The sequence below is a fragment of the Kocuria sp. SL71 genome (assembly GCF_026672465.1).
GTDB classification, from domain to species: Bacteria; Actinomycetota; Actinomycetes; order Actinomycetales; family Micrococcaceae; genus Kocuria; species Kocuria palustris.
The window spans coordinates 1,656,614-1,714,284 of the sequence record NZ_JAPPRE010000001.1 but is presented as its reverse complement, the minus strand read 5'-3'; the positions used below and the strand labels follow the sequence as shown (position 1 = coordinate 1,714,284).

Sequence of the window (57,671 nt, the reverse complement as noted above, 5' to 3'; positions counted from 1 at the left end):
GCGGCGCTCGATCATCTTGTTCATCGGCATGACGACCACGAAGTAGAGGGCCGCGGCGATGATGAGGAAGTTGATGATGACGGTGAGCCACGCGCCCAGGCGGACGTAGTTCTCGGTGCCGTTGACCTGGATGGCCAGGAACTGATCGAAGTTGGGGAACCCGATCAGGCCCGAGATCAGCGGCATGATGACCGAGTCCACGAGCGTGGAGATGACGGGGGCGAACGCGCCGCCCACGATGACGGCGACGGCAAGGTCGATGACGTTGCCCTTCATGATGAATTCCTTGAAACCCTGAAGCATGAGGGCAACAGTAGCGGTGAAGGACGTGTCAACCTATTGCCGGGAAGCTTTTTCTCGGATCTCAGATGGTGATTTCCGTCACACTGCTCTCGGGGCGCGACCCCGTCGTGACCTGGGGCGTCAGGAGTAGTCCGGTGCGGGGCCCGTTCCGTAGAACTTCTCGAGCGTGGCAGCTCCGGAGTCGGCGAACTCCTGGGCGCGCTCCTCGCCGATGTAGCGGAAGTGCCAGGGCTCGTAGGCGTAGCCCGTGACGTCCTCGCCGTCCTGGGGGTAGCGCAGCACGAATCCGTAGTCCTGCGCGTGCTCGGCGGCCCACTGGGCCGCTGCCGTGTCGGCGAAGCACTCCTGCAGGTCGCAGCCGGAGCCGTCGGCGATGTCCATGACCAGACCCGTCTGGTGCTCCGAGTGCCCGGGGCGGGCCGAGATGGTGTCGGCGGTCTCCTGGCCGTTGACGTCGACCCAGTGCTGATAGGTGGTGACCTGCTCGTCGTAGGGGCGGTAGGCCGAGGTGATGCTCACGGTGATGCCCTCGTCTCGCATGTCCGAGAGCATCTGCTGGGCGGCTCCGGCTGCGTCCTCGCGCAGCTGCTGGCCCTCGATGTCCTCGAGCGGCTCCGGGGCGTAGTCCTCCGGATCCAGCGGGCGCGCCTTGTTGACGACCACATCGGTCGAGGTGGAGGTGTCGACGTCGGCGTCGGACACGGCGGCCGCGCCGGATTCAGCCTCTGCCTCCGCGCCGCCGCTCTGGGCGGAGTCCGCGGCGGCGGAGCTGCTGGAGTCCTCCTGCGGCTGCTCGGATCCGCATGCCGAGAGGCCCAGAAGGCCCAGCAGGGTGACGGAGGCGGCCAGGCGGCGGGGGAGGGGGGTGGTCATGATCGGGCTCCGATGCTCGGGGGTGCGGTGCGGATGTTCGGGGGGTCAGTTCTTGCGCAGCAGGACGCGGCGGATCGAGTGGTCCGAGTCCTTGGAGAGGATCAGCTGCGCTCGGCCGCGGGTGGGCCGGACGTTGCGGACCAGGTTCGGCTCGTTGATGCGGCGCCAGATGTCGGTGGCGACCTCCTCGGCCTCCTCGTCGGAGAGGCTCGCATAGCGGTGGAAATAGGAGTCCGGGTCGGCGAAGGCGCCGTGTCGCAGCTGCTGGAAGCGCTCCACGTACCAGCGCTCGATGTCCTGGGTCCGGGCGTCGACGTAGATGGAGACGTCGAAGAAGTCGCTCAGGGCCAGGGCCGCGCGGTCATCGGGCCCGATCTTGGCGGGGGCCAGCACATTGAGGCCCTCGATGATCACGACGTCCGGGGCGGTGACCACGACCTCCTCGTCCGGGAGGATGTCGTAGGTGACGTGCGAGTACTTGGGCGCCCGGACCTCCAGCGCCCCGGACTTGATGTCAGCCACGAACCGCAGCAGCGCCCGACGGTCGTAGGACTCCGGGAAGCCCTTGCGGTGCATCAGGCCCCGGCGCTCGAGCTCGGCGTTGGGGTGCAGGAAGCCGTCGGTCGTCACGAGCTGGACGTTGGGCGTGGACGGCCACCGGGCCATGAGCTCGCGCAGGAGGCGGGCGGTGGTGGACTTGCCGGCGGCCACTGACCCCGCGATCGCGATGACGAACGGGGTGCGCGCGTGCTCCTGGCCCAGGAACTGATTGGTCGAGTTGTTCAGCGCGGTGGCGGCGGTGTCGTAGAGGGTGAGCAGCCGGGACAGGGGGAGGTAGACCTCGCGCACCTCGTCGGCGTCCAGATGATCTCCCAGGCCGCGCAGGCTCTCGATCTCCGCCTCATCCAGCGGCAGCTCGATCTCATCGGACAGGCGCGACCACGTCAGCCGGTCGAGCTCGACGAACGGCGACAGTCGGTGGATTCCGGGGGCTGTGCTCATCGGCGCCATCGTAGTCCGCCGAGGCGGCGCGCCCCGATCCAGGCGGTCCGTGATGACCTCCTGCGAAGGATCGGGGGCAGCGCACCGGGATTAGGCTGGCTCGCATGATCATCGGCAGCGGCATCGACGTGGTGGACATCCAGCGGTTCGAGCGGCAGCTCGAGCGCACGCCCAGGCTGCGCGAGCGTCTTTTCGTGCCCAGCGAGCGGGTGCTGCCGCTGCAGTCGCTGGCTGCGCGCTTCGCGGCCAAGGAGGCCGCGGCCAAGGCGCTGAAGGCGCCGCCCGGCATGATCTGGCAGCACTGCTGGATCGAGAAGACCGAATGGGGCGCCCCGATCCTGTGCACCGAGGGCACGGTGGCCCGGGAGGCGGCCCGTCAGGGGATCGACCGGTGGCACCTGAGCATGTCCCACGACGGGGGCCTGGCCATGGCCTACGTGATCGCCGAATCGACGGGCTCAGCGGATCCGGAATCGTTCGGCTCGGCGGACCCCGACGACGCCGAGGCGGTGCTGTGATGCGCCCGGGGTTCTCGGGAGAGGCCGTGCGCACGGCCGAGCAGCCGCTGCTCGAGCACGGCAGGGGCCCGGCGCTGATGGCGGTGGCCGCGCACGGCCTGCAGCTGCACTGCCGGCGCCTCCTGCGCACTCGTCGGGGGCGGGTCGCCGGATCCCGCGCCGTGGTCCTGGCGGGCAAAGGCAACAACGGCGGGGACGGGCTCTGGGCGGCCGCTGCGCTGCGCCGCGCCGGTGTGGAGGTGACGGCGATCCCCACGGCCGACTCGCTGCACGAGGACGGCGCTCGCGCTCTGCGGCAGGCCGGCGGAGTCGTGAGCGCATGGTCGCTGGACGACGAGCACGTGGAGCAGGCCCTGGACCTGCTGCTCGGCGCGGACCTGGTGATCGACGCGGTGCTCGGCACCGGGGCCTCCGGCGGGCTGCGCGGTGCCATGGCCGAGCTCGCGCGATCCTTCGACCAGCGCTCGCAGGAGACAGGGGAGCAGGGGCCCGTCGTCGTGGCCGTCGACGTCCCCTCCGGGCTCAGCGCCGACGGCGGGGCGCTCGAGGGTCCTGTGCTTCCCGCCGCCTCCACCGTGACCTTCGGCGCGGCCAAGACGGCCCAGCTCACCGCCCCCGGCGATCGGCTGTGCGGCCGTGTGGAGGTCGTGCCGATCGGCATCGAGGCGCACCTGCGATCCCCGGACGTCCTGCGGCTCGAGGATCGCGATCTCGAGGCGCTGTGGCCGCGCCCGGTCGGCTCGGACCACAAGTACACCCGCGGCGTCGTCGGGATCGTGGCCGGGTCCGAGGAGTACCCGGGGGCCGCTCTGCTGACGGTGCACTCGGCGCTGGCCGCCGGGACCGGCATGGTCCGGTACCTGGGCGATGAGTCCACGCGCAGGATGGTCAACCTGACGAGCCCCGAGGCCGTGGTCTCCGATAGTGCCCCCGCCGACGAGCATGTGCAGGCCTGGATCGCGGGCCCGGGCGCCGTCGACGAGGCGCAGCACCAGCGCTGCGAGCAGGCGCTGGCCGAAGCGCTGCAGCGCAGGATCCCTGCGGTGCTCGATGCCGGAGCCCTGGAGATCGCCGGGCGCAGCCTGGCCGACACGCGGCTGCGGCCGTGGATCGTGCTCACCCCGCACGCAGGCGAGCTGGCCGAGCTGCTGCGCTGGTGCGAGGCCTGGGACCGGCTTCCGGAGGGCGTCGCGGCTGCCGAGCGCGAGCAGATCGAGGCGGACCCCGTGCACTGGGCGCGAACGGCCGCCCGGGCGACCGGGGCCACCGTCGTGCTCAAGGGCGCCACCACGACCGTCGCGGCTCCGAGCACCGCGGAGGGCGCGCCGGACCCGGACGACGACCGGGACGGCGCATCCTGCGTCCTGACGGCCGGAGACGGCAGCCCGTGGCTGGCCACCGCCGGCTCCGGGGACTGCCTGGCCGGCATGCTCGGAACGCTGCTGGCCCACGACTCCGCCCAGCCGCAGCGGCTCGAGCGCGCCCTGGGCCCGTGGCTGGCCGACAGCCCGCTGCCCGAGCATCTGCGGGGCGGTCTGCGCGACCGGCTCGCAGGCGACGGGCGCTGGTCGCTGCTGGCGGCGCTGGCCGTGGTGCTGCAGGGGCGCGCCTCGCGGCGGGGAGGAGAGGGCCCGCAGCCCTGCCGCCCCGAGGACATCCGCGCGGCCCTGACCCGCGGGGACGCGGGATCCGGGGCGGATCTGGGCAGCTGAGGGGGGCCGAGCGCGAACGGACGGGGGCCGTCCGGCCCTGATGTCGGCACCTGCGCTAGGCTCGGTGCAGTGCGCCGACGCACCGGGAGTCCTTTCTGTCTGCGTCCCTCGAGGGTCAGGCGGCGGATCCCGAACCCCTACACCTTCAGGAGATCATCGTCGTGACCGAAGTCTGGCCCGGAACCGCTTACCCCCTCGGGGCGACCTTCGACGGAACGGGCACCAACTTCGCTCTGTTCTCCGAGGTCGCCGAGAAGGTCGAGCTGTGCCTGTTCGACGACCAGGGCACCGAGGAGCGCATCGAGGTCGAGGCCGTCGACGGCTATGTCTGGCACTGCTTCCTGCCCAACGTCGAGCCCGGTCAGCGCTACGGCTACCGCGTGCACGGCCCGTGGGACCCGTCGCAGGGCCTGCGATGCAACCCCTCCAAGCTGCTGCTGGATCCCTACGCCAAGGCCGTGGACGGCTTCGTGCGCGAGTGGGGCCAGCCGCTGTTCTCCTACGAGTTCGGTGACGAGGACTCCTTCAACGACGAGGACTCGGCCGAGCTGATGATGAAGGGCGTGGTGATCAACCCGTTCTTCGAGTGGCAGGGCGACCGCCCGCCCAAGCGCGAATACCACAAGTCCGTGATCTACGAGGCCCACGTCAAGGGGCTCACGCAGCAGCTCGACGAGATCCCGGAGAACGAGCGCGGCACCTATGCCGGCGTGGCCCACCCGGCGACCATCTCGCATCTGAAGAAGCTCGGCATCACCGCGATCGAGCTCATGCCGGTGCACGAGTTCGTGCAGGACTCCACGCTGCTGGAGAAGGGCCTGCGCAACTACTGGGGCTACAACACCATCGCGTTCTTCGCCCCGCACCACGACTACTGCTCGACCTCGACCCTCGGCGGGCAGGTCCAGGAGTTCAAGGCCATGGTCCGCGCCCTGCACCGGGCGAACATCGAGGTCATCCTGGACGTGGTCTACAACCACACGGCGGAGGGCAACCACCTGGGGCCCACGCTGTCCATGCGCGGGGTGGACAACAACGCCTACTACCGCACCGTCGAGGACAACCCGAAGTTCTACATGGACTACACGGGCACCGGTAACTCGCTCAACGTGCGCCACCCCCATGCGCTGCAGCTGATGATGGACTCGCTGCGCTACTGGGTCACCGATATGCACGTCGACGGCTTCCGCTTCGATCTGGCCTCGACCCTGGCTCGCGAGTTCTACGACGTCGACAAGCTCTCGACCTTCTTCGAGCTCGTGCAGCAGGATCCGATCGTCTCCCAGGTCAAGCTGATCGCCGAGCCGTGGGACGTCGGCCCCGGCGGCTACCAGGTGGGCAACTTCCCGCCGCAGTGGACCGAGTGGAACGGCATGTACCGCGACACCGTGCGGGACTTCTGGCGCGGCGAGCCCTCGACCCTGGGCGAGTTCGCCTCCCGCATCACGGGCTCGGCGGACCTGTACGAGAACAGCGGACGCCGCCCGTTCGCCTCGATCAACTTCGTCACGGCCCACGACGGCTTTACACTGCGCGACCTCGTGTCCTACAACGAGAAGCACAACGAGGCCAACGGCGAGGACAACAACGACGGCGAGTCGCACAACCGCTCCTGGAACTGCGGTGTGGAAGGCCCCACGGACGACGCCGACGTCCTGTCGCTGCGCGCACGGCAGCAGCGCAACTTCATCGCCACGCTGATGCTCTCCCAGGGCACCCCCATGCTCCTGCACGGCGACGAGCTCGGACGCAGCCAGGGCGGCAACAACAACACGTACTGCCAGGACAACGAGATCTCCTGGATCGACTGGGACGCCGCCGACGCCCCGCTCGTGGAGTTCACCTCCGCGCTGATCCACCTGCGCCGGGACCACCCCACGTTCCGCCGCGCGCAGTTCTTCGACGGCCGTCCGGTCGAGATGGACGAGCGCACGGACGAGGATCCCATGCCGGACATCGCCTGGATCAGCACCGACGGCTCGGCCATGACGCCGGCCGACTGGGACGAGCCCCTGTCCCGCACGCTCGGGATGTGGCTCAACGGCCATGGCATCACAGGCAAGGACGCCCGCGGTCGCCAGATCACCGACGTCGACTTCCTGGTGTGGTTCAACTCCTCCCCGGAGGACATCACGTGCACCCTCCCGCCCGCCGAGTACGGATCTACGTGGGAGGAGCTGCTGGACACCGCCGGCGAGCACGGCAACGGCTCGGTGCTCACGCACTCGACGGAGTTCGTGCTCAAGCCCAAGTCCATGGTGGTGCTGCGCCAGTGGGATGAGCCCGAGGACGAGCCGGACACCTCGGTGGCGGCCTCCGTCGCCGCCTACGCGTCCCAGGCCCAGCCGGACGAGTGAGCCGCGAGCCGGGTGATCCCGGCTCGCCTGAGACTGGGGCCAGTCCCGACCGATCGGGGCCGGCCCTCCCACCCAGGATCCGCAGCAGGAGAGGTGCTCCTGCACCAGCACACGAGGAGACCACGTGCGCATTCCCGCCTCGACCTACCGACTCCAGATCACCCCCGACTTCGACCTCACCGCAGCAGTCGAGCAGCTCGAGCGCCTGCAGGCGCTCGGCGCGGACTGGGTCTACCTCTCGCCGGTCCTGCGCTCCGTGGGCGGCTCGGACCACGGCTACGACGTGGCCGATCCCACCGAGGTCGACCCGGCCCGCGGGGGCAGGGATGCTTTCGACCGCTTCTGCCGCTCGGCGCACGAGCTGGACCTGGGCGTGCTGGTGGACATCGTGCCGAACCACCAGGGCGTGGCCTCCCCGCCGGAGAACCCGTGGTGGTGGTCGCTGCTGCGCGACGGACGCGGCTCCGAGCACGCGCAGGCCTTCGACGTCGACTGGGAGTCCTTCGGCGACCGGGTGATGATCCCGGTGCTCGGCGACGACGCCGACGAGGACGGCACTCCGCGCCCGGGTCGGGCCGACCAGGCGCTGGAGCAGCTCGAGGTCGAGCTGCGCGACGGGCAGCCGGTGCTGACCTACTTCGACAACGTCTACCCGGTGGCCGAGGGCACGGCGATGTTCGATGACGACGGCCGGGCCACGGAGCCTGCCCGGATGATCCACGAGCGGCAGAACTACCAGCTGGTCAACTGGCGCCGCGGGGATGCTGCCCTGAACTACCGCCGCTTCTTCACGATCGCCACCCTGGCGGGGATCAGGGTCGAGGACCGCCAGGTCTTCGAGGACTCGCACGTGGAGGTCCGTCGCTGGATCGACGAGGGCCTGGTGGACGGGCTGCGCATCGATCACCCGGACGGGGTGCGCGATCCCGCGCAGTACCTCGGCTGGCTGGCCGAGCTCACCGGCGGGCGCTACACCCTGATCGAGAAGATCCTGGAGCCCGGGGAGCTGCTGCCGCGCGAATGGCTGGAGCAGGGCCTGACGGCCGGCACCACGGGCTACGACGCCCTGGGTGTGATCGACCGGCTGCTCGTGGACCCGGACGGGGAGTACCCGCTGACCGCTCTGGACGCCTCCCTGCGCGCCGGCTCGAGCGCCGAGCAGGCTCAGGAGGGCGACTGGGAGCGGATGATCCACGGGACCAAGCGGGCCGTGACGGACGGGTCCCTGCATGCCGAGGTCGAGCGCCTGGCCCGCGAGGCCTCCGTCGAGCCCGCCCTGGAGGGCGTCTCGCACGAGACCCTGGTGGACGCCCTGAGCGAGGTCCTCAGCTGCTTCGGCGTCTACCGCACCTACCTGCCGTGGGGCTCGGAGCACCTGGCCGAGGCGCTGGAGGCCTCGCAGGGCTCCCGTCCGGAGCTGGCCGAGGTGCTCACCGCTCTGGGCCCGGTCCTGGGGCTGGGGGTCGAGGACGAGTCGGAGCTGACTCCGGCGGCACGGCGCTTCCAGCAGACCTCCGGCATGGTCATGGCCAAGGGCGTGGAGGACAGTGCGTTCTACCGCTACTCCCGTCTCACCTCGCTCACCGAGGTGGGCGGGGATCCGTCGTCGTTCTCGCTGTCCGCTCAGGAGGCCCACGACGAGTTCGCGCGTCGTCACCGCGACGAGCCGCTGGCCATGACGACCCTGTCCACCCACGACACCAAGCGCTCGGAGTCGGTGCGCGCGCGGATCAGCGTGCTCGCCGAGATCGGGGAGAAGTGGGCCGTGGCGCTCGCCTCCGTGGAGCGCGATGCCCAAGCCAGGGGCGTCGGTCCGCTGGCCGATCGCACGCTGGTGAACCTGGTGCTTCAGGCCATGGTGGGGGCCTGGCCCATCAGCCGCGAGCGCGCCGTGGACTACGCACTGAAGGCCGCCCGCGAGTCCGGGACCGCGACCGCATGGGTCGACGGCGACGAGGCCTTCGAGGCAGATCTCAGCGGGCTGATCGACCTGGTGCTGGAGGACCCGGCCGTGCGCGGCACGGTGGAGGGCATCGTGCGTCGAGTCCAGGCACCGGGCTGGTCGAACGCGCTGTCGCAGAAGCTGATCCAGCTCACCGTGCCCGGCGTGCCGGACGTCTACCAGGGCTCCGAGCAGTGGGCTCCTGCGCTCGTGGATCCGGACAACCGCCGACCGGTGGGCCACGCCGAGATCGCGCAGCGACTGGCCGCCCTCGACGAGCGCCGCGACGATCCCTCGGTGGCGCGCGAGCATTCCGTGCCCGCGGTGGACGAGACCGGCGATGCCAAGCTGCTGGTGACCTCGCGGGCGCTGCGTCTGCGCCGCGACCGCCCGGAGCTGTTCTCGGACTATGCACCGCTGCAGGCGGAGGGCGAGCAGGCAGAACACCTGTTCGCTTTCGACCGCGGCGGTGCGCTGACCCTGGCGACGCGGCTTCCCGTGGGGCTGGAGGCTGCCGGCGGTTGGGGCGAGACAAGCCTGGTGCTGCCCGACGGGCTGTGGAAGGATGCCCTCACCGGCGGCAGCTTCAGCGGGACCGTGCGGGTCGGGGACGTGCTCGACCTGCTGCCTGTCGCACTGCTGGTCCGCGACTGAGCTGTTCCACCGTCATACCGAACGAGCATTCTCCGAGGCGGGCGCACGCGTCGTCTCCCCACCGCAGAACGGAGGACGACATGTCCTACTCCGCAGGAAACGGCCGAGCCCCTCTGGATCGCTTCGACGTCTTCGCCCCGCATGCGGCGGGTGTCGTCGTGCGCATCGACGGGCAGGACCACGAGATGATCAAGGCCCTCGACCTGCCGGGGCACAGCCCGCGCGGGCTGGAGCCGGCTCCCGAGTACGCCTCCGGCGAGCACAGCCCCATGGGCTGGTGGACGCTGCCGGACGAGGCCGCCGAGTCCGTGCCGTCCACGACGGTGCGCTACGGCTACATCCTCTCCAAGGTCCTGGACCCGGGCACGCCCGAGGAGCGCACGATCGAATCGGCCGTGCTGCCGGATCCGCGCTCCATGCGCCAGCCGCAGGGCGTGCACGAGCTGTCATGCACCTACGACCCCGCCGACTTCGAGTGGACCGACCTCGACTGGGGCGGGGCCGATCTCGAGGACACCGTGCTCTACGAGATGCACATCGGCACCTTCACCCCGGAGGGCACCTTCGAGGCCGCGATCGAGCACCTGGATGCGCTCGCCGAGCTGGGCATCGACGCCGTCGAGGTCCTGCCCGTCAACGGGTTCAACGGCTCGCGCAACTGGGGCTACGACGGCGTGGCCTGGTACACGACCCAGGAGGAGTACGGCGGGCCGATCGGCCTGCAGCGCTTCGTGGATGCCTGCCACGAGCGCAACCTGGCCGTCGTGCTGGACGTCGTCTACAACCACCTGGGCCCATCCGGGAACTACCTGCCCGAGTTCTTCGAGGTCTTCACCGCCGGTGCCTCCTCGTGGGGCGAGCAGATCAACCTGGACGACTTCGGCTCCGACGGGGTGCGCGATCACATCCTCGACAATGTGCGCATGTGGCAGGAGGACTTCCACGTCGACGGCTTCCGCATCGATGCCGTGCACGCGCTCAAGGACTCCCGCGCCCGCCACATCCTCCAGCAGATCTCGGACCGTGTGGCGGAGACCTCGCAGCGCACCCGTCGTCGTGCCTTCACGATCGCGGAGTCGGACCTCAACGACGTCCGCATGGTCGAGGACACGCAGCGCAACGGTCTGGGCATGGACGGTCAGTGGCTCGACGACTGGCACCACGGCGCGCACTGGGCGCTGTCGGGGGAGTCGCAGGGCTACTACGAGGACTTCGCCTCCCTGGGCGCGCTCGCCAAGTCGATGACCGGCGCGTTCTTCCACGACGGGTCGTTCTCGTCCTTCCGCGGCCGCTCCCACGGGGGGCCCGTCGACCCGCAGCGGCAGAAGCCGTGGCAGTTCGTGACCTACACGCAGAACCACGATCAGGTGGGCAACCGGGCGACCGGCGACCGCTTCCCGCAGACGCTGTCCACGGATCGCCTGATCCTGGCCGCGGCCCTGCTGCTGACCCAGCCGTACACGCCCATGATCTTCCAGGGCGAGGAGTGGGCGGCCTCGACCCCGTGGCCATTCTTCACCGCGCATCCGGAGCCCGAGCTGGCCGATGCCGTGCGCAGCGGCCGCAAGGCCGAGTTCGCGCGCATGGGATGGGACGAGGACTCCGTCCCGGATCCCCAGGCGCAGGAGACCTTCGACTCGGCGATCCTGAAGTGGGATGAGCGCGAGCAGGGCGATCACGCGAAGGTGCTCGCCGCGTACCGGGAACTGATCGACCTGCGCCGACGCACCCCCGAGCTGCGCGGCGGCTTCGAGACGATCCGCACCGAGTTCGAAGAGGACGGCCGCTGGCTCGTGCTGCACCGCGGCCCGGTGTCCGCAGCCTTCAACTTCGGCGACGACGCCGTGGACGTGCCGCTGGGCGGTGCCGCTTCGTCGGTGCTGTGGAGCCACGGCGCCGAGGAGCCGGCCGGGGAGTCCATCCGTCTCCAGGGCAGTGGCGCAGCGGTGCTCAGGGCCTGAGAGGCTGTGCTGGACGGTCCGCCATGATCCAGCGGCCTCCGCTTCCTCCAGGGAGCGGAGGCCGCTTCGGCTCCGAAGCGGTGCGTCCTGCTGCTCCCATTGCGCTGTCGCCGGGCGGTGGAAGGATGGGCACATGCTGATCTACGGAGATGACACCCGCTGGACGCCCGCCGAGGACCGCTACGAGTCCATGCCCTACCGCACGCTCGGGACCTCGGGCCTGAAGCTGCCCGCGATCTCGCTGGGGCTGTGGCACAACTTCGGCGATGACAAGCCCATGGCCACGCAGAAGCAGATCCTGCGTCAGGCCTTCGACTCGGGCATCACCCACTTCGACCTGGCCAACAACTACGGCCCGCCCAACGGCTCGGCCGAGCTGAACTTCGGGCGCGTGCTCAAGGAGGACTTCGCCGATCTGCGCCAGGAGATCGTGATCTCCTCCAAGGCCGGCTGGGACATGTGGCCGGGCCCCTACGGCTTCGGCGGCTCGCGCAAGTACCTCATCGACTCGCTCGATCAGTCGCTCGAGCGCATGGGCCTGGACCGGGTGGACATCTTCTACCACCACCGTCCGGATCCGGAGACCCCGATCGAGGACACTATGCGCACCCTGGACCGCATCGTGCGCTCGGGCCGGGCGCTGCACGTGGGCATCTCCTCCTACAGCGCCGACGACACCGCCCAGGCCCAGCAGATCATGCGCGAGCTCGGCACGCCGCTGGTCATCCACCAGCCGTCGTACTCGCTGCTCAACCGCTGGATCGAGGAGCCCTCCGAGAACGCGGACGGCCCGGCCGGCGGCAAGAACCTGGTGCAGGTGCTGGGGGAGGCCGGTATGGGCTCGATCGTGTTCACGCCGCTGGCCCAGGGCATGCTCACGGACAAGTACCTGAACGGCATCCCGGAGGACTCGCGCGCCGCGGCCTCCAAGTCCCTGAACCCCGAATGGCTCACGGACGAGAACATCGAGCGCATCCGCGGGCTGAACGAGATCGCTCAGCAGCGCGGTCAGACCCTGGCGCAGATGGCGATCGCCTGGACCCTGCGCCCGCAGGACGGCGGGCAGGTCACCTCCGCGCTGGTGGGAGCCTCCTCGGCCCGGCAGATCGCCGACAGCGCCAAGGCCGTGGAGAACCTCGAGTTCTCCCAGGACGAGCTCTCCCGCATCGACGAGCTCGCTCGGGACGCCGGGGTGAACATCTGGGCCAAGGCCACCGAGTCCACCAAGGACTGAGCATGGACCGCTGAGGGGCCGCCTGCCGGTCGGCGGCTAGGCAGCACGAAGGGGACGCCTCCGAGTGGAAGCGTCCCCTTCGTCGTGCCCGCACCCTGCGCTGCGGGCGAGCGCTCAGCGGATCGGCAGCCCGGCCCGCTCGAGCACGAAGTCGGTCAGCGGGGCGTAGGCCTCGGGCGGGATGTTGTCGTCCATCGGCACGACGACCTCGATCAGGCCCTGCTGCTCGCCCACGAACGGGGCAGGGTCATTGCAGTCGGCGATCGCGATCACCCGCGCCCCGCGGGAGCCGGCGGCACCTGCCATGCCGTGATCGGAGACCACCAGATCAGGCAGGAACGAGGGATCGCCGGCCTGCTCGGCGAGGCGATCGAGGGCCAGTTCCATGGGCTCCGGGCGGTGCGTGTGCCGCAGTCCGCCGTACTGCTCGACCATCATCACATCCGAGACCTGGCGCACCTGCCCGTCGTCCCACGGGATGCCGCCGTGCATGTGCAGCACCTCGGCACCTGCCGCGCGGGCGGCCGCGGCCAGGCGGGAGTAGATCGGAGGCAGGGCCGCGGGGTGAGCCGTGGCGAAGAAGATCGTGGCGCCGGGTCGCACGGCGTCGGCGAGCACCGCGGCGTAGCGCTCGAGCGCGGCCACGCACAGCTGGGCGCTGATCGTGTCCACGCCCTCGGTGAAGGACGGGTCGGCGCTGATGCCGACGCGCTCGACCATGAGGCGGAAGACACCGTCGTACGTGGTGCCCGGAGTCGGGGTGACGCCCATGTACTGGTGCTCGGAGGAGTTCAGGAAGCCCTGGATGTTCGCCAGATTGGCCTGCCGGGGCGTGGCCACCGGGCCGGTCGCGTGGAATCGGTCGAGGTGATCTGCCAGGTCCTGGGGGCTCAGCGCTGAAGTCGTCATGGCTGCCACTGTAGGTCCGGGCGTGATCCCCCTCTGCGACGGGGCATAGACCTGCTCGACGTGGGCCCGTGCTGCGGCCGCCCAGGAGAAGCCGCGGGCGCGCTCGGCGGCGGCACGGCCACGACGGGTCAGCTCCTGGGGATCGCCCAGAGCCTCCCGCAGCGCCTCGGCCCACGCCTGCGGGGTGCGCTGACCGACGAGCCAGCCGGTGCGGCCGTCGTCGAGCGCTGAGCGCAGCCCGCCGGCATCCGAGGCGAGCACCGGGGTACCGCAGGCCTGGGCCTCCAGGGCCACCAGGCCGAAGGTCTCCGACGACGACGGCACCGCCCAGAGATCCGCCCGGCGCATGGCGGCGGCCAGCTCGGTCACGGGCAGCGAGCCGAGCCACTCGGCCCGGTCCTCGATGCCCAGAGTCCGGGCCTGCTGGTGCAGGGAGTCGGTGAAGGCGTCGTCGCCCACCCCTGCCAGCAGCAGGCGGGGAACCGGGGCCTTCGGATCGGCGGCCAGCAGGCCCATCGCCTCCAGGAGGATCTGCGGGCCCTTGAGCGGCTGTAGGCGCCCCGCGAAGCCGATCACCGGCTCGTGGTCCTGGCGGGCAGCGGACTGCGGCTCAGAGGACGGAGCGTCGGGAGGCTGCGGGCCGTCCGGGCGGAACACCTCGAGGTCCACGCCCGGGGCGATCACGTGGGTCCGGGCGGGGTCGGCGTCGTAGAGCTCGCGCATCTGCTCGGCCTCGGCGGCGGTGTTGACCACCAGGGCCGAGGTCTCGCGGATCAGGCGCTGCTCGGCGCGCTCCCGGACCTCCGGCTCGAGGGCCTCCCCGGCGGCCGCCTGCGCGTTCTTGCCGCGGGCACTGGTGTGCAGGGTCAGCGCGAGCGGGATGCCCCAGTCCTGCGCCAGATCCCGGCCGACCTCCCCGGAGAGCCAGTAGTGCCCGTGGAGGACATCGGGGCGGGGCAGCAGCTGCGCAGCGGCGGCCCGCAGAGCCGCGGCGACGGCGGGCAGATGCCGCGGCAGCTCGTCCTTGGCCGTGCTCGCGGTCTCGGGCAGAGTCACGCTCACCAGCCGCAGCCCCGGCAGCTCGCCGACGGGCTGGGCCGTGACGGTCTGCGCCGGACGCCGCTGCCCGGGGTGCTCGCTGTCGCGCCACAGGGTGATCAGGTCCACCGCATGGCCGAGCCGGGCCAGCTCACTCGCCAGCTGCCGGACGTAGACATTCATCCCGCCCGCATCTCCCTGGCCGGGCTGGCGCAGGGGAGAGGTGTGCAGGCACAGCATCGCAATGCGCAGGCACTTCTGCGACGGACCGGTCGGAGCGGCGCAGGGATCTTCGGAGGTGAGCACGCGAACACTCTAGGGCCGCTGGGCGCGCGACCACGGTGCCACAATGGTCCGGTGAGCACCGATCCCCAAGCCCCTGACACCCGCAGCCAGCCGCCTGCCGCAGCGTTCGTCGCCCAAGACGTCCATCGTCAGGGCGCGGCGCCCGAGCGAAGCGCGGTCGTCGATCTCGCCGCGATCCGCCACAACGTGCGGGTGCTGGCCGAGCTCGCCCATCCTGCCGCCCTGATGGCCGTGGTGAAAGCCGATGCCTACGGCCACGGTGCGGTGCCGGTGGCCCGTGCAGCACTGGTCGCAGGGGCGCAGGGCCTGGGCGTGGCACATGTGCGCGAGGCCCTCGAGCTGCGCGAGGCCGGGATCCGCGCCCCGATCCTGGCCTGGCTGCACACCGCGGACACCGACTTCGAGACTGCGCTGCAGCGGGACATCGCTCTGGGGGTCTCCGGTGCGGAGCTCTTCGAGATCGCGGCGACGGCCCAGCGGATCGGGCGCACGGCTCGGATCCACCTCAAGGTCGACACCGGCCTGGGCCGCAACGGCTTCGCGCTGTCGCAGTGGCCGCAGGTCCTCGAGACCGTCCGCGGGCTGGAGCGAGGCGGTGCGCTGCGCGTCGACGGGATCTTCTCCCACCTGGCCGTGGCCGATGAGCCCGAGCGCCCGGAGACCGATGAGCAGGTCGAGGCCTTCGCCGCCGCCGTGCGGCAGGCACGGGAGGCGGGGCTCGCCCCGCGGTTCACCCACCTGGCGAACACGCCGGCGACCCTGTCGCTCGGTCAGCCGGGTGCGCTCGCGGATCCGCAGACCATGCGCGGGGACATCGTGCGCACCGGCGTGGGGCTCTACGGCGTCTCGCCGTTCGCCGATCGCAGCGCCCAGGAGCTCGGGCTGCTGCCTGCCATGACCCTGCGGACGTCGGTGGCCAACATCAAGCGGGTCCCCTCGGGCCAGGGGATCTCCTACGGGCTGAGCTACCGCACCTCCGAGGCGACCACCCTCGCGCTGATCCCCATGGGCTACGGCGACGGCGTGCCGCGCGTGGCCACCGGGGCCCCGGTCATGATCGAGGGCCGCACCTACCCGGTCGTCGGGCGGATCGCCATGGACCAGATGGTCGTTGACCTGCGGACCACGGAGGACATGAGCCATCTGCTGGGTGCGGAGGCGGTCCTCTTCGGCGGCGAGGGCGCCCCCTCGGTGCGCGAGTGGTCCGAGGCCGCCGGGACGATCGACTACGAGATCATCACCCGGATCTCCCCGCGCGTGCAGCGGGTGCACGTGGACACCCGCGCCGACCTCGCGTTCGACCGGGTGGCGCAGGAGCGTGCGGCCCACGCTCGGGCCGACGCATCCGAGACGGGCCAGGGCCGCGCCGATGGCTGAGTCCGACGGCAGCGCGCCGCGCTGGGAGCGCACCGTGCAGGTCGGCTCGACGATCGAGACCCAGCGCCTGGCCGAGCGGCTGGGACGCGAGCTGCGAGCCGGTGACCTGATCCTGCTTGACGGCCCCCTCGGGGCCGGCAAGACGACCTTCACGCAGGGCCTGGGCCGCGGCCTGGGAGCGGTGGAGGGGATCATCTCGCCCACGTTCGTGCTGGCCCGTCGCCACCCGAACGACGCCCACGGCCCCCGTCCCGGCGCCCCGGGGCTCGTGCACGTGGACGCGTACCGGCTGGCCGATGCGGCCCAGGTCGAGGACATCGACCTCGAGGAGACCCTCGCCGAGTGGGTGACGGTCATCGAGTGGGGGCGCGGCAAAGTCGAGGGGCTCAGCGACTCTCGGCTGGAGATCGAGATCGAGCGGCCGCAGGGAGGGCAGCGCTCGCTGTCGGACGTGCTGGCGGAGTTCGCCGCGGACCACGACGAGGACGAAGCTGCGGCCGTCGACGAGCCGCGGACGCTGCGGCTGCGCGGCATCGGCCCACGCTGGGACCGTGTGCCGAAAGCGCTGCACGACTTCGCCGACCAGGGCTGAGCTCACGCTGCCCGTGCGCGGGGCGGGTGCTCCGGCGGTCGTCTTCGACGCCGTGCAGGAGCAGCTTGAATGGCAGCGCGAGGTCTACATCGACCTCCACGCCCACCCCGGGCTGTCCATGCACGAGACCCCGCACCAGCGGCATCATCGCCGAGCGCCTGGAGGTCTTCGGCTTCGAGGTCCAGCGCCTCGGCGGCGGCGTGGTGGGCGTGCTCGCCAACGGTCAGGGCCCCGTGGCGATGAACCGGGCGGACTTCGACGCCCTGCCGGTCGAGGAGAGGACAGGGCTGGACTACGCCTCCACCGAGACGACCACCGACGAGGACGGCCGCACCGTCCCGCTGATGCACGCCTGCGGCCATGACATGCTTGTGGCCGCGCTGCTGGGCGCTGCCGGTGCGATGGCGGCGCACCAGGAGGCATGGTCCGGGACGTTCATCGCGCTGTTCCAGCCCGGCGAGGAGATCGCCGCCGGCGCCCGCTCCATGGTCGACGACGGCCTGATCGAGAAGGTCCCCGCCCCCGAGGTGGTGCTGGGCCAGCACGTCATGACCCATGAGGCCTGCACCATCGGCACCAAGGCGGGACCCATCCTCTCGGCGGGCGATTCGATCGAGATCACCCGGCACGGCTCCGGCGCCCACGGCTCCATGCCGCACCTGAGCGTGGACCCGGTGGTGCTCGCCTCCACGATCGTGATGCGACTGCAGACGGTGGTGTCCCGGGAGATCCCGCCGTCGTCGTTCTCGGTGCTGACCGTGGGCTCGATATAGGCCGGGTCCAAGTCCAACATCATCCCCGCCACGGCCACGCTGCTGCTGAACATGCGCACCTACGACGAGGATGTCCGCTCCACCATGATCACCGCCCTGGAGCGGATCGTGCGCGGCGAGTGCGAGGCGGCCGGCTGCCCCCAGGAGCCCGAGTTCCGCTACTACGACCAGTACCCGCTCACCGACAACGACGACGACGTCAGCGCCAAGGTCACCGAGGCCCTGCGCGCCCAGTTCGGCGATGCCGTGTTCGAGCAGAGTCCGCAGACCGCCTCGGAGGACTTCAGCATCGTGCCGAGCGCCTTCGGCGTCCCCTACACCTACTGGACGGTCGGCGGCGTCTCGAAGGGCCGCCTCGAGAGGGCCGAGTCCAGCGACGATCCCGCGGACCAGATCGCCCCCAACCACTCGTCGTACTTCTACCCGGACATCGATCCGACCCTCGAGTCCGGTACCAAGGCGCACCTGGCGGCCGCGCTGGCCTGGCTGGGCTGACCCGCTCTCCGACGAGGCCGCAGCTTCGCAGTCCCTCAGCACTTATGGGATGCGAAGGTGCGGCCTCGAGCGTCCGGGTGGAGGAATCTCTGATCGGCCCCAGCCGATGCGTCGACGTCTTCAACCACTCGTGACCGGCAGGTCCAGGGGCATTCAGCGCCAGTTCGGGTACGGGAAACCTGAGGCGGGGACGGTGGGGCCTTCCCCCGAAACCCGCTCCCCATGAAGGACCCATGTCACCCACCACGGCCCCGCACACCCTGAACCGACGACGGCTCCTGGAGCTCGGAGGCCTGACCGGCACCGCGCTCGCCCTGGGCATCAGCGCCCCTGCCGAGGCGAGCGAGTCCGGGGAGGCAGCCGGGGCGACGTTCGGGCTGGGAGTCGCCAGCGGCGCACCGCGCCCCGACGGCGCCGTGCTGTGGACGCGTCTGGCCCCGGACCCACTGGCCGAGGACGGGCACGGAGGGATGCCGCTGCGGCCGGCGCCGGTGCGCTGGGAAGTCTCCCGGGACCCGGAGTTCACCCGCGTGCAGCGGCGGGGCAATGCCCTGGCCCAGCCCGAGCTGGCGCATTCCGTGCATCCTCGCGTGGAGGGGCTGGCTCCGGACACGCAGTACTGGTACCGGTTCCGATCCGGCCAAGAGGTCAGCCCGGTGGGGCGGTTCCGGACCCTGCCGGCCCCGGGACAGCAGACCGACGCGTTCTCCTTCGGCCTGGTCTCCTGCCAGGCCTGGTACCACGGGCACTTCACCGCGCACCGCCACCTGGCCCAGGAGGAGGACCTGGACCTCGTGGTCTTCGTGGGGGACTACATCTACGAGTACGGGATCACAGCGGACAACCTGTGGCGCCAGGGCGCGAGCGTCGCGCCGGCGCACGAGGTGGAGATCGAGACCCTCGAGCAGTACCGGCTGCGCTACAGCCTCTTCAAGTCGGATGCGCACCTGCAGGCCGTGCATGCACGGGCGGCGGCCGTGGCGGTGTGGGACGACCACGAGGTCCAGAACAACTACGCCGCGGCGGTCTCCGGCAAGGACGTGTCCCCCGAGGACTTCGAGCATCAGATCGCGGTGGCCTACCGGGCGTTCTACGAGAACATGCCCCTGGACCTCGAGGCCCTGCCCACCGGCCCGGACGCGGACATCACGAGCGGCTTCGACGTGGGCACGCTGGCGCGCTTCAGCCTCCTGGACTCGCGGCAGTTCCGCGATCCGGAGCCTGCCGATGCCCAGGAGCAGAACCGGGAGCAGCGAACGATCCTGGGAGCCCAGCAGGAGTCCTGGATCGAGGGCCGCCTGTCGCAGAGCACTGCGACCTGGGACGTGCTGGCCAACGGGGTCGTGCTCACGGCCGTCTCCGAGGACCGCACCGACATGTGGGACGGCTATCCGGCAGCCCGCCGACGCCTGATGGCGGCCATGTCCGAGGTCTCCAACCCGGTCATGCTCACCGGTGACATCCACAAGCACGTGGCCGCCGAGCTCAAGGAGGACTTCGCGGATCCGTCCTCCGAGACGATCGGCGTCGAGCTGGTCTGCACGTCGGTGGCATCCGACGGGGACGGATCCGAGACCGATGCCTACACCGCGGACTGGACCCGCCACCCCTACGTGCGCAACTACGACGGGCGCCGCGGCTACGTCCACGTCCGGCTGACCCCGCAGGAGATGACCTCGAGCTTCTGGGTCGTGCCCTGGATCGAGGCCGATGACACAGCGCCCAAGGAGCTCTCGGCGCGCTTCAGCACCCGAGCAGGAGAGCCGGGACTCGCCCCGGCCGGAGAGGACCGAGCATGAGCCCTCGCCCGCAGACCGTCCAGGGCCTCGAGGCCGAGGCGGGGATCGGCCGCCTCGAGCTGCGGTGGCAGGCGCTGGCCTGGGAGCCGCTGATCGATCACTACCGGATCTACTCGGGAGCACCCCGGGCCGGGGGGCGTGAGCCGGACCCGGAGCACCTGGTGGGCCGGACCGTCTTCCCGCGCTTCGTGCTGGACGGGCTGGACCCCGCTGGGGAGCAGCACAGCCTCACGGTCATCGCCGTGAGCGATGCGGGGCGCCTGTCCCTGTCCAGCCGGCCGCTGATCGCAGCCTCGCAGGCCTCGGTCACCGAGACCGGCACGGAGCTGGCCGCGATCGGCTCCTTCGACGGGAGGACCCACGAGCTGCAGTTCGCCCCGAAGGACTACGCGAAGATCCCGAAGACCTACCCGCAGGCGCTCATCGAGTTCCGCCAGGGCGACGACGAGCCCCGTCAGGCCTGGCCGTACCTGCTGCCCGGCCCCGGCGACGCCTGGGCGGGCCGGAAGTCCTATCGGGCCCGCTGGGTCGTGGAGCTCGACGAGGCCCCGGGCACGACTGATCTGGCGCTGTGGCTCGTGGACACGACCTCGCTGGGCGGGAGGCTGGACATCGCCGTCAACGGGACGCCGGTGCGCGGCATCGAGCTGCCGCGGGGGTCGAACAAGGGCTCGCGGCAGGGCGATGCCACGGCGACCGGCTCGCCGCTCAAGCGCTCGCGCCACGAGCTCGAGCTCCCGGCCGGGGCCCTGCGCGCCGGTGAGAACACCGTCGAGTTCGTCCTCGCCGAGGGCGGCTGGGTGGCCTGGGACGCTCTGGGCCTGTTCGCGCGCTGAGCGGGGACGTGAGGCGGCGGCTTAGACTGACCCGGTGCTTCTGCTGTGCCTCGACTCATCCTCCGCCGCCTCCGTCGCGCTCCTGCAGGTCGACGACGACCCGGGACTCCCTTTCGGCGATCACGGCGCCTCGCCCGGGAAGGCCCGGGTGCTGGCCGAGTGGTCGACCGAGGACACCCGCAGCCACGCCGAGGTGCTGAGCCCGGCAGTCCAGGACGTCCTGCAGCGGTCCGGGACGGCGCCCGAGGACCTGTCCGGCATCCTGGTGGGCACCGGCCCCGGGCCCTTCACCGGCCTGCGCGCGGGCCTGGTCACAGCACGGGTGCTCGGATTCGCCTGGGACCTGCCGGTCTGGGGCATGACGAGCCTGGCCGCTCTGGCGCAAGACGTCGCGGCGCTTCCGCAGCCGCCGTCGTCCTTCGTCGTGGCCGCCGACGCCCGGCGCCGCGAGGTCTACTGGGCGCAGTGCCGGCTGCAGGGCACGGGGGCGCCGCTGCTGGTCGACGGACCTCGCGTCGGTCCTGCCCAGGAGCTGCCCGAGCTGCCGGTCTACGGCCGCGGTGCCGGCCTCTACGCCGAGCAGCTGCCGCAGGCCGTCGTCGAGCCGGTGCCGGGCGGGCCGCAGCAGGCGCCGTCGCAGTGGCAGGCGAGCGCGGCGTCGCTGGGGATGGCCGCCGCCGAGGCGCTGGCCGCGGGCCAAGAGCTCTCGCAGGACCTTGCTCCGCTGTACCTGCGCGAGTCCGACGCCAAGGTGCCCGGGCCTCGGAAGAAGGCCGGGGCGTGAGCGGGCCGTGGCAGCTGCGCACGGCGGCGCTCGAGGACGTCGCCGCACTGCACCGCCTGGAGCGGGAGCTGTTCCCGGGCGATGCCTGGTCCGAGGACATGCTCGCCGCCGAGATCTCGCATGAGACCCGCCGCTACCTGGTGGCGGTCCAGGACGAGCGGATCGTGGGATACGCCGGCGTGATGGTGGTGGCAGAAACCGCCGACGTGCAGAACATCGCGGTGATCCCGCAGCTGCGCGGGCGCGGCCTGGGCTCGGCCCTGCTGCAGGCGCTGCATGAGATCGCGAGTCGGCGCGGTGCGCAGGAGGTCCTGCTGGAGGTGCGCGAGTCCAATGAGACGGCGCAGTCGCTCTACCGGCGCTTCGGCTACACGGAGATCGCCCAGCGCCCGCGCTACTACCCGGACGGGGAGACTGCCGTGATCATGCTCGCCCCGCTGAGCGCCGACGGAGGTGCTTCCGAGGCAGTCGGCACTCAGCGCCCGCCGAGCACGACCGACCTGACGAGCCACATGGACCTGTCCGCCGCAGCGCACGACGACCCCCGGGAGGACCCGCGATGACCACGACCGACAGCCCCCTGGTCCTGGGCATCGAGACCTCGTGCGATGAGACCGGCGTGGGCATCGTGCGTGGGCGGCGCCTGCTGGCCAATGCCGTGGCCTCCTCGATGGACCAGCATGCCGTCTTCGGCGGGGTCATTCCCGAGATCGCCGCCCGCGCCCACCTGGAGGCCATGACGCCCACGATCGAGGAGGCGCTGCGCACCGCAGGGGTGCGCCTGCAGGATCTCGATGCGATCGCCGTGACCGCAGGCCCCGGTCTGGCCGGCGCCCTCATGGTGGGCGTCTCTGCCGCCAAGGCGCTCGCACTGGCCACGGGCAAGCCGCTGTACGCCGTGAACCACCTGGTCGCCCACGTCTCGGTGGGCCTGTTGGATCCCGACGACGACGGCGCCCCGACCTTGATCGCGGAGGACGGCTCCCTGGTGCCCGGTCTGGGTGCGCTGCTGGTCTCCGGCGGGCACACCGAGATCCTGGCCGTGCGGGAGATCGCCGAGGACGTCGAGATGCTCGGCTCGACCATCGATGACGCCGCCGGAGAGGCCTACGACAAGGTCGCCCGACTGCTCGGACTCGGCTACCCGGGCGGCCCCGTGATCGACCGCGCCGCCGCCGAGGGGGATCCGAAGGCCTTCCGCTTCCCGCGCGGTCTGGCCGCCGGCAAGTACATGGGCAGCGCGGAGGCGCCTGGCCCGCACCGCTACGACTTCTCCTTCTCCGGTCTCAAGACCGCGGTGGCCCGGGTGGTCGAGGCCTTCGAGGCCGAGGGCCAGGAGGTCCCGGTCGCCGATGTGGCCGCCTCCTTCCAGGAATCGGTGGCCGATGTCATCACGTCCAAGGCCATGCTGGCTGCGCGCGAGCATGGGCTGTCCACCCTGCTGCTGGGCGGGGGAGTGGCGGCGAACTCGCGACTGCGCGCCCTGGCCGCCCAGCGCTGCACCGAGAACGGCATACGCCTGGTGGTTCCGCCGCTGAGCCTGTGCACGGACAACGGCGCCATGGTGGCGGCTCTGGGCTCGCGGCTGGTCTCGGTGGGGGCGCAGCCGACCGGGCTCGAGTTCACCGCCGAGCCCGGGCTGCCCGTGGCCACGGTGTCCATGCCCGCAGCCGCGCTGCAGGCCTGAGCAGGACCGACGGCGCCCGAGTCCTCCCTGTCGGGAGAGCTCGGGCGCCGTCGTCGCGGGAGTTCGTGCCTCAGCCCCGCCGGGCCCGCTGCACGACGTCGAGGGCGGCGGAGCGCAGGTCGCCGTCGTGGGCGGTCACGGCGGCGCGCTGATGAGTGGAGCCGGTGCCCTCGGCGATGATCCGAGCCACGCCTGCGAGCTCCTCGACGCAGCCCAGGTCCACGGCGATCGGCTGCAGCCGCTCGAGCATGGCGGCCAGGTCGTCGGTCACGAGCAGCTCCTCCAGGGCGTTGTCCCGGATGATGATCGCCTCCAGCCCGTAGCGGGCTGCGCGCCATTTGTTCTCTCGGATCAGCCACGGGCGCATCTGCTCGACCTTGCGCCCCGAGTCCACGATCCGCGAGGCCTCCTCGGCCAGGCACTGGGTGAGCGCTGCGATCGCACTCAGATCCCGCACGGAGGTGGGGGAGTCGCAGAAGCGCATCTCGACCGTGCCGTACTTGGGCACGGGGCGGACATCGAGGCGGGATTCGCTGATGTCGTCGATCACGCCGGTGGCCAGCAGATCGGAGACGCACAGCTCGAAGTCCGACCAGTTCTGGAACGAGTAGGGGATGCCCGCGGTCGGCAGCTGCTGGAAGAGCTGGGCGCGGTGGGAGGCGTAGCCGGTGTCGAAGCCGTTCCAGTACGGAGAGTTGGCCGACAGCGCCAGAAGGTGGGCGTAATGGGCCAGCAGGTGGTCCTGGACCGGCAGGGCCTTGTCCTGTGAGTCGACGCCCACGTGGACGTGCATCCCGAAGATCACCATCTGCCGCCCCCAGTACTGAGCGCGGTCCAGGACGGTGAAGTAGCGGTCCTTCTCCACGACAGACTGGTCCTGCCAGCGGGAGAACGGATGGGTGCCCGCGGGGTAGATCTCGATGCCCTGGGGGTCGGTCACCCGGCGGATCTCACCGAGCATCTGCTCGAGCTGACCCACCGCCTCCCCGACGCTGCGGCACACCCCGGTGACCATCTCCACGGTGTTGTTCAGGAACTCGCCGGTCAGCACGGGGTGATCGCCGTCCTCGGCGCGCTGCGGAACCTGGCTGTGCACGGCAGCGAGGATCTCCTCCGCCCGGGGCACGAGCGCGCCGGTCTGGGCGTCGACGAGCGCGACCTCCCATTCGATGCCCAGTGTCGACTGCGGCGATGAGCTGAATTCGATGTTCATGGCACCTCGCTGGCAGGACGTCCGGGGATCCGCTCGGCGGCATCCGAGCGGATCCCACTGTAGAACAGCGCACAGCCCTCGCGGTGCGGATCGCTACCCTGGACGGCATGCCGCGTCATGAACTTCCCCCCGTCGACCGTCGCACCCCCGCCCTGCCGGACTCCGTAGCTGTCCGTGCCCGCTTTCGCACCCGTCGCGCCGGGCTCGGCCTCGTCCTCGCCGGAGGGCTCGTGCTCAGCGCCTGCGGAAGCCAGCAGGCGCCGTCGGAAGGGACGACGCCCTCCGGGACCGCCTCGGACGGGGCGAGTGCCGCGAGCCCGTCGGAATCCTCCGCCCGCTCCGAGGCCGGCTCAGGCGAGCAGGCCGCCGGACTGCTGCCCGATGAGCGGACCCGTGCCGCGGCCGAGGAGGCAGTGTCCGAGATGACGCTCGAGGAGAAGGCCGGGCAGGTTCTCCTGGCCACCTGGAGCGGGGCGGACCCTGCCTCGGTCGATGCCCAGATCAGCCAGATCGGGGATCTGCACCTGGGCGGTGTGATCGTCATGGGGGCCAACGTCCCCACCGCCGACGGGCAGGGGATCACGGAGGAAGCCGGCGCGGGCGGCGGCGCCTCGGACGTCGACGTGGAGGCCATGCGCTCGCAGAACGAGCGGGTCGGTGCGGCCCTGAGCCCCCAGGAGCGCAACTGGTCCGGGATCATCGGCGTCGATCAGGAGGGCGGCTCCGTCGCCCGCCTGGCCGAGCCCCTGACCGTCTGGCCCTCCGCGCAGACCGTCGGCGCCGCGGACGATCCGGAGCTGACCCGCGAGGCGGCCGCCGGGATGGGTGCAGAGCTCGCCGGGCTCGGCTTCACCATGGACTTCGCCCCCGTGGCCGATGTGACCAGCCCCGACGACGCCGTCGTCCAGGACCGCGCCTACAGCGACGACCCCGAGATCGTCTCCGAGCAGACCGTGGCCGCCATGAGCGGACTCTCCGATGCGGGACTGATCTCCTCGCCCAAGCACTTCCCGGGCCACGGCTCCGTCAGCACCGACTCCCACGTGGGGCTGCCGGTCCAGCAGACCCCGGTCGAGACCCTGAAGGATGAGGACTGGGCACCGTTCCGTGCCGCGGTCGACGCCGGCGCCCCGACGATCATGATGGGGCACATCGCCGTGAGCGACTGGACCGACCAGGTGCCCGCCACGCTGGAGCCGAAGGCCTACCAGGCGCTGCGCGAGGACCTCGGCTTCCAGGGGGCGGTCGTCACCGACGCCCTCGACATGGGGGCCCTGAAGGACGTCGTGGGACCGGGCCGACCCGTCGACTCGGGGGTCACCACCCCTGCCGGTGCGGCCCTGCAGGCCGGCGCGGATCTGCTGGTGATGCCCGAGGACGAGGCCGCTGCCCACGCGGACATCGTGCAGGCCGTGGAGTCCGGTGCCATCCCGCAGCAGCGCCTGGATGAGGCCGCCGCCCGCGTGGTGGCCATGCAGATGAGCTATGACCAGGCCCAGGAGTCGGCTCCGGTCGAGCCCGCGGAGCCCGGGAGCCATCAGGAGCTGGTCGCGCGCTTCGACGGCTGAGCCCGGCTGCCCGTCGCGGCGCTGAGGCCGCAGATCGGCAGCTGATCGACGTCGACGACATGCGGAGCTGCGGCTTCGACGAACGGGAGCGCCGAGGCCGCAGATCCGCAGCCGATCAGCAGCGATGGGGTGCGGTGGTGCGGCATCAGCTCAACGGCTCGACGACCAGGACCGCGCGGCGCTCGCCGGTGCGGCCCTGGTCGTCGGTGTCCCACAGCCGCGTGACGATCAGCGTGGCGCGGCTCGGCCCGGACGGCTTGAGCTGCCGGCGCAGCTGCTCGGGCGTGACGTCGGTGCCGCGCTTCTTGATCTCCAGGGTGCCGATCCGGTTCTGCTTCACCCAGGACTTGAGCACCTTGACGGTGTGGGGCAGGACCTCGCGCACGCGGTAGGCGCGGGCGAACGGGGTCGACGGGTCCTGGACGTCGGAGGCCGTCAGGTAGGCGATGCGGGGATGGACCAGGCGTGCACCCAGACGATCGCCCAGGTCCTGCACCAGTCCGGCGCGGATCACGGCTCCGTCGGGCTCCCAGACGACGTCGCCGGCGGCGATCGGCGGGACGGCGTCGTCGCTGTCCTCGGAGACCGTCAGGGGTGCGTCGTCGGGGTCTGGGAACGGCTCCGAGGAGATCAGCTCGTGGTGGCCCTGCTCGCCCATGACCAGGGCGGCGCGGCGGATCCCGGGGCGGGCCAGTGCTCCGAACCACAGCACGACCTCGACCACATCGCGGCGGTGGGAGATCCACTGCGTCTCGCACCCCTCTGGCACGGCCGCGTGCGGCAGGCCCGGACCCATCTTCACGCCCACCGGCATCCCGGAATCGGCCAGCGCCTCGACGAAGGACAGGGGAGGGGAGAAGGCTTCCGGATCGAAGATCCTCCGGGAGGCTCCGGCGGTCTCGCGGCGGGCCGGATCGAGCCACAGCGCCTCGGGGCGTCCGCCGGGCAGGCCGTCGAGGTCGAGGCTCTGGACGTCGGCCTGGACCACGCGGGTCTCGGGGAACGGCGTGAGGTTCACCGTCGCCACGGCCGCGGTGGTCTCATCGAGCTCCACGGCGGTGACGTCGAGCCCGGCGGAGGCCAGGGTCATGGCGTCGGCGCCGATCCCGCAGCCCAGATCGGCCACGCGGCGCACACCGGCCTGGACGTACCGACTGGCGTGGACGGCCGAGACGCTCAGCCGGGTGGCCTGCTCGAGGCCGTCCTGGGTGAAGAGCATGTGCTGGGCGAACTCGCCGAACTTGGCGGCCGCGGCGGTGCGCAGCCGCGACTGGGTCATGGCAGCGGAGATCAGCTCGGGGGCGAACCCCTCGGCGCGCAGCCGCGAGATCTGCTGGAGGGCCTCGTCCTCCCGATAGGGGCCCAGCCCGTCGAGCAGCCGCATGCCCTCGGGGGTGAGCAGCGCGGCCAGGGACTCGGCGGCGGTCTCGGGGGAGGGGGTCTCTTCCACGTCCTCGACCCTAGCCTCTGAGCGGACGGTGATCGACGGACCTGCGCGGCGACGCGAGGATCAGTAGCAGGAGGCGAGCCGGCCGTTGGGGCCATCGATCACGGTGATGGGGGTGTCGAAGACCTCGGTGAGCACCTCGTCCGTCAGGATCTCCTGCGGCGTGCCGAAGCGTGCGATCTGCCCGTCCTTCACCGCACAGATGTGATCGGCGTAGTGCCCGGCGAAGTTGATGTCGTGCAGCACGATGATGATCGTTCGGCCGAGCTCACGGCAGGCGGAGCGCAGGAACTGCATCATCTGCACCGAGTGCTTCATATCGAGGTTGTTCAGCGGCTCGTCCAGCAGCACGTGATCCGTCTCCTGGGCCAGGACCATGGCCACGTAGGCGCGCTGGCGCTGGCCGCCCGAGAGCTCGTCCAGGTACCGGTTCTGCAGCTCGGTGAGGTGCAGGAAGTCCAGGTACTTCGAGATGATCCGCTCGTCCTCCACGTTCAGCCGTCCCCCGGAGTAGGGGAAGCGCCCGAAGCCCACGAGCTGGCGCACCGTCAGGCGGGTGACGTAGTGGTTCTCCTGCCGCAGGATCGACAGGATCTTGGCCAGGTCCTTGGACTTCGTCCTGGCGACGTCCATCTCCGCCACCCTGATGACCCCCTCGTCGAGGGACAGCAGGCGTCCGATCATGGTCAGCAGCGTCGACTTGCCGGCGCCGTTGGGCCCCACCAGCGCGGTCATGCCGCCGGTGGGGATCTCGAGGTCGACCGGGCCGATGCGGACCTCGTCGGTGTAGTGCTTGCGGACAGTGTTCAGGGTGATCACAGGCGTCCCTTTCGCAGGATGACGTACAGGAAGACGGAGCCGCCCACGAGCTCGATGATGATCCCCACGACGCCCTGGGCGTAGAAGACGTGGTGCATCAGGAAGTAGGCCCCGGAGAGCACCACGAAGCCGATGAGCATGGCGACCGGGAAGATCCGTCGGTGGTCGTAGGTGTCGGCGAACTGGTAGGCCAGCGTGGCCACCAGGAAGCCCAGGAAGGTCAGCGGGCCCACCAGGGCGGTGGAGACGGCCATGAGGATCGAGATCAGGAACAGGATCCGGATGGTCTCCCAGCGGTGGTTCAGCCCCAGGTTGTTCGCGACGTCGGCGCCCATGGCCACGACGTTCAGCCGCCGGGCCGACAGCCACAGCGCCAGCCCCGCGGCCAGGCACAGGGGGATCGCGATCGGCAGGAGGCTCGCATCCGCGTTGGACACGGAGCCGAAGAGCCGGGCGTTGAGGACGTCGAACTCGCTGGGGGTCAGCAGACGCTGCATGAAGGTCGACACCGAGCCCAGGCCGCCGCCGATGATGATGCCGACCAGCAGCATGACGTGCATGCTGCCCCGGCGTCCGGCGAGCAGCCAGGTGTACAGGGCGGTGGCCAGCAGGACCATCAGGCTCACCTGGACCACGAACTGGGTCATGCCGCTGAAGGCCACCAGACTGGCGGCTCCGGCGAAGTAGACCACGCCCGTCTGGATCGCCACGTACAGGGACTCGAAGCCCATGATCGACGGAGTGATGATCCTGTTGTTGGTGGCGGTCTGGAAGCTCACGGTGGCCATGGCCTGGCAGAACGCCACCACGCCCATCACGATCACATTGGTCAGCCGCAGCTCGGCGATGCGCCAGAACCCCGGCGTGCCGAACGGCAGCGGGTTGTCCCAGGCCAGCAGACCGCCGGCGAAGAGCACGGACAGCGCGAGCAGCACCACGACCACGATGACGTAGCGCCGGCGGGCGGCGGGGGTCGCGAAGGCCCCGGCGCTCGAGCGCTGGGCCTTGGCGGTCGTGGGTCTGGCGACTGTCATCCGGGGGTCCTCCATCAGGCGCTGCGGCGCTGGCGCAGCAGCAGGGCGACGAACACGACGGCTCCGACGATGCCGAGGATCACGGAGACGGGGATCTCGAACGGGGCGATCAGCGTGCGCCCCAGCAGATCGCACACGGTGACGATCGCGATGCCCAGCAGGCAGACCCAGGGAAGGTTGGAGCGCAGGTCGTCGCCGCGGATCATCGAGACGATGTTGGGCACGATCAGCCCCAGGAACGGCAGATTGCCGACCACGACGGTCACCACCCCGGTGGCGATCGCGATCAGGATCGTGCCGAAGAGGATGATCCGGCTGTAGTTCAGCCCGATGCTCGTGGCGATGTCCTCGCCCAGCCCGGCGGCCGTGAGCCTGTCGGCCACGATGAACACCACGACCACGACGGCCGCCACGATCCACAGGACCTCGTACTGCCCGCGCAGCACCGAGGTGAAGCTGCCGGCGAACCACACGCCGAGGTTCTGCAGCATGTCGGTCTGCAGCGCCAGGAAGGTCGAGACGGAGCCGACCACGGCGCCGAGCATGATGCCGACGATGGGCACGATCAGCGACGAGCGCAGGGACACCCGGCGCAGGAAGAGGAAGAAGACCATCGTGCCGATGAAGGCGAAGAGGATGGCGGTTCCCATGCGCGTCATGAGCGTGGCAGACGGGAAGACGATCATGGCGGTGAGCAGGCCCAGCCCCGCCCATTCGGTCGTGCCGGTGGTCGTGGGCTCCACGAAGCGGTTCTGCGTCAGCAGCTGCATGACCAGCCCGGACATGGACATGGCCGCCCCGGCCAGCACGAGGGCGATCGTGCGGGGAAGGCGGGTGATGCCGAGCATCTCAGCGCCGCCCTCCGAGCCGAGGTCGTAGACCCCCGTGAACAGGGACAGGACCAGCAGCCCTGCGACCGCTGCGGTCGCCAGCCACAGCTTCCAGTCGAGCAGGGCTGCGGCGAGCCCGGATCGTCGGGTGCTCGCCTCGGCGCCGGTGCGGGCTTCGGTCATCGGGGTCCCCTCAGCATGGTCGGGCGGTGCGGAGGCATGCGCCTCGTCCCGGGAGGCCGGGCACGAGGCGCATGCCTCAGCGGCGGCACCTGCATCGGGCCTCGACGCCGGTGCCGCCGCTGACAGATCAGCAGGTCAGCTGCTCGTGGACTCGAAGGCGTCGGCCAGGCCGTTGAAGATCTCGGTGTAGGTCTGGATGCCCTCGTTGGTGTAGGTGTCCGCCGGAGCGTAGTAGATGTTTCCCTCCTTCACGGCGGTCACGTCCTGCAGCGCCTCGGACCGCTCGATGACCTCGGCGGCGGGGGTGGCGCCCTCCTCCGAGCTCACGCCGGCGTCGCGGTCCAGGACCACGATCCAGTCCGGGTCGGAGTCGGCGATGGCCTCGACGGAGATGTCGTCGCCCTGGTGGTCGTCCGAGGCGCCTTCGACCTCGAGGGCCGGGGTGAAGCCGAACTCGTCGAACAGCGGCCCGAAGGTGCGTCCCACGCCCGGGGCGATATAGCCGATCTCGCCGCCGGAGACGTTGACGGCCATGACGGTGTCGCCCTCCTGATAGGAGTCGGACACGCGCTGGGCGGCATCGTCCAGGCCGCCGTTGAGCGAGTCGGCCTCCGAGGTCTTGTCGAAGATCTCGCCGATGGCCGAGGTCTGGCGCTTGAGCTCCTCGAAGAAGTCCTCGCCCTCGCGGGGCTCGAACTCCACGATCGCGGCATCCGGGACGAGCTCGGCGATCTGATCGTGGTAGTCGCCGAAGCGCTGGCCGTTGACCACCAGGCTGGGCTCCACGCCGGCGATGGCCTCGAGGTCCGGCTCGCGGTGATTGCCGATGTCGACGACGTCATCGCCCTGCCAGCACTCGACCGTCTCCGGCAGCAGGGGCTTGGGCGCCGCGGCCAGCTCGACGTCCCACTCGCACAGGGTCTCGAACGTGCGGTTGTCGGTGGCGACCACGTTCTGCGGCGGCAGCGCGACGGTCTCGGTGCCGAAGTTGTCCTCGACCTCGATGCTGTCGGTCTCCCCGGAGCTGCTCTGGCTGTCCGAGTCGCCGGAGCCGCCGCAGGCGGTGAGTCCGAGGGCCAGGGCCAGGGGCAGGGCGGCCAGTGCGGCGCCGGAGCGGTGGCTGGGTGCAGGCATGGGAGCATCCTCTTGTCTGTCGACGACGTGGTGGCCGGGCAAGGTGAGCCTCACCTTGACTAGGTCAGGGTTACCTTACTGGTGACCTTAAAGGATTCTCCCAGCTGTTGCCAGGGCTTTCCTCGGAGTCCGCGGGCCGGCCGGGAGTCGTTCCGGGGCATTCGTTCCCCCGCGGTGCGCAGCTGGCACTCGCCTTGACCGACTGCCAGCGCCGTCTCTAAGGTGGCTTTAGCACTCGCCCTCGGGGGGTGCTAAGGGATTCGGGCCGATCGGCACCGCGACGACGGTTGGCAGATCCTCTGGCGCACCAGCACCGGGGTCCTCGCAGCAGCGGGGAGCAGCACCTCGGCGGGGCGCCGTGACAGCTTCAGCAACACTTCGAATCCATGAGAGAAGGAGACATCGTGTCGATCTCCATCAAGCCGCTTGAAGACCGCATCGTCGTCCAGGTCGTCGAGGCCGAGCAGACCACCGCCTCCGGCCTGGTCATCCCGGACACCGCCAAGGAGAAGCCCCAGGAGGGCAAGGTCATGGCCGTGGGCCCGGGCCGCGTCGACGACTCCGGCAACCGCATCCCGGTCGACGTCAAGGAGGGCGATCTCGTGATCTTCTCCAAGTACGGCGGCACCGAGGTCAAGTACAACGGCGAGGAGTTCCTCGTCCTGCCGGCGCGCGACGTGCTGGCCGTCGTCGAGAAGTGAGCCTGACGACCCCCTGATCACCTCAGGCGGTCCGAGCAGAGGGCGCCCGCCGCGTGCCCCGCGGTTGCGCGGGTCCGCATGGCCGGCGCCCTCTCTCGTCGATCAAGACCCCAGTCATCCCGACGGGCCCGCGCCCGTCGATCCCGAAGGAGAATCCGGCCCATGGCCAAGCAGCTGCTCTTCCGCGAGGACGCACGCAATCAGTTGAAGGAGGGTGTCGACCGCCTGGCCGACACCGTCAAGGTCACCCTCGGCCCGCGCGGCCGCAACGTGGTCCTGGACAAGAAGTGGGGCGCCCCCGTCATCACCAATGACGGCGTGACGATCGCCCGAGAGGTCGAGCTGGACGACCCCTACCAGAACCTGGGCGCCCAGCTCGCTAAGGAGGTCGCGACCAAGACCAACGACGTCGCCGGCGACGGCACCACGACCGCCACCGTCCTGGCGCAGGCGCTCGTGGAGGAGGGCCTGCGCAACGTGGCCGCCGGCGCCGCCCCGGGCCAGATCAAGAAGGGCATCGAGGTCGCCGTCCAGGCGGTCGCCGATCGCCTGCTCGAGGACGCCCGCGAGGTCTCCGGCGACGAGGTCGCCAAGGTCGCTGCGATCTCCTCGCAGTCCGAGGAGATCGGCGAGCTGATCTCCCGGGCCTTCGAGGTCGTGGGCAAGGACGGCGTGATCACCATCGAGGACGGCTCCTCCACGGAGATCGAGCTCGAGGTCACCGAGGGCATGCAGTTCGACAAGGGATACCTGTCGCCGTCGTTCGTCAAGGACGCCGAGCGCCAGGAGGCCGTCATGTCCGACGGCCTGATCCTGCTCTACCAGGGCAAGATTTCCTCGGCGCAGGAGCTCATGCCGGTGCTCGAGAAGGTCGTGCAGACCAAGAAGCCGCTGACGATCATCGCCGAGGACGTCGAGGGCGAAGCCCTGTCCACGCTGGTCGTCAACAAGCTGCGCGGCACCCTGGACGTCGTGGCCCTGAAGGCCCCGGGCTTCGGCGACCGCCGCAAGGCGATCATGGAGGATCTGGCGGTTCTCACCGGCGGCACCGTGGTGACCTCCGAGCTGGGCATCGCCCTGGACCAGGTCTCCCTGGAGCAGCTGGGCTCCGCCCGCACGGTCACCGTGACCAAGAACGAGACCACGATCATCGACGGCGGCGGCACCGCCGAGGCGATCTCCGAGCGCGTGGACTACATCCGCGGCCAGGTCGAGCGCACCGATTCCGAGTGGGACCGCGAGAAGCTGCAGGAGCGCCTGGCGCGCCTGGCCGGCGGCGTGTCCGTCATCAAGGTCGGCGCGGCCACCGAGGTCGAGGCCAAGGAGCGCAAGCACCGCATCGAGGACGCCGTCTCCTCGACCCGCGCGGCCCTCGAGCAGGGCATCGTGGGCGGCGGCGGCTCGGCGCTGGTCCACGCCTCCGCGGCGATCGACGACGTCAAGGCCCAGCTCGACGGCGACGCTGCCGTGGCCGCGGACATCGTGCGCCGCGCCCTGCGCCAGCCGCTGCGCTGGATCGCGCAGAACGCCGGCCAGGACGGCTGGGTCGTGGTCTCGCGCGTAGAGCAGATGGAGCTCGGGCACGGCTACGACGCCAAGGCCGATCAGTACACCGATCTGCTGGCGGCGGGCATCATCGATCCCGTCAAGGTGACCCGCTCTGCGCTGCAGAACGCGGCCTCGATCGCGGCCCTGGTGCTGACCACCGAGACCTTGGTCACCGACAAGCCCGCGGAGGACGATCAGGACGGCCACGGCCACCAGCACTGATCCGGAAGCTGCGGCGCTGACAGCGGCCGCAGCAGGCCGAGGACAGGCCCGGCTCCCGTCGCACTCGCGGCGGGAGCCGGGCCTTCTGCGCACCTCGGACGATGCCGCGGGCGGGCAGCCTGCGCTGGTAGGTTAACGCCCGTACTTCCCCCGGAGGCTGCGCAGGCATGCAGGCTTCCGCATGACCCGCTGCCGTGGCCGCAGCACGGAGGAGAGGCATGTCCGAGCAGCAGGAGACAGGCGGCACCGCGGACGACGCCCGCCGCCGGGAATCCGTGGCCAGGTACTCCGGCTTCCGCCCGGAGATCCAGGGGCTGCGCGCCGTCGCCGTGATCATGGTCGTGCTCTACCACGTCTTCCTCGGGCGGGTCTCGGGCGGCGTGGACATCTTCCTGCTGATCTCGGCGTTCTTCATGACGCTGTCGTTCGTGCGCAAGCTCGAGGGCGGGCGCCCGCTGCGGATCGGACGCTACTGGCTGCACACCTTCAAGCGGCTGCTGCCGCTGGCGGTGCTCACGGTGCTGGGCACCCTGGTGCTGGTCGCTCTGTTCTTCCCGGCCTACCGTGTCGAGGAGGCCCTGCGTCAGGCAGCGGCGGCCCTGACCTACACCGAGAACTGGGTCCTGGCTCTCACCTCGGTGGACTACTACGCCGCCGACCGCTCCACGGCCAGCCCGTTCCAGCACTTCTGGTCCCTGTCCGTCCAGGGCCAGGTCTTCCTGCTGTGGCCGCTGCTGTTCGGACTGACCTGGCTGCTGACCCGCGGCCGGTCCCGCCTGCGGCCCGTGCCTGTGCTCGCGGTGCTGTTCAGCGCCATCTTCGCCGCCTCGCTCGTGTTCTCGATCGTCACGACCGCCACCCAGCAGGAGTTCGCCTACTTCGACACCCGAACCCGGCTGTGGGAGTTCGCCCTGGGCTCGCTGCTGGCCTTGGCGCTGCCCTTCATCCGACTCCCGCGGTGGCTGCGCGTGGTGCTGGGGTGGGTGGGGTTCGTCTCGATGGTGCTGGTGGGCCTGCTGGTCGATGTGCAGGGGGCCTTCCCCGGCTGGATCGCCCTGTGGCCCCTGCTCTCGGCGGCCGCCATCATGGTCGCCGGGCAGACGGACTCGCGCTTCGGCCTGGACCGGATCTTCGCCGCCAAGCCGCTGGTGCGCCTGGGGGACTCCTCCTACGCGCTCTACCTCGTGCACTGGCCGCTGCTGATCACCTACCTGGTCATCCGCGACCGCCCGGAGGCGGGGCCGCGCTCCGGGGTGGTGCTGATCGTGCTCTCGCTCGCTCTGGCAATCCTGGCGACCAAGCTCATCGAGACGCCGCTGAAGAGCTGGAAGTGGCCCGAGGCCACCAAGCTGCGCCTGGCCGGAGCGGTCGTCGTGTGTCTGGCGGTCGGTCTGGGGCCGGTCCTTGCCTGGCAGCAGAGTCTGCGCGCGGACGTCGCCGAGGCCCCGGACGGCCCCACGGCCTCGAACCCGGGTGCGCTCGTGCTGCGAGACGACGTGCAGACCGCGCCGGATCCCGACGCCCCGACGATTCCGCTGGCCGCCCAGCTCGACGACCAGGCGCCGGACCGGGGCGCGGCATGCCCGAGCGAATGGGACATCCCCGTCGGATCGCAGCAGTGGTGCCGCGAATCGGTGCCCGCGGAGGACCCGTCGCAGACCGTGCTGCTGATCGGCAACTCGCACTCCGAGCACTGGCTGGACGCCCTGCGGCCGGTGGCCGAGGCGAACGGCTGGCGGGTGGTCAGCTACATCAGGCCCGGCTGCTATTGGACGAGCCACGAGGACCAGCTCGATGACGAGTGCGGCCCCTGGCTCGACGGCTCCATGCCCCTGGTGCATCAGATCGACCCGGATCTGATCATCACCCAGTCGACCTTCACCAACGCCGAGGGCGAGTACTACAAGCCGGACTACGACCAGCGCGTGCGCGAGGTCACGGGCGAGGGCTACCGCGTCCTGGGAGTGCGCGACATCCCGCGGTTCGATCAGGCTCCGCCGGAATGCGTCATGGAGGAGGGGTCCGCGCAGGCTCCGCAGTGCCAGAAGACCCATCCCATGCTCGGACAGCCCGATCCCATGCAGCCGCTGGCCGAGGAGCTGCCGCTGTACGCCGAGATGGACATGACCGATCAGATCTGCCCGGAGGGGACCTGCCCGCCCGTCATCGGGAACATGTACGTGCAGTGGGACAGCGGGCACCTGTCCATTCCCTACTCGCGCTCGCTGGCCTGGACCTTCGGCGACCGCCTGGCCGCAGCCTTGGCCGGGGACGGCGTGGTCGTGGAGCACCAGCCTGCTCTGCCGCAGCTGCAGTGAGGGCCGCCTCGGCAGGCGGAGGGGCCGAGGGCCCGTGAAGGGTCCTAGACTGTCCTCTCGAAACCGCACCGCGCCCGGGAGCCGCCGGGGCGTCGGCCGTGCCGTCGATGGAAAGGTCCTCCCCGTGTCAGAAGCCCCCGTCCCGACCGCCCTGTCCGAGGATCCGTTCGGCTTCGTCGGACTCACCTACGACGACGTCCTCCTGCTGCCGGGCAGCACGGATGTCATCCCGTCGGAGGCCTCCACGCGCACGCGCCTGTCGCGGCGCATCGAGCTCGAGACGCCCATCATCTCGGCCGCCATGGACACGGTGACCACCGCCAAGATGGCGATCCAGATGGCCCGCCTGGGCGGCATGGGCGTCATGCACCGCAACCTGTCGATCGCGGATCAGGCCGAGAACGTGGACCTGGTCAAGCGCAGCGAGTCCGGGATGATCACCGATCCCGTGACGGTCAGCCCGGAGGCCACCCTGCGCGAGCTCGACCGCCTCTGCGGCTACTACAAGGTCTCGGGCCTGCCCGTGGTCGAGGACGGCACCCGCCTGGTCGGCATCATCACCAACCGCGATACCCGCTACCTGCCGGAGTCGGACTTCGACACCCGCACCGTGCGAGAGGTCATGACCCCCATGCCTCTGGTCACCGGGCGCGTGGGCATGCCCAAGGAGGAGGCCTTCAAGCTGCTGGCCTCCAACAAGCTCGAGAAGCTGCCCCTCGTGGACGATCAGGGTGCGCTGAGCGGGCTGATCACCATCAAGGACTTCACCAAGGCGGAGCAGTACCCGCGCGCCACCAAGGACGACGAGGGCCGCCTGCGGGTCGGTGCGGCCGTCGGCTTCTTCGGCGACGGGTGGGAGCGGGCCATGACGCTCGTCGAGGCCGGCGTGGACGCCCTGTTCATCGACACCGCCAACGGGCACTCCCAGGGCGTGCTGGACATGATCGCCCGGCTCAAGGCCGAGCCGTCGGCCGCCCACGTGGACGTGATCGGCGGCCAGGCCGCCACCCGGCAGGGCGCCCAGTCGCTGATCGACGCCGGGGCCGACGGCATCAAGGTCGGCGTGGGGCCGGGCTCGATCTGCACCACGCGCGTCATTGCCGGCGTGGGCGTCCCGCAGATCACCGCGATCAACGAATCCGCCAAGGCCGCGATCCCGGCCGGCGTGCCGCTGATCGCCGACGGCGGCCTCCAGCACTCCGGCGAGATCGGCAAGGCGCTCGTGGCCGGGGCGGACTCGGTCATGGTCGGCTCGCTGCTGGCCGGCACCGATGAGTCCCCGGGCGATCTGATCTTCATCAATGGCAAGCAGTTCAAGGCCTATCGCGGCATGGGCTCGCTGGGGGCCATGCAGACCCGGGCCGGGAACACGTCGTTCTCCAAGGACCGCTACTTCCAGGCGGACGTGGGCTCGAACGAGAAGCTGATCCCGGAGGGCATCGAGGGCCAGGTGCCCTACCGCGGCCCGCTGTCCTCGGTGATCCACCAGCTCGAGGGCGGTCTGCGCCAGACCATGTTCTACACCGGCGCCCGCTCGATCGAGGAGATCAAGCACAAGGGCCGCTTCGTGCGGATCACCTCCGCCGGGCTCAAGGAGTCGCACCCGCACGACATCTCGATGACCGTCGAGGCCCCCAACTACAAGCGCTGATCGGACCCGATCCGGCGCTGGAGACAAGGACGCTGACGTGAACCTGAACTACGACATCGAGATCGGCCGCAGCAAGCGGGCCCGTCGGACCTACTCCTTGGACGAGGTCGCCCTGGTGCCCTCGCGGCGCACGCGCGACCCCCGCGAGGTCTCGACGGACTGGCGGATCGACGCCTACACGTTCGAGACCCCCTTCCTGGGCGCGCCCATGGACTCGGTGACCTCCCCGGCCACCGCGATCGCGCTGGGGCGCATGGGCGCCCTGGGCGTCCTGGACCTCGAGGGGCTGTGGACCCGCTACGACGATCCCGAGCCGCTGCTCGAGGAGATCGCGTCCCTGTCGGGCGAGGACCTCCCGGCCGCCACGCGCCGCATGCAGGAGATCTACCGCGCGCCGATCCGCCCCGAGCTGATCACCCAGCGGCTGGGGGAGATCAGGGAGGCCGGCGTCATCGTGGCCGGCGCCCTAACCCCGCAGCGCACGCAGGAGCACTACCGCACCGTGCTCGAGGCGGGCGTGGACCTGTTCGTGATCCGCGGGACCACCGTCTCGGCGGAGCACGTGTCCCAGGCGGAGGAGCCGCTGGACCTCAAGCGCTTCATCTATGACCTCGACGTCCCCGTGATCGTCGGCGGAGCGGCCGGCTACACCCCGGCCCTGCACCTGATGCGCACCGGCGCCGCCGGCGTGCTCGTGGGCTTCGGCGGCGGGGCCTCCATGCGCACCGAGCAGGTGCTGGGCATCCACGCAGCCGGCGCCTCGGCCATCTCGGACGTGGCGGCAGCTCGCCGGGACTACCTGGACGAGTCCGGCGGGCGCTACGTCCACGTGATCGCCGACGGCGGCGTGGGCACGTCAGGGACCATCGTCAAGGCCCTGGCCATGGGCGCCGACGCCGTGATGCTGGGCACCGCCCTGGCTCGGGCCGAGGAGGCTCCCGGGCGCGGCTGGCACTGGGGTGCTGAGGCCCATCACGGCGAGGTCCCGCGCGGCGTGCGCACGCGCGTGGGCACCGCGGGGCCGCTGCAGGAGGTTCTGCACGGGCCCTCGAGCCAGGTCGACGGCAGCTCCAACCTGGTCGGCGCGCTGCGCCGGGCCATGTCGACCACCGGCTACCTGGACCTGAAGTCCTTCCAGCGCACCGAGGTCGTCGTCCACGGCTGAGCCGTCGGGAGCGCGGAAAGGGGCGCGCACCGCTGCGGTGCGCGCCCCTTCGCGCGTCCCGGGAGCGATTCGGCGGCGTCCGAGGGCGTCATTAGACTGAGGCGGTGTTTCGGACCGCCCTCAGACCCAGATCCCTGCTCGTGCTGGCGGTCTGCCTGGGCGTCGCCCTCGTCTTCGTCCTGCTGAGCCGCTGGCAGCTCGAATCCAGCCGGGACGCGCAGACCGTCTACGACCCGGGCAAGGAGATCGTCCGCCCGCTGGAGGAGACCCTGGACCCCGGCGCCGCCTCGACCCTTGAGCAGGTCGACACCGCCGTGGAGGCCACCGGGACCTATGTGCCGGATTCGACCGTGCTGATCGAGGACCGCCTGCAGGACGGGCGCTCCGGCTGGTGGGTTGTGGCCGGCCTGCAGATCCCGGGAACGCAGGACGACTGGTCGGGTGCCGATGCAGACCTGGTGCTGCCCGTCGTGCGCGGCTGGACGGATGACCCCGAGCACATCCCGCAGCTTCCCGAGGGGGAGGTCTCCGTGGCCGGGCGGCTGCTGCCGCAGGAGGCCCCGGTCTCCACCCAGGACCAGGAGCCGCAGCGCTACGCCAGCCTGTCGCCGGCCCAGCTGTCCAACGTGTGGGACGTGCCGATCTACTCCGGATTCGTCACCGCCATGGCCGAGGCCCCTGCCGCGCAGCCCGCGCCCCAGGACGGATCGACCGGCCTGGCGGAGGACGACGGCACCCTGCCGGAGCAGGGCGGCCTGATGTCGCCGCAGCTGGAGGCCGTCTCGGTCGATCAGCAGCCCACGGACACCTCGCTGGATCCGCTGAACATCTTCTACGCGGTCGAGTGGGTGGTCTTCGCGGGCTTCGCGATGTGGATCTGGTTCTCCTCCGTGCGCGACGAGCACCGGCGCAGACAGGACCCTGCGGCCTGGTTCGAGCTCGACGGCGAGTCCCTGGCCTACGCCTGGGATCAGGAGGCTCAGCGCTTCTACTACTACGATCCCGTCGCCGGGGAGTACTTCTACTTCGACGACCAGCCCGCCGCGGACCAGAGCGTCCCGGCCGGTGCAGATGACCAACCGGAGGACCGCGGGCGAATCGACCCGCAGAGCGGAGAGCAGCGATGACCCAGGGAGCCCCGCAGGAGGGAACGCCCCGGCCCAAGCAGCGCACCGACGGCGTGCGCGTCACGGCGCCGGAGGGGGCGGATCCGTCGAAGGCCCGCGAGCCGGGCCAGCTGCCGCAGTACTCGGCGCTGCGCACGCGCCGGCGCTTCGGCGGGACCGAGTCCCAGATCAGGTGGTGGCTGAACTTCTACATGGTCTGGGCCTGGATCTCCGGCACGTTCCTGCTGCTGCTCGTGGCCGAGATGATCCTGCGCTACGCCATGGGCTTCGACGTCATTGCCGGGGGCACCATGGCGGGCACGGGGGAGTCCGTGGCCCTGGGCCTGCGCGACAACGAGCTGATGGACATCGAGGGCGGCGTCAACATCTCCACCTGGGTGCTGATCGTGCACGGCTGGTTCTACGTGGTCTACCTGTTCTCGTGCTTCCGCCTGTGGATGCTCATGCGATGGCCGTTCCCGCAGTTCATCGTCATGGCCCTGGGCGGCGTGGTGCCGTTCCTGTCCTTCATCGTCGAGCGCAAGATCCACCGCTCGACCGCCCAGGAGCTGGCCTCGTTCCCCAAGGCGGCCAAGCGGTACTGAGGCGCCGACCGGCCGCAGCCCTGCGGTGACCTAGACTGTCGGCCGTGACATCTCAGCCCAGCACCACGTCCGCATCCGAGACCGCCGATGCAGCCCACGGGTCCCAGGGCCCGGTCCTGGTCGTCGACTACGGAGCCCAGTACGCCCAGCTCATCGCCCGCCGCGTCCGCGAGGCGGACGTCTACTCGGAGATCATCCCGCACACGCTGTCCACGCAGGAGATCCTGCAGCGCAAGCCGTCTGCGCTGATCCTCTCCGGCGGGCCGTCGTCGGTGTGGGCCGAGGGCGCCCCGGTGCGCGATGCCGAGCTCTTCGAGGCCGGGATCCCGATCTTCGGCATCTGCTACGGCTTCCAGGTGATGGCCAACGCCCTGGGCGGGACGGTGGCCAAGACGGGCGCGCGCGAGTACGGCGCCACGATCGTCGACGCATCGCTGGGCGTCGCGGACACCGCGCCCGAGGGCCAGGACGTGCCGGGACCGGATTCGATCCTCACCGGCTCCCCGCGCCTGCAGAAGGTCTGGATGAGCCACGGGGACTCCGTGACCGAGGCCCCCCAGGGCTTCCGCGTGCTGGCGTCGTCCGGCGGCGCCCCCGTCGCCGCGTTCGTGGACGAGCAGCGGCGCCTGGCCGGTGTGCAATGGCATCCGGAGGTCCGCCACACCGAGCACGGCCAGGCCACGATCGAGCACTTCCTCTTCGGGATCGCCGGGCTGAAGCCCACGTGGTCCACCGAGAACATCATCGACGCCCAGGTCGAGCGCATCCGCGAGCAGGTCGGCGACGGCCGCGCGATCTGCGGGCTCTCCGGCGGCGTGGACTCGGCGGTGGCCGCAGCGCTCGTCCAGCGCGCGATCGGGGACCGCCTGACCTGCGTGCTCGTGGACCACGGGCTCATGCGCCAGGACGAGGTCGAGCAGGTCGAGACGGAGTACGTGGCCTCGACCGGCGTCAACCTGCACGTGGCGCGGGAGTCCGAGCGCTTCCTCGATGCCCTGGCGGGAGTCAGCGACCCCGAGACCAAGCGCAAGATCATCGGCCGCGAGTTCATCCGCGCATTCGAGGCCGCCGAGGAGGCGGTGCTCGTGGCCGCTGCGGATGAGGGCGCCAAGGTCACCCACCTGGTCCAGGGGACCCTCTACCCGGACGTCGTCGAATCCGGCGGCGGCGAGGGCGCGGCCACGATCAAGTCCCACCACAACGTCGGCGGGCTGCCCGAGGACCTCGAGTTCGAGCTCGTGGAGCCTCTGCGCGAGCTGTTCAAGGACGAGGTCCGCGAGGTCGGCCGCCAGCTGGGCCTGCCCGAGTCGATCGTGGGACGGCAGCCGTTCCCCGGTCCGGGGCTGGGCATCCGCATCATCGGCGAGGTGACCAGCGAGCGCCTGGAGATCCTGCGCCGCGCGGATGCGATCGCCCGCGAGGAGCTCACCGAATCCGGGCTGGATCAGGAGGTCTGGCAGATGCCGGTCGTCCTGCTGGCAGACGTCCGCTCGGTGGGCGTGCAGGGCGATGGCCGCACCTACGGCCACCCGATCGTGCTGCGCCCCGTGTCCAGCGAGGATGCCATGACCGCCGACTGGTCCCGCCTCCCGGAGGACCTGCTGGCGCGGATCTCCAACCGGATCACGAACGAGGTCCAGGAGATCAACCGCGTGGTCCTGGACGTGACGTCCAAGCCGCCGGGAACCATCGAGTGGGAGTGAGCGGCGGGGCCGCAACGGCCCTGCCGCCTCCCGCAGGCGGCGTCTTGCGCGCCGACTGAGCAGTCCCCGACGCCGCGGCCCGCCCAGGCCGCGGCGCTCACCCATTAGGAGAAGCATGTCCCCCTCGTCCGAGTCCGGAGCCCCCGTTCCGCACGGCTCCGCGTCCTCCCACCGCAGCGGCCAGGAGACCGTCTCGCTGCAGGCCTGGACGCGGCAGATGGACGCCTACACCGGCCCGGACACGCTGCTGGACTTCAACCAGGTCGACAACGTCTGCATCGACCTGACGGAGGCCAACTCCTCCGGGCAGGCGCAGCTGATGATGGGCCGCCCCACCCGCTTGTCCACGATCATGCGCGAGCAGGCGGGGCTGCAGCGGGCGTCGCGCGCGGCGCGGATCCTGCGCACCAAGATCCACGAGCTCTCCGCCCAGCACGGGCTCGATGCCGCCTACCTGGCGGCCGGCACCGCCTCCTGGCTGCAGGCGGAGCCGCGTCCCCGTGCGGAGGACTCCCAGGGCCCGCACGAGGCGGGGGAGCGCGGCCACGGCGACCGGCACTCGACGCAGCGGCGGTTCATCGCCCCGGTCCTGCTCGCCCCCGTGACCATCCGCCCGCGCTCGGACGGCGATGACTTCGATCTGCAGATCGTGGGCCCCGCTCAGCTCAACCCGGCCATGGTCCGGCGCCTGCTGGCCGATCACGGGGTGGACCTGACCACCGGCGAGATCTCCCGCCTGGCCTACGGCACGCGCCGACTGGATCCGGCACCGGTGCTCGAGTCCCTGCGCATGGTCGCCTCCGAGATCCCGGGCATGCACGTGGAGCACCGCCTCCTGGTCTCCACCTTCGCGGACCTGCACGACCGTCCCGCCGATGAGCACGTGCCCGCGCGCACCGACGTGATCCGCGACCTGGCCCGCCTGAAGTCCACGGCCGTCGGCAAGATCCCGCAGCCGCAGCCGCTGCAGAACCGCTCCGCGCCGCTGGATCAGCGCGATCCGGACTCCGAGCTGCTGCTGCTCGACGCCGACAGCTCCCAGCAGGAGGTCGTGGACCTCGCCACGCAGGGCGACTCCTTCGTGGTCACCGCAGCCCCCGGCACCGGGCAGATCGCGACCGCCGTGAACACCGTCGGCGCGCTCGTGGCCCAGGGCCGCTCCGTGCTCGTGCTGGGGGAGCGCCGGGCCGCCCTGGCCGATTTCCACCGAGGCTTCGAGATGCTCGGGCTGTCGTCGTCGGTGCTGCAGCTGGGCTCGCACCTGACGGGCGAGGACGTCGCCGGCCAGCTCGTCGAGTCGATCACGCGCGCCGAGCGCGCCCAGGAGCCGGACCTGCGCGCCCTGCACAACCGGCTGCGCTCCGTGCGCGACCTGCTGGCCGGGCACATGGAGGCCCTGCACCGCCAGCGCCCGCGCGTGGAGGCCTCCGCGTATCAGGCCATGCAGGCCCTGGCCGAGCTCACCTCCCGCCCGGACGGGCCCACCACCCGGGTCCGGTTCTCGCGCGGGGTGCTCGACGCCGCCGCCCACCGCGCCGAGATCACCCGCCAGCTCGAGAGGGCCGCGGAGCTCGGAGCCTTCGACGCCGCGACCCTCGACGGGCCGTGGGAGGGCGCGCGCCTGGTCAATGACGAGGAGACCCGGCAGGCCCGTCACCTGGCCCAGTCGTTGCTGCTCGAGCTGACCACCCTGGAGACCGGGATGCGCACGGTGATGTCGGTCTCGGGGATGCGCGCCGGGGCCACGATCCCCGAATGGGGCCAGCAGCTGCGCCTGCTGCAGGAGGTCGAGTCTTCCCTGCGCTCCTTCACCCCGGACATCTTCGACCGTCCGGTGACGGATCTGATCGCGGCCACGGCGGCCTCGTCCTGGCGGCGTGATCACGCGATCGAGATGTCCGGGCTGCAGCGCTCGCGGCTGCGCAAGGCGGCCAAGGAGTACATCCGACCGGGCGTCCACCTCTCGGACCTGCACGCCTCCCTGGTCAAGGTCCAGTCGGAGCGCGACCGCTGGCGCTCCTGGTCCACCACGATCGAGAAGCCCGAGATCTCGGACGCGGTCGACGACGTCGCCGAGATCCAGCAGCGCTTCATCGAGGACCTCGAGGGCCTGATGATCGCCCTGGAGGGCTCCCGCACGGGCGGGGGCCTGATGGAGCTCGACGTCGCCGAGCTGCGCGAGGTGCTCACCCAGCTGATCGACGATGAGGCCAATCTGGAGACCATCCCCGAGCGGACGCTGCTGCTCGAGGGCCTGCGCGATCGCGGCCTCGGCGAGTTCGTCGAGGACCTGACCTCTCGGCGCGTGCCCGGGCACCGGGTGGCCGAGGAGTTCGATCTGGCCTGGTGGCAGTCCTCGCTGGAGGCCATGGCCGCCGATGACGGCCTGCTGCCCATGACGGACGGCTCGAGCCTGCGCCGCGCCGAGCAGGACTTCCGCCGCGCCGACTCCGCGCACATCTCCTCCGGTCCGCAGCGCCTGATCTGGGCCCAGGCCCAGCGCTGGCGCCGTCTGCTGCGGGAGCAGCCGGAGGCCGCAGGGGAGCTGCGCGACATGCTGCGCCAGGGCAGCGCCCCGCTGCCGCAGCTGCTCAAGGCCTGCGGCGACCTCACCCGTGCGCTGGCCCCCGTGTGGACCGCGAGCCCGCTCGTGCTCTCGGCTGCGCTTCCCGATGACCTCGAGATCGACGCCGTCGTGGTCCTGGACGGGGAGTCGACGCCGCTGGCGGCCGTGCTGCCCGCCGTGACCCGTGCTCGCCAGGTCGTCGTCTTCGGCGATCCCGCCCTGGGCCGCCCGCAGCCCTTCACCGTGGCGCCCATGACAGGGGAGTCCTCCGGGCCGGTGACCGAGGTGGACTCCGCGTTCGACGCGCTCTCGCGAGTCGTCGATCGCCGTCAGCTGCGCGTGCTGTACCGGGACATGGACGCTCACCTGTTCGATCAGCTCAACGCGGACTTCTACGGGGGGCAGCTCACTCGCCTGCCCTCCGGCACCGCGCTCACCGAGGGCGATTCCCGCCTGGAGGTCGAGTACGTCGCCGACGGCTACGGCGAGCTGGCCGCCGGGCACGAGGGCGTGCAGTCCCCGAACGCCGAGGTGCGCCGCGTGGTCCAGCTCGTGATCCGCCACGCGCGCCTGCACCCGGAGCGCTCGCTGGCCGTCGTGACCCCGAGCGCCCGCCATGCCGCACGCGTCGCCCAGGGCGTGAGCGCCGTGCTGGGGCAGCGCCCCGAGCTCGCGGAGTTCTTCCGGCCCGGGCCCGAGTCCTTCCGCGTGGTGGATCTGCATCGGGCCGTGGGGCTGCAGCGCGACACCGTGATCTTCAGCGTGGGCTTCGGGCGCACCGATCACGATCGCGTGCTGCCCTACCTGGGGCAGCTCTCGGACCGCGACGGCCGCCGGGGCTTCGTCCTGGGGATGACGCGCTCGCGGCTGAACACGATCGTGGTCTCGTCCATCCGTCCCGAGGAGCTGGAGCCCAGCTCTCTGCACAACGGCGCTCGCGATCTGCATCGCCTGCTGCTGCGCATCGAGGAGGCCGGGCACGTCCGCATCGGCGCCGCCGATGAGCCGCTGCTGGCCCAGAAGGACGAGCGGCAGGAAGTTCTCCAGGACGCCGCCGGGACTTCGGAGGCAGGGGATGCCGGGGCCGAGGCCCCTGAGGCCGAGGCCGCCCACGAGTCGCCGGAGCCCGTCGAGGCCGCTGAGCGGCCCGAGGCGCAGGACCGTCCCAAGCGCCCGCACCTCTCGCTGGTGGGGGCTGTGGAGCCCGCCCGGGCCGAGCAGGACGACGAGCCCGCGGCCGAGCCGGCCACGCAGCCGATCCTGGTGCACGATCCCATGGAGCTGGCCGACGCCGCCGTCCACGAGGACGCCCTGGTGCAGGACCTCTCGCGCCGTCTGGTGCAGCGCGGCGCGGCGGTGCGCCATCACCACGAGGACGCGATCGACCTGATCGCCTGGTCCGAGACCGCCGAGTCGCTGTCGGCCGGAGCCGTGGTGGGTCAGCGCTCCAGCGGCGACCCGGTGCGCATCCCGGTGGCCGTGGTCTCCGACGGCACCGAGCAGGTGGCCCGCATGTCGGTGCGCGAGCGCTCGCGGCTGCGCCCGCAGCAGCTCGAGCGCAGCGGCTGGAACCACCTCACGCTGTGGACCATCGAGGTCTTCACCCAGCCCGACGCCGTGGCCGGCCTGATCTGCCGCTACCTGGGGCTGCCGGCTGATACCGGCACCACCGGCGTGGACGGGGCCGGGACGACGGGCCGATCGTGAGCCCGCAGGAGCCTCGGCGGCGCCCGCCGCGCGGCACGCGCCGAGCGGTCGGCGGCAGCCCGGCGCCCGGGCCGGATGCCGGGTCCGGCGGCGCTGAGCAGCGCCCTGCAGCCTCGGATCGAGCGCACGAGCCGACCCCCGAGACCCTGGACGAGGTCCCGGACGACGCCCAGCGCGACGACTGGCCCAGCGCCCAGCGGCCTCCGCACTGGGGCTGAGCGCCTCAGCATCCGCGGGCGCGGCCACGAGCACCGGCACGAGCTCGCCCTCCGGGGCAGCCGCCAGGCGCTCGGCCGTGGCGGCATCTGCGCCCACGACCAGAAGGTCGTCCTGGCTCTCCGGCGTGGAGGCCAGCAGGCCGTCGGCAGGCTCAGCCGGATCGGCCACCCAGAGCACCGGCAGCTGCGCCGCCACTCGCGCCGAGGTCTCGGAGGCACCGGTCTCCTCGGAGCCCTCGGCCCCGCCCTCGGACGCGTCGGCGGCATCACCGTCGGTCCGGTCATCGGCTGCGGCGCTCGGCGAAGGAGCCGGGAGATCGGCATCGGAGCGGATGAGGTCCACGTGCTGACCGGGCCGCACGTGGGTCAGTGTGGCGGAATCAGCCACGCGCAGCGTGACGGCCGTGGTGCCGGGCGGCTGCCCCGAGAGCAGATCCGGTCCGAGCACCGACGGGCCGGTCAGCGGCTGTCCCTCGAGGACCGCGCTGGCCAGGGTGCGCCCCACCCATGTCTCGATCTGCTGACCCGCTCCCGGGGAGTCCCCGGCCGCATCTGCGGCCAATCCCTCGCTCGGGGTGCTGAGGGGATCCGTGCTTGGCTGCCGTGTCCCGACGGAGCTGCCCTGGTCGTCGGGGGCCGGGGCGGCTGCGGTGTCCTCGGCGCCTGCTGCGGACTCGCCGGGCACCAGATCGACCGGGTAGTCGGCCACCCGGAGGTCATCGGCGGACAGGACCGTGCCGGCGCCCAGGGAGCGGGTCGCCACCACCGTGGGCACAGTGCGCTGGGAGGCCGGGCTGATCTGCAGCACCGCGATGGCTGCGGCGATGCTCAGGAGCACAGCGGCGATCAGGCGTCGGCGTCGGGACAGGGCCGTGCGCAGCGTGATCCCCAGCGGATAGCGCGGTCGTCGTGGAGCGGAGCGGGGTCTCCTCCGCGCTGTGCCGCGGCCGCCGAGTCGTGCACGGCGGCCGGGGGAGGGGGCCGAGCCCCGTCGGATCGTCATGCCCGCACGCTAGGCGGGGCCTCGAGTCCCGTGGCGCGGCTGCTGTGCCGGTGGGGGAGCGGCGGCCCGAGAAGGCGGTCCGATGCGCGGCTGTGGAGCCTCGGAGCAGCCGCACATCGGAGGCACAGCCGCGATCAGCGGGTCAGTCCGACGAGCTCGAGCTCGAGGAGGCGGAGCTCGAGGAGCTCGTGCCAGAGGTGCTGGACTCCGAGGATGAAGCAGAGGACGAGGAGCTGCTCGCACGGGAGTCGTTGCGGTAGAAGCCCGAGCCCTTGAAGACCACGCCCACGGAGTTGAACTGCTTGCGCAGCTCGCCGCCGCACTGCGGGCACTCGCTCAGCGGGGCGTCCGAGAAGGACTGGCGGACCTCGAGCTGGTGGCCGCAGCTCTTGCACTTGTAGGCGTAGACGGGCATGGAGGGACCTTCCGGACGACGGCGAGGCACGGTGCGTGCCGAGGGCGGGGCCGCGGCGGCCTCTGCTGAGGAGACGACGGCGGCTTCGGATCGGCCTCGATTCTATGCGCCTGTGCTCTCGGCCCTCGCCGCCGAGCCCTGCAGATCGACCAGCCCCGTCTCGGTCAGGGCGAGGTGAAGCCGGGCGTCCCAGAGCTCGCCGGGAACAGCGCCAGGAGGCAGCACCTCCCGGGCGAAGACGCAGGCCGCTGCCGGGGTCCCAGGGTCGAGCGACTGCAGGAAGGCGTCGTAGAACCCGCCGCCCATGCCCAGGCGCAGGCCCTCGGCGTCGACGGCCAGGGCGGGCACCAGGACCAGTCCGAGATCCTGCGGAGCCTCGCTGAGGGGCCCGACCGCCTCGGGCAGGCCCCCGGGCCCGGACGGGGCGAAGCCCGTGGAGTCCAGCCACGGCGTCCACAGCATCCTGCGTCCGGGCTGGGTCACAGGCAGCAGCAGGCTCCGATGGGCCATGTGCTCCCGCAGCGCCTCCGTGAGCGGGGGCTCCTCGGGCAGCGGCAGGAAGGCGAGCACGGGGCCGTCGGGATGCCGGGAGAGCAGCTGCTCGAGCCCGGTGGCAAAGCCGACGACCTGCCGGGAGCGCTCCTGCACGGAAGTCCCCGCGCGGTCCGCGCGCAGACGTCGACGCAGCGCGCGCTTGCGCTCACGGACTGAGGGCACTGGCGTCTGAGGAGCGTCGGAGCCGGTCATGAGCCCCATCATGGCAGTTCATGAAGCTGACGCCTCTGTCCACACTGTGGCACCGGCCTCGATGAAATCCGATGTGCTGCTGGGCGCTGAGATGCCCCCTGGGGCGACGAGACGGCGCTGGCAGCGGGGCTGCGAAAGCGGCGGGCACAGCGCGACGGCCCACAGCCGGGAGGCCGGTCCGCGAACACGGCTCGCGGGGTGATGCGACCCATAAGGGGCCCACAGGGGGCGTTCCGTTAGCCTTCGACCATGAGCTCTGAGAATCCCAAGCGCACCGTCCGCAAGGCCGTCCTGCCCGCCGCCGGGCTGGGCACCCGCTTCCTGCCCGCCACGAAGGCCACTCCCAAGGAGATGCTGCCCGTGGTGGATCGCCCCGCGATCCAGTACGTGGTGCAGGAGGCCGTCGATGCCGGTCTGACCGATCTGCTCGTGATCACGGGCCGCTCCAAGCGCGCCCTCGAGGACCATTTCGACCGCATCCCGTCGCTGGAGGCCCAGCTCAAGGAGTCCGGCAAGGACAAGCTGCTCGAGGCCGTCGAGCACGCCTCCGAGCTCGGCGACCTGCACTACCTGCGGCAGGGCGACCCCAAGGGCCTGGGCCACGCGGTCCTGCGCGCCAAGACCCACGTGGGCGACGAGCCCTTCGCGGTGCTTCTCGGCGACGACCTCATCGACGAGAAGGAGGACCTCCTCTCCGAGATGATCGAGGTCCAGCAGCGCACCGGCGGCTCGGTCGTGGCCCTGCTCGAGGTCCCGCAGGAGAGCATCGGCGCCTACGGCTGCGCCGACGTCTCCGCGGTCGAGGGCGAGGACTACGTCCGCGTCAACGGCCTGGTTGAGAAACCCGAGCCCGCCGAGGCGCCGTCGAACCTCGCGGTCATCGGGCGCTACGTCCTGCACCAGGGCGTCTTCGAGGTGCTCGAGCACACCGAGCCCGGCCGCGGCGACGAGATCCAGCTGACCGACGCCCTGGCCGAGCTGGCCGCCCAGGAGGGCGAGGGCGGCGGCGTGTACGGCGTGGTCTTCCGCGGCCGCCGCTACGACACCGGCGACAAGCTGTCCTACCTCAAGGCCAACGTCACCATCGCCTCGGAGCGCGAGGACCTCGGCCCGGAGCTGCGCGCGTGGCTGATCGAGTTCGCCAAGGGCCTCGAGGGCAAGGACGCCGACCAGGCGTGAGCCCGCGGGTTCAGTGGCCCGTGCGGCTGTCCTGGGGCGACCTGCGGCTGCGTCCCCTCGTCGCGCGCGATCGCGGCGAGTGGGATGCGGTGCGGTGGGAGAACCGGGAGTGGCTGGACCCGTGGGAGGCCACGAACCCAGAGCCCTCCGAGACGCTGCCGTCGTTCCGGCGCTTCGTGCGGGAGCAGGACCGGGAGGCGAGAGCGGGACGCAGCCTGCCGTGGGTCATCGCGGAGCGGCGCCCGGACGGCTCCTGGCCGATGGTCGGCCAGCTCGCCGTCTCGTCGATCACCGGCGGAGCCGCGCGCAGCGCCTCGATCGGCTACTGGGTCGACGCCACGTGCGCCGGACGCGGGATCGCGCCCATGGCGGTCGCGATGGCCGTGGACTACTGCTTCCAGCATCGCCGCCTCCACCGGGTCGAGATCAACATCCGCCCGCAGAATGCAGCGTCCCTGCGCATCGTCGAGAAGCTGGGCTTCCGCGACGAGGGGCTGCGGCGGGATTACCTGCACATCGCGGGGAGCTGGAGCGATCACCGCAGCTTCGCGCTGACGGCCCCGGAGCTCGCTGCCGGGGGCCTGGTCGAGCGCTTCACCGGCACCGGCAGGCCGATGATCGTGCAGTCCTGAAGGTGTGTCGCGCGGCGCTTCGCTGCGACGCATTCCCGGGGGAGTATGGGATCATGGAGCCCAGCACCTGAACGTGCCGCCGTTCTGCGCTGTCTTCGACCCGCAGCGGATCCGGCACCAGCCGAACCGCCTCATGACCTTGAGAATCCGAGGAGCCCGGAAGATGCCGAGCAGCGACACCCAGCCTTCAGCCGGCGTCTTCGACGGCCTGGCGATCAGGTGGGATCGCACCTCCGTGTTCCTGCTGGGCGCCGGGAGCCTCGCGCTGGCCGTCGTGCTGGGTCTTCTGACCCCCTTCACCGCCGTGACCTGGCCCTGGCCGGTCTTCCTGCTCCTGCTGGGCACGGGCAGCATCGCAACCCTCGTGTACGTCGCGGATCAGGAGCGCGCCGCTGCGCCGGCCGCCGGCACCTCCGTGCGCAGCGCCCGCAGCGCGATCGGTGCTGAGGCTGCCGTCGAGGGCCAGCCGGAGCAGGCCGAGGCGCAGGACCGAGCGCTGTTCGACAACGAGCAGCACGTCGCCCGGGAGGCCGAGCGCCGCGAGCAGGCGGATCGCCAGGACCTGGACCTTCCCGAGGATCAGGAGTTCCTGGACGACCTGCGCTTCGAGGACGAGGAGCAGGACGCCGGCCGCAGCGTCGTCCGCTCCTCCACGGCCGCCCCGTACGTCCCGCCGCGCGCCGACCTCCAGCGCTCCGCCGCACGTCCGGCGGGCGTGCGCACCCAGGCTGCCGGTCAGCTCGTGCCCACCCACGAGGAGCTTCGCGCCGCAGCACGTCGGGTGGCCGAGCAGTCCTCGCAGGGCCGCGGCGAGACCTGGGAGCCCGTCCCGGTGCCCAAGCCCACCTACGCCCGCGTCGCTGTGGCGCCCCGTGCGGCCGTCGAGCCCATGCAGGCCCCGGCCGCGCCCAAGACCTCCGGACGCCCGCTGCGCGAGGCCGCTCAGGTCCCGCAGCCCCAGACCGAGCGCCCCGGCGCCTCCATCGACCTCGACGACGTCCTGTCGCGGCGCCGGGCCTGAGCCGGCCTGCCAGCCCGCACACCCTTCGAGAACATCGTCGGCCGCATCGCCATCGGGCGAGGCGGCCGACGACATTCCGCTCCCACCCGCAGAAGCCACAGCACCTCCACGACCTCCCGAGAGGAGATCCGGCGATGACCCCCAGCACCCAGCCCGAGATCGAGCGCAAGTACGAGGTGCCCGCAGGGGCCGAGCCGGTGTGGGATGACATGCCGCGCCTCAAGGTGGAGCCGGAGCAGGATGTCCGCTCCCTCGAGGCCACCTACTACGACACCGCCACCGGCAGCCTGGCCGCCTTCGGGCTGGCGCTGCGCCGTCGTCGCGGCGGTCCGGACGAGGGGTGGCACCTGAAGTTCCGCGCCGATGGCCTCAAGCACGAGGTCCACGTGCCGCTGCTGCGCACCGCCGACCGGCTGCCGGCGCAGATGCGCCAGCTGATCTCGGGCCTGCTGGACGATCAGCCCCTCGAGCCTCTGGCCGTGCTGCGCAACGAGCGCCAGGTGCTGCAGGTGCACGACCCGGAGCACGGCCGCGTGGCCGAGATCTGCCTGGACGACGTCCGCGGCACGGAATCCGCCACGGGCATCACCCGGGTGTGGCAGGAGTACGAGATCGAGCTGGTCAACGGGACCCAGGCAGATCCCCAGGCCGTCTTCGACGAGATCGAGACGGTGCTGCTGGCGGCCGGGCTGCGTCCGTCCGCCTCTGCAGCCAAGATCGCGCGCACCCTGGGCGCCGAGGACGACGCCGAGGCCGTCACGGTGATCGGCCCCGACGGCGAGCAGCTGCCGGGCACCCAGCCGGAGGATTCCTCCGTGGACCGCGCCGAGAAGGCCTCCTCGAAGGGCAAGAAGGGGAAGAAGGACAAGAAGGACGGCGGGAAGAAGGGCAAGAAGGACAAGAAGGACGGCGGCAAGAAGGCGAAGCGGGCCGAGGCGGCCCCGGAGCCGGAGTCCGAGCCGAGCACCGAGCAGATCGTGCGGACCGCGCTGCTCGGAGCCGTCCGACAGATCCAGTGGATGGACTTCCTGGTGCGGATCGGGGCGGAGCCGGCCGTGCACGGCCTGCGCCGCGCGGCGCGCACCTGCGAGGCCCTGCTCATCGGGCTCGGCCCGGATCTGGCGAATCCCCAGGAAGCGGCCGAGGCAGGCCGGATCGTGCGCGAGATGAGCCAGGAGCTCTCCGCGCTGCGCGATGCCGAGGTCGTGGAGCAGCTGCTCCCGCTGCGTGCCCAGGACGCGGGGGAGGCTCTCTCCCGATCGGCTGCCGCCCAGCTGGTGACCATGGCCCGGGAGAACCGCGAGGCGCAGACCACGGCTGCGCGCCGGCGCCTGCTCTCCAGCGGGCACCAGGAGTCGCTGCGGGCCCTGGGCGAGATGCTCGATCGGGCGCGGCTCAGCGAGTCGGCTGCTGAGCGGACGCCCAAGAAGCTCGGCTCGCGCATGACCGAGCGCTGGCTGGAGAACGTCAGGCAGCTGGGGCCCGTGCCCGCCGAGACAGTGGAGCTCGAGGACGTGCTGGTCCACGTCCATGCCGTGCGCCGCGCGCTGCGTCTGCTCAGCTTCGGGTCCGAGGTCTTCGAGCTCACCGCGCTGCGAGCCCGCAAGTCCCAGGTCGCGGTCCTCCCGAGCGCGGAGGGCTACCTCGAGACCTGCGGGGAGCTCATGGACTGCCGCGTGATGGATCTCTGGTACGCCTCCGCCGCTCGCGCGCTCGTGCGCAAGGGCGGCGATCGCTACGGCGTGGGCATCCTGCACGGCCGGGAGCGGGCGCGGCTCGAGGCATCGGCCGAGGACAGCGTGCTCCTCCTGGAGGACCTCTTCGGCCAGCTCGAGGGCGAGGACTGAAGCCCCTGAGCCCATGAGGCCCCGCCGGACCGTTCGCCCACAGGTGACGGCCCAGCGGGGCCTCAGTCGCGACTGCTAGCCTGGGGTAAGCCCCACTACCGCCCTCGACTGCCCCACAGGACATATGCGGGCACAGGAAAGGACGATTGCATGAGCAATCCCATGCTCCGCGACTTCGGCGCCCAGAAGGGCGCCCGGCCCCAGCAGGGCCAGTACGAGCAGAACGGCCGGATCTACGACTACGCCGGCGGGGCCGGTCAGACGGCCAGCGCGGACAAGCTGCAGGGCATGTACGACCAGCCCACGGCAGGCCCTGCGCAGACCGGCCGCATGACCATGACCGACGTCGTCATGCGCACCGCCATGACCCTGGGCACCGTGATCGTCATGGCGGTCGTGGGCTGGTACGTGCCGGCCCTGGCCATCCCCGGCGCGATCATCGGCCTGGTGCTCGGCCTGGTCAACGCCTTCAAGCGCGAGCCCTCGCCCGTGCTGATCATGGCCTACGCCGCGGCTCAGGGAGCCTTCCTGGGCGGGCTGTCCATGATCATGGAGGCCAGCGCCTACCAGGGCATCGTGCTCCAGGCCGTCATCGGCACCCTGGGCGTGGCCGCCGTCGTGCTGGTGCTCAACCAGCTGGGCATCCTGCGCTCCAGCCCCGTGCTGACCAAGATCGTGCTGGTCGCCATGCTCGGCTACCTCGTGTTCGGCCTGGTCAACCTGGGCCTGTCGGTCTTCGCCGGCTTCAACATGCGCTCGGACGTCAGCATCCCGGGCACCGACCTGCCGCTGGGCCTGCTCATCGGTGCGATCGCCATCCTGCTGGCGTCGTACTCGCTCGTGCTCGACTACGAGAACATCCGCAACGGCATCGGCCGTGTGCCGGCAAAGTACGCCTGGTCTGCGGCCTTCGGCCTGACGGTCACGCTGATCTGGCTCTACGTCGAGATCCTGCGCATCCTGGCGCTGTTCAACAGCAACGACTGAGACAGCTCGCGCCGCGGGAGACATCCTGCGCAGCTCAGGGCCCGGCCCCCACCAAGCGATCCTTCGCCGGTGGGGGGCCGGGCCCTTCTCGTCGCTCGGGTCAGTCCAGGAATTCGAGCGGGGTCTGCGGCTTGGGCCCCGCAGCGGCCTCCCGCGCCTCAGCGGCCGGGACCCTGCCGATGAACAGCCAGCCCAGGATCTCTTCGCGCTCCTGCAGGCCGTAGAAGTCGTGCAGGACCTCCTGGTCGGGCGACTCGCGCGGTGCCCACTGCACGCCCCAGCCGACGCCGCACAGCGCAGCCTCCAGAACGGTGTGCGCGGCCAGTGCCTCCATGCGCTGGCGCTTGCGGGACAGCTGAGCGTCCTCGGCGGGACGGAAGACGAGGGCCAGCGCCATGCCGCCTCGCATGGCGAAGGCCAGCGAGCCGCGGAAGGCCGCCAGACGGCGCAGCTGCTTGCCCTTCAGCGGTGCGCTGCCATCGCCGACGTCCGGCAGGGAGCGCAGCCCGGAGAGCGCGGCGGCCAGCTGCGGGGCCTGCGTGCGAGTGGTGGCGATCAGGCGCCAGGGAGCGGTGTCGTCGGGCGCAGGTCGACCCGCGGCCGCCCGGACGATCTGCTCCAGCTCGGCGCGCGTGGGGGCCTCTGGGAGCAGAGTGATGGCGCGTCGACGCTGGGACAGGATTCTCAGGAACGGGGCGACCATGGAGCCATCATCCCACCTTCGGGACATTGCGCCCCTGTGCGTCGGAGAATCGGGGATGACGAGGTGAAGGCCACTGCCTGTCCTGCCCCGGTGCTGTCCCCCGGAGGTGCCATGATGAAGCCCATGACATCAACCACCGGATCCTCGCCCGATCATGAGCGCGAGCCAGATATCCAGATGCCCAGGAAGGGCGTGAGCGACGGCCAGAGCGTTCCGGCAGGCGTGCGGGTGGCCGCAGCCTGGTCCTGGCGCATCATCGTCATCATCGCCGGAATCTACGTGCTGGGGCGCCTGCTCGGGTCGGTGACCACCGTGCTGATCCCGGTGCTGCTGGCCGCCCTGGTGGCGAGTCTGATCGCCCCGCTGTCCCAGGCGCTGCGCCGCCTGCGGTTCCCGGGCATCCTGGCCTCTCTGAGCTCGATCGTGATCCTGATCCTGGTCGTCTTCGGCCTGCTGGCCCTTGCGGGGCAGCAGATCATCTCCGGCTTCAGCAAGCTCAGCGACTCGGCCATGGCCGGTGTGAACGCCCTGATCGGGCTGATCGAGGACCTCCCGATCGATGTGTCCACGGACCGGCTCAACGACCTGGTGGAGCAGGGCATGGGCTGGCTGCAGGACAACTCCGGGTCGATCCTCTCCGGGGCCGTGTCGTTCGGCTCGACGGCCGGCAACTTCGTGACCGGCTTCTTCATCATGATCTTCACCCTGATCTTCTTCCTCTCCGATGGAGAGCGGATCTGGCTGTTCATCGTGAAGCTGTTCCCCAAGCCGGCTCAGGCCGCGGTGAACGGCTCGGGCCGCAAGGCCTGGATCTCGCTGGGGCAGTACGTGCGGGTGCAGGGCTTCGTGGCGTTCATCGACGCCGTGGGCATCGGCCTGGGAGCGTTCATCCTGGGCGTTCCGCTGGCGGTGCCGCTGGCGATCCTGGTGTTCATCGGCTCGTGGATCCCGCTCGTGGGCGCTGTGGTCACCGGTGCGATCGGCGTGCTCGTGGCGCTCGTGGCCAACGGGCCGATGGCAGCCCTGGGCATGCTGGCCGTCGTCATCATCGTGCAGCAGCTCGAGGGCAACGTCCTGCAGCCGCTGATCATGGGCCAGGCGGTCTCCCTGCACCCGCTGGCGGTCTTCCTGGCCGTGGCCTCGGGATCCGTGGTCGCGGGCATCCTGGGCGCGCTGTTCGCGGTGCCGCTGCTGGCCATGGTCAACTCCGTGATCCGCTATCTCTCCAGCAGGGGATGGGAGCACGACCCGGACATCGCCTGGCAGCCCTATCTGTATCCGTGGGAGATACGCCGAAAGGCCAAGGCCAAGGAGCTCACCCGCGAGGAGGTGCTCCAGCAGTTCCGCCGCTTCAGCCGCACCCGCCGCAATGAGGAGGCCAAGTCCCGCAACAAGGAGGCCGAGAAGGACGTCACGCAGCGCGAGCGCGATCGCGCCCTCGAGGCCGCCGACCGGGTGTCCGAGGCCGAGCGCCGTCGTCACGCCCGGCAGAAGGAGCACCACGGCGCCGCCAAGGAGACCGACGTCCCGCAGCCCCGACCCACGCAGGAGGCGGGCGAGCTCGAGGAGGCGCAGGTGGCGCGCATGCCGCAGGGCCTGGGAGACGACGTCGGCCAGCCCACTCCCGGCGACCGGGTGGTCGCGGGCGTCGACGACGCCGATCCGACTCCGCCCGATCAGGGCGGCTCCGAGGATGGTCTTGATTCCGAGGCGGACGGCCGCGGAGGCTCCCACCGGGTCTGATCGGCCGGGGCCGTCGCAGCGCAGTCGCCTCCGCTGAGGACGACGCGCCTCGTCGGGAGCTCGTCGATGGGTCGCAGCGGCACCGCAGACGGTGTCGGGGCGGCCCATCGTCGCGTCCTAGGATGGATGGCGGCCCGCACCGGGGTCGAGCACGTCCATCGGGTGCCGCAGCACCCAGGTTCAGGAGGACCCCATGTCGCTGTCCGAGCTACCCGTCCAGCTCGAGGACATCGAGCGCGCCGCGCGGCTGCTCGACGGCGTCATCGAGCGGACTCCTGTGGCGCATTCCCGGGCGCTTTCGCGGGAGCTGGGCTCCGAGGTCTGGCTCAAGGCCGAGAACCTGCAGCGCGCCGGCTCCTTCAAGGCCCGTGGGGCCTACGTGCGGATGGCCGGGCTGTCCGATCAGGAGAAGGCCCGCGGGGTCATCGCGGCCTCGGCAGGCAATCATGCCCAGGGCGTGGCGCTGGCCGCCAGCCAGCTCGGGATCCGGGCCAGGATCTACAT

Annotated in this window: 46 protein-coding genes (2 of these 46 running past the window's edge); 33 read left to right on the top strand and 13 right to left on the bottom strand. The window is 71.1% G+C overall.

Annotated elements, in window-relative coordinates; all coding sequences use genetic code 11:
- The 3 genes from mscL to coaA form a co-directional block, all read right to left on the bottom strand.
- Window positions 1-303 carry the 5' portion of a large conductance mechanosensitive channel protein MscL gene (gene mscL, locus OVA15_RS07630; RefSeq protein ID WP_051452684.1) on the bottom strand. It extends 138 nt beyond the left edge of the window, so only the first 303 of its 441 coding nucleotides appear in the window; it begins with the start codon at window positions 301-303; the stop codon falls past the left edge of the window.
- A 120-nt stretch (window positions 304-423) separates the two neighbouring features.
- Window positions 424-1,176: a M15 family metallopeptidase gene (locus tag OVA15_RS07625; protein ID WP_268144153.1), complete on the bottom strand. Its 753-nt coding sequence runs from the start codon at window positions 1,174-1,176 to the stop codon at window positions 424-426.
- Between the two features lie 45 nt (window positions 1,177-1,221).
- Entirely contained in the window at window positions 1,222-2,178 is a 957-nt protein-coding gene (gene coaA / locus OVA15_RS07620) for a type I pantothenate kinase (RefSeq protein ID WP_053448314.1), read from the bottom strand.
- A 104-nt stretch (window positions 2,179-2,282) separates the two neighbouring features.
- Between coaA and OVA15_RS07615 the strand changes: the two genes are divergently transcribed.
- From OVA15_RS07615 to mgrA, 6 genes are all read left to right on the top strand, one after another.
- Entirely contained in the window at window positions 2,283-2,696 is a 414-nt protein-coding gene (locus OVA15_RS07615) for a holo-ACP synthase (protein WP_268144150.1), read from the top strand.
- Window positions 2,696-4,408 carry an NAD(P)H-hydrate epimerase gene (locus OVA15_RS07610; protein WP_268144148.1) on the top strand — a complete coding sequence of 571 codons (1,713 nt, stop codon included), beginning with the start codon at window positions 2,696-2,698 and terminating at the stop codon, window positions 4,406-4,408. Before OVA15_RS07615 ends, OVA15_RS07610 begins: the two co-directional genes overlap by 1 nt.
- A 161-nt stretch (window positions 4,409-4,569) precedes the next feature.
- Entirely contained in the window at window positions 4,570-6,765 is a 2,196-nt protein-coding gene (glgX, locus tag OVA15_RS07605) for a glycogen debranching protein GlgX (protein WP_024289946.1), read from the top strand.
- 124 nt (window positions 6,766-6,889) lie between these two features.
- On the top strand, window positions 6,890-9,361 hold the full coding sequence (gene treY, locus OVA15_RS07600) for a malto-oligosyltrehalose synthase (RefSeq protein ID WP_268144145.1): 2,472 nt from the start codon (window positions 6,890-6,892) through the stop codon (window positions 9,359-9,361).
- 80 nt (window positions 9,362-9,441) lie between these two features.
- Complete coding sequence (treZ, locus tag OVA15_RS07595; protein WP_268144143.1) at window positions 9,442-11,322, top strand: malto-oligosyltrehalose trehalohydrolase; 1,881 nt, start codon at window positions 9,442-9,444, stop codon at window positions 11,320-11,322.
- Window positions 11,323-11,455: 133 nt separating this feature from the next.
- Entirely contained in the window at window positions 11,456-12,556 is a 1,101-nt protein-coding gene (gene mgrA / locus OVA15_RS07590) for an L-glyceraldehyde 3-phosphate reductase (protein WP_053447809.1), read from the top strand.
- Between the two features lie 114 nt (window positions 12,557-12,670).
- On the opposite strand, the gene OVA15_RS07585 is transcribed toward mgrA, so the two are convergent.
- Complete coding sequence (locus tag OVA15_RS07585; RefSeq protein ID WP_268144140.1) at window positions 12,671-14,809, bottom strand: phosphatase; 2,139 nt, start codon at window positions 14,807-14,809, stop codon at window positions 12,671-12,673.
- A 51-nt stretch (window positions 14,810-14,860) separates the two neighbouring features.
- Here OVA15_RS07585 and alr point away from each other — a divergent pair, with 51 nt between their 5' ends.
- The 9 genes from alr to tsaD all read left to right on the top strand — a co-directional run bounded on the left by alr (window position 14,861) and on the right by tsaD (window position 23,152).
- Entirely contained in the window at window positions 14,861-16,186 is a 1,326-nt protein-coding gene (gene alr, locus OVA15_RS07580; RefSeq protein WP_326493270.1) for an alanine racemase, read from the top strand.
- On the top strand, window positions 16,179-16,778 hold the full coding sequence (gene tsaE, locus OVA15_RS07575) for a tRNA (adenosine(37)-N6)-threonylcarbamoyltransferase complex ATPase subunit type 1 TsaE (RefSeq protein ID WP_024289951.1): 600 nt from the start codon (window positions 16,179-16,181) through the stop codon (window positions 16,776-16,778). The genes alr and tsaE overlap by 8 nt, the downstream gene beginning before the upstream one ends.
- A gap of 65 nt (window positions 16,779-16,843) precedes the next feature.
- Window positions 16,844-17,551, top strand: coding sequence for an amidohydrolase (locus OVA15_RS13260; protein ID WP_326493269.1), 708 nt, complete (start codon window positions 16,844-16,846; stop codon window positions 17,549-17,551).
- 51 nt (window positions 17,552-17,602) lie between these two features.
- Window positions 17,603-18,046, top strand: a complete 444-nt coding sequence (locus OVA15_RS13255) for a hypothetical protein (RefSeq protein ID WP_326493268.1) — start codon at window positions 17,603-17,605, stop codon at window positions 18,044-18,046.
- Between the two features lie 233 nt (window positions 18,047-18,279).
- On the top strand, window positions 18,280-19,845 hold the full coding sequence (locus tag OVA15_RS07565) for an alkaline phosphatase D family protein (protein ID WP_268144138.1): 1,566 nt from the start codon (window positions 18,280-18,282) through the stop codon (window positions 19,843-19,845).
- Window positions 19,842-20,681 carry a polysaccharide lyase family protein gene (locus tag OVA15_RS07560; protein WP_268144136.1) on the top strand — a complete coding sequence of 280 codons (840 nt, stop codon included), beginning with the start codon at window positions 19,842-19,844 and terminating at the stop codon, window positions 20,679-20,681. Before OVA15_RS07565 ends, OVA15_RS07560 begins: the two co-directional genes overlap by 4 nt.
- A gap of 34 nt (window positions 20,682-20,715) precedes the next feature.
- A complete protein-coding gene (tsaB, locus tag OVA15_RS07555; protein WP_268144134.1) occupies window positions 20,716-21,465 on the top strand; it encodes a tRNA (adenosine(37)-N6)-threonylcarbamoyltransferase complex dimerization subunit type 1 TsaB in 750 nt (249 codons plus the stop codon).
- A complete protein-coding gene (gene rimI, locus OVA15_RS07550; protein ID WP_268144132.1) occupies window positions 21,462-22,028 on the top strand; it encodes a ribosomal protein S18-alanine N-acetyltransferase in 567 nt (188 codons plus the stop codon). Before tsaB ends, rimI begins: the two co-directional genes overlap by 4 nt.
- Window positions 22,025-23,152 carry a tRNA (adenosine(37)-N6)-threonylcarbamoyltransferase complex transferase subunit TsaD gene (tsaD, locus tag OVA15_RS07545; RefSeq protein ID WP_268144130.1) on the top strand — a complete coding sequence of 376 codons (1,128 nt, stop codon included), beginning with the start codon at window positions 22,025-22,027 and terminating at the stop codon, window positions 23,150-23,152. Before rimI ends, tsaD begins: the two co-directional genes overlap by 4 nt.
- A gap of 70 nt (window positions 23,153-23,222) precedes the next feature.
- Here tsaD and OVA15_RS07540 read toward each other — a convergent pair whose 3' ends face one another.
- Window positions 23,223-24,365 (bottom strand): glutamate--cysteine ligase, encoded by a 1,143-nt coding sequence (locus OVA15_RS07540; RefSeq protein WP_268144128.1) that lies wholly within the window; start codon window positions 24,363-24,365, stop codon window positions 23,223-23,225.
- A gap of 422 nt (window positions 24,366-24,787) precedes the next feature.
- Here OVA15_RS07540 and OVA15_RS07535 point away from each other — a divergent pair, with 422 nt between their 5' ends.
- Window positions 24,788-25,933, top strand: coding sequence for a glycoside hydrolase family 3 N-terminal domain-containing protein (locus tag OVA15_RS07535; RefSeq protein ID WP_268145653.1), 1,146 nt, complete (start codon window positions 24,788-24,790; stop codon window positions 25,931-25,933).
- A gap of 145 nt (window positions 25,934-26,078) precedes the next feature.
- On the opposite strand, the gene OVA15_RS07530 is transcribed toward OVA15_RS07535, so the two are convergent.
- The 5 genes from OVA15_RS07530 to OVA15_RS07510 form a co-directional block, all read right to left on the bottom strand.
- The gene (locus OVA15_RS07530; protein WP_268144126.1) at window positions 26,079-27,383 is read right to left on the bottom strand and encodes a class I SAM-dependent methyltransferase; all 1,305 of its coding nucleotides are present in this window, start codon (window positions 27,381-27,383) and stop codon (window positions 26,079-26,081) included.
- Between the two features lie 60 nt (window positions 27,384-27,443).
- Window positions 27,444-28,199, bottom strand: a complete 756-nt coding sequence (locus OVA15_RS07525) for an iron ABC transporter ATP-binding protein (protein WP_259872591.1) — start codon at window positions 28,197-28,199, stop codon at window positions 27,444-27,446.
- Complete coding sequence (locus OVA15_RS07520; RefSeq protein ID WP_144421662.1) at window positions 28,196-29,233, bottom strand: iron chelate uptake ABC transporter family permease subunit; 1,038 nt, start codon at window positions 29,231-29,233, stop codon at window positions 28,196-28,198. Before OVA15_RS07520 ends, OVA15_RS07525 begins: the two co-directional genes overlap by 4 nt.
- Window positions 29,234-29,247: 14 nt before the next feature.
- Entirely contained in the window at window positions 29,248-30,246 is a 999-nt protein-coding gene (locus tag OVA15_RS07515; RefSeq protein WP_024289960.1) for an ABC transporter permease, read from the bottom strand.
- Window positions 30,247-30,381: 135 nt separating this feature from the next.
- The gene (locus OVA15_RS07510) at window positions 30,382-31,380 is read right to left on the bottom strand and encodes a siderophore ABC transporter substrate-binding protein (protein WP_268144121.1); all 999 of its coding nucleotides are present in this window, start codon (window positions 31,378-31,380) and stop codon (window positions 30,382-30,384) included.
- A 404-nt stretch (window positions 31,381-31,784) separates the two neighbouring features.
- Here OVA15_RS07510 and groES point away from each other — a divergent pair, with 404 nt between their 5' ends.
- The 10 genes from groES to OVA15_RS07460 all read left to right on the top strand — a co-directional run bounded on the left by groES (window position 31,785) and on the right by OVA15_RS07460 (window position 46,890).
- The gene (groES, locus tag OVA15_RS07505) at window positions 31,785-32,081 is read left to right on the top strand and encodes a co-chaperone GroES (protein ID WP_024289962.1); all 297 of its coding nucleotides are present in this window, start codon (window positions 31,785-31,787) and stop codon (window positions 32,079-32,081) included.
- 162 nt (window positions 32,082-32,243) lie between these two features.
- On the top strand, window positions 32,244-33,851 hold the full coding sequence (gene groL / locus OVA15_RS07500; RefSeq protein WP_268144120.1) for a chaperonin GroEL: 1,608 nt from the start codon (window positions 32,244-32,246) through the stop codon (window positions 33,849-33,851).
- A 218-nt stretch (window positions 33,852-34,069) separates the two neighbouring features.
- Complete coding sequence (locus tag OVA15_RS07495; protein WP_053447797.1) at window positions 34,070-36,169, top strand: acyltransferase family protein; 2,100 nt, start codon at window positions 34,070-34,072, stop codon at window positions 36,167-36,169.
- A gap of 124 nt (window positions 36,170-36,293) precedes the next feature.
- Complete coding sequence (gene guaB, locus OVA15_RS07490; RefSeq protein ID WP_024289965.1) at window positions 36,294-37,820, top strand: IMP dehydrogenase; 1,527 nt, start codon at window positions 36,294-36,296, stop codon at window positions 37,818-37,820.
- 43 nt (window positions 37,821-37,863) lie between these two features.
- On the top strand, window positions 37,864-38,985 hold the full coding sequence (locus OVA15_RS07485) for a GuaB3 family IMP dehydrogenase-related protein (protein WP_024289966.1): 1,122 nt from the start codon (window positions 37,864-37,866) through the stop codon (window positions 38,983-38,985).
- A 104-nt stretch (window positions 38,986-39,089) separates the two neighbouring features.
- Window positions 39,090-40,112 (top strand): SURF1 family protein, encoded by a 1,023-nt coding sequence (locus OVA15_RS07480; protein ID WP_268144117.1) that lies wholly within the window; start codon window positions 39,090-39,092, stop codon window positions 40,110-40,112.
- A complete protein-coding gene (locus OVA15_RS07475; RefSeq protein WP_024289968.1) occupies window positions 40,109-40,696 on the top strand; it encodes a DUF3817 domain-containing protein in 588 nt (195 codons plus the stop codon). Before OVA15_RS07480 ends, OVA15_RS07475 begins: the two co-directional genes overlap by 4 nt.
- A gap of 44 nt (window positions 40,697-40,740) precedes the next feature.
- Window positions 40,741-42,399: a glutamine-hydrolyzing GMP synthase gene (guaA, locus tag OVA15_RS07470; protein WP_006213438.1), complete on the top strand. Its 1,659-nt coding sequence runs from the start codon at window positions 40,741-40,743 to the stop codon at window positions 42,397-42,399.
- A gap of 115 nt (window positions 42,400-42,514) precedes the next feature.
- Complete coding sequence (locus OVA15_RS07465; protein ID WP_268144115.1) at window positions 42,515-46,672, top strand: hypothetical protein; 4,158 nt, start codon at window positions 42,515-42,517, stop codon at window positions 46,670-46,672.
- Window positions 46,669-46,890 (top strand): hypothetical protein, encoded by a 222-nt coding sequence (locus OVA15_RS07460; RefSeq protein ID WP_268144113.1) that lies wholly within the window; start codon window positions 46,669-46,671, stop codon window positions 46,888-46,890. Before OVA15_RS07465 ends, OVA15_RS07460 begins: the two co-directional genes overlap by 4 nt.
- Before the next feature lie 1,145 nt (window positions 46,891-48,035).
- Here OVA15_RS07460 and OVA15_RS07455 read toward each other — a convergent pair.
- On the bottom strand, window positions 48,036-48,308 hold the full coding sequence (locus OVA15_RS07455; protein WP_006213433.1) for an FmdB family zinc ribbon protein: 273 nt from the start codon (window positions 48,306-48,308) through the stop codon (window positions 48,036-48,038).
- Window positions 48,309-48,410: 102 nt separating this feature from the next.
- Window positions 48,411-49,055, bottom strand: coding sequence for a 5-formyltetrahydrofolate cyclo-ligase (locus OVA15_RS07450; protein ID WP_158443067.1), 645 nt, complete (start codon window positions 49,053-49,055; stop codon window positions 48,411-48,413).
- A 249-nt stretch (window positions 49,056-49,304) separates the two neighbouring features.
- Here OVA15_RS07450 and galU point away from each other — a divergent pair, with 249 nt between their 5' ends.
- The 5 genes from galU to OVA15_RS07425 all read left to right on the top strand — a co-directional run bounded on the left by galU (window position 49,305) and on the right by OVA15_RS07425 (window position 54,721).
- Window positions 49,305-50,234 carry a UTP--glucose-1-phosphate uridylyltransferase GalU gene (galU, locus tag OVA15_RS07445; protein WP_024289973.1) on the top strand — a complete coding sequence of 310 codons (930 nt, stop codon included), beginning with the start codon at window positions 49,305-49,307 and terminating at the stop codon, window positions 50,232-50,234.
- Entirely contained in the window at window positions 50,231-50,866 is a 636-nt protein-coding gene (locus OVA15_RS07440) for a GNAT family N-acetyltransferase (RefSeq protein ID WP_024289974.1), read from the top strand. The genes galU and OVA15_RS07440 overlap by 4 nt, the downstream gene beginning before the upstream one ends.
- A 163-nt stretch (window positions 50,867-51,029) precedes the next feature.
- Window positions 51,030-51,887, top strand: a complete 858-nt coding sequence (locus OVA15_RS07435) for a hypothetical protein (protein ID WP_268144109.1) — start codon at window positions 51,030-51,032, stop codon at window positions 51,885-51,887.
- Between the two features lie 134 nt (window positions 51,888-52,021).
- A complete protein-coding gene (locus OVA15_RS07430) occupies window positions 52,022-53,734 on the top strand; it encodes a CYTH and CHAD domain-containing protein (protein ID WP_268144107.1) in 1,713 nt (570 codons plus the stop codon).
- A 150-nt stretch (window positions 53,735-53,884) separates the two neighbouring features.
- Window positions 53,885-54,721 (top strand): Bax inhibitor-1/YccA family protein, encoded by an 837-nt coding sequence (locus OVA15_RS07425; RefSeq protein ID WP_006213426.1) that lies wholly within the window; start codon window positions 53,885-53,887, stop codon window positions 54,719-54,721.
- A gap of 100 nt (window positions 54,722-54,821) precedes the next feature.
- Here the strand turns inward: OVA15_RS07425 and OVA15_RS07420 are convergent, their stop codons facing one another.
- Window positions 54,822-55,424 carry a nitroreductase family protein gene (locus tag OVA15_RS07420; protein ID WP_268144104.1) on the bottom strand — a complete coding sequence of 201 codons (603 nt, stop codon included), beginning with the start codon at window positions 55,422-55,424 and terminating at the stop codon, window positions 54,822-54,824.
- Between the two features lie 123 nt (window positions 55,425-55,547).
- Between OVA15_RS07420 and OVA15_RS07415 the strand changes: the two genes are divergently transcribed.
- Both OVA15_RS07415 and ilvA read left to right on the top strand, forming a co-directional pair.
- Window positions 55,548-57,167: an AI-2E family transporter gene (locus OVA15_RS07415; RefSeq protein WP_235444517.1), complete on the top strand. Its 1,620-nt coding sequence runs from the start codon at window positions 55,548-55,550 to the stop codon at window positions 57,165-57,167.
- Window positions 57,168-57,360: 193 nt separating this feature from the next.
- Window positions 57,361-57,671: the start of a threonine ammonia-lyase gene (gene ilvA / locus OVA15_RS07410; protein WP_268144101.1), read on the top strand. It continues 937 nt past the right edge of the window; 311 of the gene's 1,248 nt are visible here — the first part of the coding sequence; the start codon lies at window positions 57,361-57,363; its stop codon lies beyond the right edge, outside the window.

Coding starts and splice junctions, on each gene's coding strand:
- OVA15_RS07610 (WP_268144148.1), top strand. CDS start 2,696: ATGCGCCCGGGGTTCTCGGGAGAGGCCGTGCGCACGGCCGAGCAGCCG.
- OVA15_RS07495 (WP_053447797.1), top strand. CDS start 34,070: ATGTCCGAGCAGCAGGAGACAGGCGGCACCGCGGACGACGCCCGCCGC.
- galU (WP_024289973.1), top strand. CDS start 49,305: ATGAGCTCTGAGAATCCCAAGCGCACCGTCCGCAAGGCCGTCCTGCCC.
- OVA15_RS07535 (WP_268145653.1), top strand. CDS start 24,788: ATGACGCTCGAGGAGAAGGCCGGGCAGGTTCTCCTGGCCACCTGGAGC.
- OVA15_RS07465 (WP_268144115.1), top strand. CDS start 42,515: ATGTCCCCCTCGTCCGAGTCCGGAGCCCCCGTTCCGCACGGCTCCGCG.
- OVA15_RS07515 (WP_024289960.1), bottom strand. CDS start 30,246: ATGACCGAAGCCCGCACCGGCGCCGAGGCGAGCACCCGACGATCCGGG.
- OVA15_RS07455 (WP_006213433.1), bottom strand. CDS start 48,308: ATGCCCGTCTACGCCTACAAGTGCAAGAGCTGCGGCCACCAGCTCGAG.
- coaA (WP_053448314.1), bottom strand. CDS start 2,178: ATGAGCACAGCCCCCGGAATCCACCGACTGTCGCCGTTCGTCGAGCTC.
- OVA15_RS13255 (WP_326493268.1), top strand. CDS start 17,603: ATGCGCACCTACGACGAGGATGTCCGCTCCACCATGATCACCGCCCTG.
- OVA15_RS07420 (WP_268144104.1), bottom strand. CDS start 55,424: ATGGTCGCCCCGTTCCTGAGAATCCTGTCCCAGCGTCGACGCGCCATC.
- groL (WP_268144120.1), top strand. CDS start 32,244: ATGGCCAAGCAGCTGCTCTTCCGCGAGGACGCACGCAATCAGTTGAAG.
- OVA15_RS07625 (WP_268144153.1), bottom strand. CDS start 1,176: ATGACCACCCCCCTCCCCCGCCGCCTGGCCGCCTCCGTCACCCTGCTG.
- tsaD (WP_268144130.1), top strand. CDS start 22,025: ATGACCACGACCGACAGCCCCCTGGTCCTGGGCATCGAGACCTCGTGC.
- OVA15_RS07475 (WP_024289968.1), top strand. CDS start 40,109: ATGACCCAGGGAGCCCCGCAGGAGGGAACGCCCCGGCCCAAGCAGCGC.
- OVA15_RS07540 (WP_268144128.1), bottom strand. CDS start 24,365: ATGAACATCGAATTCAGCTCATCGCCGCAGTCGACACTGGGCATCGAA.
- OVA15_RS07560 (WP_268144136.1), top strand. CDS start 19,842: ATGAGCCCTCGCCCGCAGACCGTCCAGGGCCTCGAGGCCGAGGCGGGG.
- OVA15_RS07565 (WP_268144138.1), top strand. CDS start 18,280: ATGTCACCCACCACGGCCCCGCACACCCTGAACCGACGACGGCTCCTG.
- treZ (WP_268144143.1), top strand. CDS start 9,442: ATGTCCTACTCCGCAGGAAACGGCCGAGCCCCTCTGGATCGCTTCGAC.
- OVA15_RS07450 (WP_158443067.1), bottom strand. CDS start 49,055: ATGACCGGCTCCGACGCTCCTCAGACGCCAGTGCCCTCAGTCCGTGAG.
- OVA15_RS07435 (WP_268144109.1), top strand. CDS start 51,030: ATGCCGAGCAGCGACACCCAGCCTTCAGCCGGCGTCTTCGACGGCCTG.
- OVA15_RS07615 (WP_268144150.1), top strand. CDS start 2,283: ATGATCATCGGCAGCGGCATCGACGTGGTGGACATCCAGCGGTTCGAG.
- mgrA (WP_053447809.1), top strand. CDS start 11,456: ATGCTGATCTACGGAGATGACACCCGCTGGACGCCCGCCGAGGACCGC.
- OVA15_RS07425 (WP_006213426.1), top strand. CDS start 53,885: ATGAGCAATCCCATGCTCCGCGACTTCGGCGCCCAGAAGGGCGCCCGG.
- OVA15_RS07520 (WP_144421662.1), bottom strand. CDS start 29,233: ATGACAGTCGCCAGACCCACGACCGCCAAGGCCCAGCGCTCGAGCGCC.
- tsaE (WP_024289951.1), top strand. CDS start 16,179: ATGGCTGAGTCCGACGGCAGCGCGCCGCGCTGGGAGCGCACCGTGCAG.
- OVA15_RS07430 (WP_268144107.1), top strand. CDS start 52,022: ATGACCCCCAGCACCCAGCCCGAGATCGAGCGCAAGTACGAGGTGCCC.
- OVA15_RS07510 (WP_268144121.1), bottom strand. CDS start 31,380: ATGCCTGCACCCAGCCACCGCTCCGGCGCCGCACTGGCCGCCCTGCCC.
- OVA15_RS07415 (WP_235444517.1), top strand. CDS start 55,548: ATGACATCAACCACCGGATCCTCGCCCGATCATGAGCGCGAGCCAGAT.